This window comes from Algoriphagus jejuensis, assembly GCF_039523455.1.
In the GTDB taxonomy this organism is placed as follows: domain Bacteria; phylum Bacteroidota; class Bacteroidia; order Cytophagales; family Cyclobacteriaceae; genus Algoriphagus; species Algoriphagus jejuensis.
Genome location: NZ_BAAAFI010000046.1, coordinates 1 through 57671 on the forward strand (window position 1 = coordinate 1; position 57671 = coordinate 57671).

General features: G+C 47.2%; 48 protein-coding genes and 1 pseudogene (1 of these 49 running past the window's edge). 24 read left to right on the top strand and 25 right to left on the bottom strand.

Going from position 1 to position 57671, the window contains the following annotated elements; translation table 11 throughout:
* Positions 1-137: 137 nt before the first annotated feature.
* From ABD031_RS18465 to ABD031_RS18485, 5 genes are all read right to left on the bottom strand, one after another.
* Positions 138-473, bottom strand: coding sequence for a nucleotidyltransferase family protein (locus tag ABD031_RS18465; protein WP_343854115.1), 336 nt, complete (start codon positions 471-473; stop codon positions 138-140).
* 453 nt (positions 474-926) lie between these two features.
* Positions 927-2987 carry a methionine--tRNA ligase gene (metG, locus tag ABD031_RS18470; RefSeq protein WP_343854117.1) on the bottom strand — a complete coding sequence of 687 codons (2061 nt, stop codon included), beginning with the start codon at positions 2985-2987 and terminating at the stop codon, positions 927-929.
* 38 nt (positions 2988-3025) lie between these two features.
* Complete coding sequence (locus tag ABD031_RS18475; RefSeq protein ID WP_343854118.1) at positions 3026-3604, bottom strand: GrpB family protein; 579 nt, start codon at positions 3602-3604, stop codon at positions 3026-3028.
* A gap of 56 nt (positions 3605-3660) precedes the next feature.
* Positions 3661-4293 carry a TetR/AcrR family transcriptional regulator gene (locus ABD031_RS18480; RefSeq protein ID WP_343854119.1) on the bottom strand — a complete coding sequence of 211 codons (633 nt, stop codon included), beginning with the start codon at positions 4291-4293 and terminating at the stop codon, positions 3661-3663.
* Between the two features lie 226 nt (positions 4294-4519).
* A complete protein-coding gene (locus ABD031_RS18485) occupies positions 4520-5764 on the bottom strand; it encodes a DUF2264 domain-containing protein (protein ID WP_343854121.1) in 1245 nt (414 codons plus the stop codon).
* Between the two features lie 204 nt (positions 5765-5968).
* Here ABD031_RS18485 and ligA point away from each other — a divergent pair, with 204 nt between their 5' ends.
* Positions 5969-8419, top strand: coding sequence for an NAD-dependent DNA ligase LigA (gene ligA, locus ABD031_RS18490; RefSeq protein WP_343854123.1), 2451 nt, complete (start codon positions 5969-5971; stop codon positions 8417-8419).
* A gap of 74 nt (positions 8420-8493) precedes the next feature.
* Here the strand turns inward: ligA and ABD031_RS18495 are convergent, their stop codons facing one another.
* Both ABD031_RS18495 and ABD031_RS18500 read right to left on the bottom strand, forming a co-directional pair.
* Complete coding sequence (locus ABD031_RS18495; protein ID WP_343854124.1) at positions 8494-9315, bottom strand: ferritin-like domain-containing protein; 822 nt, start codon at positions 9313-9315, stop codon at positions 8494-8496.
* A 24-nt stretch (positions 9316-9339) separates the two neighbouring features.
* Complete coding sequence (locus ABD031_RS18500; RefSeq protein ID WP_343854125.1) at positions 9340-10041, bottom strand: ferritin-like domain-containing protein; 702 nt, start codon at positions 10039-10041, stop codon at positions 9340-9342.
* A 340-nt stretch (positions 10042-10381) separates the two neighbouring features.
* On the opposite strand from ABD031_RS18500, the gene ABD031_RS18505 reads away from it, so the two are divergent.
* From ABD031_RS18505 to ABD031_RS18515, 3 genes are all read left to right on the top strand, one after another.
* Positions 10382-10942, top strand: coding sequence for a DUF4256 domain-containing protein (locus ABD031_RS18505; protein WP_343854127.1), 561 nt, complete (start codon positions 10382-10384; stop codon positions 10940-10942).
* 53 nt (positions 10943-10995) lie between these two features.
* Positions 10996-11556, top strand: a complete 561-nt coding sequence (locus tag ABD031_RS18510) for a YdeI/OmpD-associated family protein (protein ID WP_343854129.1) — start codon at positions 10996-10998, stop codon at positions 11554-11556.
* Between the two features lie 73 nt (positions 11557-11629).
* On the top strand, positions 11630-13147 hold the full coding sequence (locus tag ABD031_RS18515) for a M20/M25/M40 family metallo-hydrolase (RefSeq protein WP_343854130.1): 1518 nt from the start codon (positions 11630-11632) through the stop codon (positions 13145-13147).
* Here the strand turns inward: ABD031_RS18515 and ABD031_RS18520 are convergent.
* A complete protein-coding gene (locus ABD031_RS18520; protein WP_343854132.1) occupies positions 13116-13829 on the bottom strand; it encodes a DUF502 domain-containing protein in 714 nt (237 codons plus the stop codon). The genes ABD031_RS18515 and ABD031_RS18520 overlap by 32 nt on opposite strands.
* 170 nt (positions 13830-13999) lie before the next feature.
* On the bottom strand, positions 14000-16270 hold the full coding sequence (locus ABD031_RS18525) for a helix-turn-helix domain-containing protein (RefSeq protein ID WP_343854134.1): 2271 nt from the start codon (positions 16268-16270) through the stop codon (positions 14000-14002).
* Positions 16271-16640: 370 nt separating this feature from the next.
* Here ABD031_RS18525 and ABD031_RS18530 point away from each other — a divergent pair, with 370 nt between their 5' ends.
* The 5 genes from ABD031_RS18530 (at position 16641) to ABD031_RS18550 (ending at position 23840) form a co-directional block, all read left to right on the top strand.
* A complete protein-coding gene (locus ABD031_RS18530) occupies positions 16641-17246 on the top strand; it encodes a TetR/AcrR family transcriptional regulator (protein WP_343854135.1) in 606 nt (201 codons plus the stop codon).
* Positions 17247-17260: 14 nt separating this feature from the next.
* Positions 17261-18619 carry a TolC family protein gene (locus tag ABD031_RS18535; protein WP_343854137.1) on the top strand — a complete coding sequence of 453 codons (1359 nt, stop codon included), beginning with the start codon at positions 17261-17263 and terminating at the stop codon, positions 18617-18619.
* 40 nt (positions 18620-18659) lie between these two features.
* Positions 18660-19793: an efflux RND transporter periplasmic adaptor subunit gene (locus tag ABD031_RS18540; RefSeq protein WP_343854139.1), complete on the top strand. Its 1134-nt coding sequence runs from the start codon at positions 18660-18662 to the stop codon at positions 19791-19793.
* A 2-nt stretch (positions 19794-19795) separates the two neighbouring features.
* Positions 19796-23200, top strand: a complete 3405-nt coding sequence (locus ABD031_RS18545) for an efflux RND transporter permease subunit (RefSeq protein WP_343854140.1) — start codon at positions 19796-19798, stop codon at positions 23198-23200.
* Positions 23201-23324: 124 nt separating this feature from the next.
* Entirely contained in the window at positions 23325-23840 is a 516-nt protein-coding gene (locus tag ABD031_RS18550; protein WP_343854142.1) for a UpxY family transcription antiterminator, read from the top strand.
* 336 nt (positions 23841-24176) lie between these two features.
* Here ABD031_RS18550 and ABD031_RS18555 read toward each other — a convergent pair whose 3' ends face one another.
* The 4 genes from ABD031_RS18555 to dapA form a co-directional block, all read right to left on the bottom strand.
* Positions 24177-24881: a hypothetical protein gene (locus ABD031_RS18555; protein WP_343854143.1), complete on the bottom strand. Its 705-nt coding sequence runs from the start codon at positions 24879-24881 to the stop codon at positions 24177-24179.
* A gap of 117 nt (positions 24882-24998) precedes the next feature.
* Positions 24999-25187, bottom strand: a complete 189-nt coding sequence (gene xseB, locus ABD031_RS18560; protein ID WP_343854144.1) for an exodeoxyribonuclease VII small subunit — start codon at positions 25185-25187, stop codon at positions 24999-25001.
* Positions 25184-26491, bottom strand: a complete 1308-nt coding sequence (xseA, locus tag ABD031_RS18565) for an exodeoxyribonuclease VII large subunit (protein ID WP_343854145.1) — start codon at positions 26489-26491, stop codon at positions 25184-25186. The genes xseB and xseA overlap by 4 nt, the downstream gene beginning before the upstream one ends.
* Before the next feature lie 6 nt (positions 26492-26497).
* Positions 26498-27358 carry a 4-hydroxy-tetrahydrodipicolinate synthase gene (gene dapA, locus ABD031_RS18570; RefSeq protein WP_343854147.1) on the bottom strand — a complete coding sequence of 287 codons (861 nt, stop codon included), beginning with the start codon at positions 27356-27358 and terminating at the stop codon, positions 26498-26500.
* Positions 27359-27586: 228 nt separating this feature from the next.
* Between dapA and ABD031_RS18575 the strand changes: the two genes are divergently transcribed.
* Together ABD031_RS18575 and ABD031_RS18580 are read left to right on the top strand one after the other, a co-directional pair.
* A complete protein-coding gene (locus tag ABD031_RS18575; RefSeq protein ID WP_343854148.1) occupies positions 27587-28591 on the top strand; it encodes an LLM class flavin-dependent oxidoreductase in 1005 nt (334 codons plus the stop codon).
* A 132-nt stretch (positions 28592-28723) separates the two neighbouring features.
* Complete coding sequence (locus tag ABD031_RS18580) at positions 28724-29338, top strand: DUF4230 domain-containing protein (protein ID WP_343854149.1); 615 nt, start codon at positions 28724-28726, stop codon at positions 29336-29338.
* A gap of 15 nt (positions 29339-29353) precedes the next feature.
* On the opposite strand, the gene ABD031_RS18585 is transcribed toward ABD031_RS18580, so the two are convergent.
* From ABD031_RS18585 to ABD031_RS22415, 5 genes and pseudogenes are all read right to left on the bottom strand, one after another.
* A complete protein-coding gene (locus ABD031_RS18585; protein WP_343854150.1) occupies positions 29354-29773 on the bottom strand; it encodes a DoxX family protein in 420 nt (139 codons plus the stop codon).
* Between the two features lie 25 nt (positions 29774-29798).
* Entirely contained in the window at positions 29799-30179 is a 381-nt protein-coding gene (locus ABD031_RS18590; protein ID WP_343854152.1) for a DUF1801 domain-containing protein, read from the bottom strand.
* A 4-nt stretch (positions 30180-30183) separates the two neighbouring features.
* Positions 30184-30618 (bottom strand): SRPBCC family protein, encoded by a 435-nt coding sequence (locus ABD031_RS18595; RefSeq protein WP_343854154.1) that lies wholly within the window; start codon positions 30616-30618, stop codon positions 30184-30186.
* Positions 30619-30645: 27 nt separating this feature from the next.
* On the bottom strand, positions 30646-31857 hold the full coding sequence (locus tag ABD031_RS18600) for a dicarboxylate/amino acid:cation symporter (RefSeq protein WP_343854155.1): 1212 nt from the start codon (positions 31855-31857) through the stop codon (positions 30646-30648).
* Between the two features lie 203 nt (positions 31858-32060).
* A pseudogene (locus tag ABD031_RS22415) lies at positions 32061-32710 on the bottom strand (IS982 family transposase); the annotation flags it as partial.
* A gap of 291 nt (positions 32711-33001) precedes the next feature.
* Between ABD031_RS22415 and ABD031_RS18615 the strand changes: the two are divergent.
* Positions 33002-34171 (top strand): cation:proton antiporter, encoded by a 1170-nt coding sequence (locus ABD031_RS18615; protein ID WP_343854160.1) that lies wholly within the window; start codon positions 33002-33004, stop codon positions 34169-34171.
* A gap of 770 nt (positions 34172-34941) precedes the next feature.
* A complete protein-coding gene (locus ABD031_RS18620) occupies positions 34942-36036 on the top strand; it encodes an alpha/beta hydrolase-fold protein (RefSeq protein ID WP_343854161.1) in 1095 nt (364 codons plus the stop codon).
* A gap of 166 nt (positions 36037-36202) precedes the next feature.
* On the opposite strand, the gene greB is transcribed toward ABD031_RS18620, so the two are convergent.
* The gene (gene greB, locus ABD031_RS18625) at positions 36203-36676 is read right to left on the bottom strand and encodes a transcription elongation factor GreB (protein WP_343854163.1); all 474 of its coding nucleotides are present in this window, start codon (positions 36674-36676) and stop codon (positions 36203-36205) included.
* A 753-nt stretch (positions 36677-37429) separates the two neighbouring features.
* Between greB and ABD031_RS18630 the strand changes: the two genes are divergently transcribed.
* From ABD031_RS18630 to ABD031_RS18645, 4 genes are all read left to right on the top strand, one after another.
* On the top strand, positions 37430-38263 hold the full coding sequence (locus ABD031_RS18630) for a sugar phosphate isomerase/epimerase family protein (RefSeq protein WP_425542796.1): 834 nt from the start codon (positions 37430-37432) through the stop codon (positions 38261-38263).
* Positions 38264-38482: 219 nt separating this feature from the next.
* Positions 38483-39064 carry a Crp/Fnr family transcriptional regulator gene (locus tag ABD031_RS18635; RefSeq protein ID WP_343854164.1) on the top strand — a complete coding sequence of 194 codons (582 nt, stop codon included), beginning with the start codon at positions 38483-38485 and terminating at the stop codon, positions 39062-39064.
* A gap of 56 nt (positions 39065-39120) precedes the next feature.
* A complete protein-coding gene (locus ABD031_RS18640; RefSeq protein ID WP_343854166.1) occupies positions 39121-39459 on the top strand; it encodes a hypothetical protein in 339 nt (112 codons plus the stop codon).
* Positions 39460-39556: 97 nt separating this feature from the next.
* Complete coding sequence (locus ABD031_RS18645; RefSeq protein WP_343854167.1) at positions 39557-40135, top strand: NAD(P)H-dependent oxidoreductase; 579 nt, start codon at positions 39557-39559, stop codon at positions 40133-40135.
* Positions 40136-40411: 276 nt separating this feature from the next.
* Here ABD031_RS18645 and ABD031_RS18650 read toward each other — a convergent pair whose 3' ends face one another.
* On the bottom strand, positions 40412-40870 hold the full coding sequence (locus ABD031_RS18650) for a COG2426 family protein (protein WP_343854168.1): 459 nt from the start codon (positions 40868-40870) through the stop codon (positions 40412-40414).
* Positions 40871-41242: 372 nt separating this feature from the next.
* Between ABD031_RS18650 and ABD031_RS18655 the strand changes: the two genes are divergently transcribed.
* Both ABD031_RS18655 and ABD031_RS18660 read left to right on the top strand, forming a co-directional pair.
* Complete coding sequence (locus ABD031_RS18655) at positions 41243-41548, top strand: hypothetical protein (protein WP_343854170.1); 306 nt, start codon at positions 41243-41245, stop codon at positions 41546-41548.
* 187 nt (positions 41549-41735) lie between these two features.
* On the top strand, positions 41736-43097 hold the full coding sequence (locus tag ABD031_RS18660) for an FAD-containing oxidoreductase (protein ID WP_343854171.1): 1362 nt from the start codon (positions 41736-41738) through the stop codon (positions 43095-43097).
* Positions 43098-43127: 30 nt separating this feature from the next.
* Here ABD031_RS18660 and murI read toward each other — a convergent pair whose 3' ends face one another.
* Both murI and rapA read right to left on the bottom strand, forming a co-directional pair.
* On the bottom strand, positions 43128-43958 hold the full coding sequence (murI, locus tag ABD031_RS18665; protein ID WP_343854172.1) for a glutamate racemase: 831 nt from the start codon (positions 43956-43958) through the stop codon (positions 43128-43130).
* Positions 43959-44120: 162 nt separating this feature from the next.
* Complete coding sequence (gene rapA, locus ABD031_RS18670; RefSeq protein ID WP_343854173.1) at positions 44121-46949, bottom strand: RNA polymerase-associated protein RapA; 2829 nt, start codon at positions 46947-46949, stop codon at positions 44121-44123.
* Between the two features lie 332 nt (positions 46950-47281).
* Between rapA and lhpI the strand changes: the two genes are divergently transcribed.
* Positions 47282-48220, top strand: a complete 939-nt coding sequence (lhpI, locus tag ABD031_RS18675) for a bifunctional Delta(1)-pyrroline-2-carboxylate/Delta(1)-piperideine-2-carboxylate reductase (RefSeq protein ID WP_343854175.1) — start codon at positions 47282-47284, stop codon at positions 48218-48220.
* A gap of 306 nt (positions 48221-48526) precedes the next feature.
* On the opposite strand, the gene ABD031_RS18680 is transcribed toward lhpI, so the two are convergent.
* Together ABD031_RS18680 and ABD031_RS18685 are read right to left on the bottom strand one after the other, a co-directional pair.
* Complete coding sequence (locus ABD031_RS18680; RefSeq protein ID WP_343854177.1) at positions 48527-50884, bottom strand: arylsulfatase; 2358 nt, start codon at positions 50882-50884, stop codon at positions 48527-48529.
* Positions 50885-51223: 339 nt separating this feature from the next.
* A complete protein-coding gene (locus ABD031_RS18685; protein WP_343854179.1) occupies positions 51224-53296 on the bottom strand; it encodes a S9 family peptidase in 2073 nt (690 codons plus the stop codon).
* 643 nt (positions 53297-53939) lie between these two features.
* Here ABD031_RS18685 and ABD031_RS18690 point away from each other — a divergent pair.
* The 4 genes from ABD031_RS18690 to ABD031_RS18705 all read left to right on the top strand — a co-directional run bounded on the left by ABD031_RS18690 (position 53940) and on the right by ABD031_RS18705 (position 57366).
* Positions 53940-55346, top strand: a complete 1407-nt coding sequence (locus ABD031_RS18690; RefSeq protein ID WP_343854181.1) for an ATP-binding protein — start codon at positions 53940-53942, stop codon at positions 55344-55346.
* 144 nt (positions 55347-55490) lie between these two features.
* Positions 55491-55937, top strand: a complete 447-nt coding sequence (locus ABD031_RS18695) for a MarR family winged helix-turn-helix transcriptional regulator (RefSeq protein ID WP_343854183.1) — start codon at positions 55491-55493, stop codon at positions 55935-55937.
* Between the two features lie 73 nt (positions 55938-56010).
* Positions 56011-57027: an NAD(P)/FAD-dependent oxidoreductase gene (locus tag ABD031_RS18700; protein ID WP_343854185.1), complete on the top strand. Its 1017-nt coding sequence runs from the start codon at positions 56011-56013 to the stop codon at positions 57025-57027.
* A gap of 15 nt (positions 57028-57042) precedes the next feature.
* The gene (locus ABD031_RS18705) at positions 57043-57366 is read left to right on the top strand and encodes a 2Fe-2S iron-sulfur cluster-binding protein (protein ID WP_343854187.1); all 324 of its coding nucleotides are present in this window, start codon (positions 57043-57045) and stop codon (positions 57364-57366) included.
* Between the two features lie 111 nt (positions 57367-57477).
* Here ABD031_RS18705 and ABD031_RS18710 read toward each other — a convergent pair whose 3' ends face one another.
* Positions 57478-57671: the 3' portion of a hypothetical protein gene (locus ABD031_RS18710; protein WP_343854189.1), read on the bottom strand. The gene runs 376 nt beyond the window's last position; only the last 194 of its 570 coding nucleotides appear in the window; the start codon falls outside the window, past its right edge; its stop codon occupies positions 57478-57480.

The window sequence follows — 57671 nt, forward strand, 5'->3', positions numbered from 1 at the left end:
ATTCCCTTAGTTGGCCTAGGCCAACTAAGGGAATGGGTTGATACAAAGTTTAAACCCTAGACACAGTTTAATGAACTATCCCCTTGGTTTTCAATGCCAAAGTTCTTCGAGCTTTGGCAAAAACCTCCAAGTGAATTCTACTTGCTATTTTCAGAAAAAGACTCTGTTGTACTCATGTAAAAATCTTTGCCGACCCGACGGATATGATCTTTGATGTTTTCATTTTTGATATCATCCCAAGCCTGAAGATCCACCAATAATGGAAAATCGCTGGAATTGATGTCCATCAAGATATGACCCAAAGTCTTGCGATCAATCGAATCTAGGATAACCAAATCCAAATCGCTTCGGTCGCCATAGGTGCCTTTCGCTCTAGAGCCATAGACCTTGACCTGCTTTACCATCGGGTAATTTTTAAAAATGTGCGAAAGGATATCAATTCCTTTTTGGTTAATCCCAAAGTCCTGGTTCATGACATTCTTTCTAAGCTTTTGCTCAAATTCACCAATAGTTGGATGTACTGGTTGGTGTAGGCGTGCTTTCTACGACTATCCAAATAAACACTTTCCCAAAACTTTCTTGGGCTGATTTTTCTCTCTGTCCTTTTTTCTTGATAAAAAAGAACGAAAAAATCAAGATTTGCCAAAGCTCCTGCCGCACAAGGCCGAACGCGGCTCGCTGGCAAATCAGCCCACTGCTCCTATCCGAATTATAGTTGGGTGTACGCCGGCGAAGTTCCAACTTACTATACCTATTTGACGGTCTGCAGTGGGCAAAATTCCTGCATCCTCGGTATTGTCTGATCTTGAATTATCAGGACACGCAATGATAGAAGCTTTTTAGGTTTTTTTCTTCTAAAAAAAATCCTTCGAGGTTTGAAAACCTCAAAGGATCTCAGAATGGCATCTTGCTACTAGCGTCTTCACTTACGAAATCGTCGATCCGCTGGCGGTGCCTTCGTGTGGCACCAAGAGCTTCAGCTTTCCGTCTTTGTCCTCGGCCATCAGGATCATACCTTCGGAGTCGATGCCCATCATCTTGCGGGGTGCAAGGTTGATCAGCATGGTGACCTGCTTGCCGACGAGAAATTCCGGCTCAAAGTGCTCTGCGACACCGCTCAGCACGGTGCGATGACCGAGACCGATATCCACTTTCAGCTTGAGCAGCTTCTTGGATTTTGGCATCTTCTCGGCTTCGAGTATCGTCACGACCCGCATATCAAGCTTCGCAAAGTCATCGTAGGTGATCAGCTCCTTCATCGGAGCCACGGGTGCATTGGCAGCTTCGTTCATCTTCTTGGCATCTAATAGTTTTTGGACTTGTTTTTCGACGGTTTCGTCTTCGATCTTCTCGAAGAGTAAGCCCATCTCTCCCAGGGAGCGATTGGCCTTGATCAATTCGCCATTGCCGGCTTCCTCCCATTTGCCCGCTTCGATATCGAAGAGGTCAAACAGCTTTTTGGCGGTATGGGGAAGGAAGGGTTCAGACACAATGGCCAGGTTTGCAGCGATATTCAAGGCGATATTGAGGATGGTCTTGGTGCGGGCTTCGTTGGTTTTGATCTCTTTCCAAGGCTCGGTGTCTGCTAGGTATTTATTTCCCAAGCGGGCCAAATCCATCACCAAACCCAATGCTTCTCGGAATCTGTAGCGCTCGATGGAGGCGGAGATTTTTGCAGGAAATTCTGCCAAAGCAGCCAAAACCTCCTGATCATAGCCTTTCAGTTCTCCCCTTTCGGGTACGGTTCCTTGGAAAAATTTCTGCGTCAGCACCACGGCACGATTTACAAAGTTGCCGTAGATCGCCACCAGTTCGGAGTTGTTTCTGGTTTGGTAATCTTTCCAGGTGAAGTCATTGTCCTTGGTCTCCGGCGCATTGGCGGTCAAGACATAGCGAAGTACGTCCTGCTTACCGGGGAACTCTTCCAGATACTCATGCAGCCACACCGCCCAGTTGCGGGAAGTGGAGATCTTGTCGCCCTCGAGATTCAGAAATTCGTTGGCGGGCACGTTGTCCGGCAGGACGTATCCTCCGTGGGTCTTCAGGATCGCCGGGAAGATGATGCAGTGGAAGACGATATTGTCCTTGCCGATGAAGTGTACGAGCTTGGTGTCTTCGTCCTTCCAGTAAGGCTCCCAATCGACGCCTTTTTCGGCAGCCCATTCTTTCGTAGAAGAGATGTAGCCGATAGGTGCGTCAAACCAGACGTAGAGCACTTTTCCCTCGCCCCCTTCGACGGGCACAGGAATGCCCCAGTCCAGGTCGCGTGTCATGGATCGGGCTTGGAGTCCGTCTCCAGCTTCCAGCCAAGAGCGGCACTGGCCCAAGACGTTGTTCTTCCAATCCTCCGCATGTTCTTCGAGAATCCACTTTTTCAGATAAGTCTGGTAGCGCGCCAGATCAAGAAACCAATGCTTGGTTTCTTTCAGCACCGGGGTTCTGCCGCTGAGCTTGGACTTGGGATTGATCAGGTCGGTCGGGCTGAGGGAGGTGCCGCATTTTTCGCACTGATCTCCATAGGCATTTTCATTGCCACACTTGGGACAGGTGCCCTCGATATATCTGTCGGCCAAAAATTGGTTGGCCTCCTCGTCGTAGTATTGCTCGGTTGTTTGCTCCAGAAACTCGCCTTTTTTATACAAATCCCTGAAGAAATCCTGTGCGGTTTCGTGGTGGATCTTGGCGGAAGTACGGGAGTAGTGGTCAAAGCTGATCCCGAAAGCATCAAAACTTCCCTTCATCATCTCGTGGTAGTGGTCTACGACTTGCTGGGGAGTTTTGCCTTCTTTTCCGGCCTTGATCGTGATGGCCACGCCATGCTCGTCGGAGCCACAGATGTAGGCCACGTCCTTTCCTTGGGAGCGCAGGTAGCGCACGTAGATATCGGACGGCACATAGCATCCCGCCAGGTGACCAATATGCAGTGGGCCATTGGCATAGGGAAGGGCCGAGGTGACCGTGTATCTTTTAAAATTCTTGTTGCTCATTGATTGCTTCTATTTCTTAAGCTGCAAATCCATCCGGATTATGCAGGATTTGCGGTGCTTTTAATTACTTCTTGTACAAACTCATTTTTGGAAAGCAAGTAGCTTCCTCGGTCATTCTTGAATTTTGCGGCTGATTCGACTTTCAGCTTTTCGTAGGCTTTGGCCAGTTTTCCATCCCTTCGCAATACATCCCGAAAAGCCAATTGGTTCACGGTAAAATTGTCGCTGGAACACATATGAATATGGAAAATCTGCGACTTCGTCCCGTCCAGATGGTATCCTTTGCCAAAAGACATGTAGGCCTCGATATCGTCCCGTTTTGGCACCAAGAAGTAGGTAAAACCAATCTCTGCCAAAGCGGCGATCAGGTCCTCGCTGAACATATATTCTATGGGCATCACGATCAACATGTCGATGTAGGGCTTGGCCTTGATTCCCGGGATTGAGGTACTGCCCACGTGCTCGATCCGTTCGGGTGAAAAGCCGGAGATCTTGGATAGAATGAGTTCCTTTTCCTTTTGGAAAATCCTCTTCCACTCCGGATTGTGCTCCTCTAGATGGATCGGAAAGAGCCGGTTCCAGTCTTCTTTTTTAAGCTCGTACAGCGGATTGCCCATCTTTCTTTTTCTTCAAAAACAGAGGCCAAAGATAGGGAAAACCCACAAAGGCCTGGCTAGGCATTTTGAAATTCGTTGCGGGCCTCCTCGGTCAGAATGCCGCTGTAGATGATGGTGATGGCCTGCTCAAAGGCATCGGAAGGCGGCATCTTGGCCCCTTTCTGTATCGCCTCCGGAAACTGCTCGACAAACTTCGGATCCCAAATCGCCTGGATGGCAGCGGCGTAAAGCATGACCACGAGGCTGACATTGATGCGGGGATTGACCAAGCCCAGCTTCGTGCCCTCCTCGATCAGTTTTGCAAATCGCATGTGAGCAGACTCGTTGATGTAGGCCTTCAGCTCCTGCCATACTTCGGGCGCATGCTCTCGGAGATCTTCAAAAAGTTCCGGATTGATCGGTGCGAGGTAGGTGGCCACCACGCTGAGAAAAGAGCGCAGCTTCAGCGGAAAGGCCAGATAGCGGTTGTCCACGATACCTTCCACCTTGGCCCTCATCCGCGTACAGAGCAGGTCAAAAGCCGCAGAAAGCAACTCGAGCTTCCCCGGAAAGTACTTGTAAAGCGTCTTTTTGCTCATTCCTGTCTCCTGGGCAATGTCATCCATGGTGGTATGGCGGTAGCCTTTTTCCAGAAAAAGCCCATAGGCCACATCAAGAATCTTACCTTCTGGACTGTTTTTTTTGCTCATCGTTGCGTGGGGATTGGGAGGCAAAGATAGGGCGGTGAGTTTAGAATTAGGGATTAGAGTTCCGGAATCGAAAGACCGGAAGGAATGAAAAACCTGCCCACTGTGCGGATTAAAAAATTGGGTGGTCAAAAAATCTTTGCGACTTGGCGGCTTTGCGAGAAAAAGTTTCTCGCAGAGACACCAAGTTGCAGAGTTTCTATCCTAGATTTTTGCGATTTCCAAAAGATCAATTCAAGTGCATCGCATGATCGGCTGGAAGGTCGCCTCCTGACCAGATTTTTTTCGCAGTCCAATCCGCATCCGGGCTGGTCCAGAAGGGATCATCAGCCGGAAGTCCCAGCGGAAGGAAGATGGCAGAGCAGAGGTACAGACTGCCGGTGTTTATGTAGTAATCCGCGAGATTTGGTTGATGGCCCGCCAAACCCAGATTGAGCCAGCCACTTTCTGTAAAGGTATTTGGAGCATCGAGGGTACGGCCGATCACAGCTGTCAGCGCCCCACGAACCTGCGCCGGCGTCAGACTTTCCGGTAGTCGATTCAACAAAGCCATATTTGCCAAGTGCTGAAAAGCTGCACCACGGTAAATAATCGATCGCCCGATGACCGGAAAGCTTCCGTCGGTATTGATCGTCCTTTCTTGGATCTCTGCATATCGGGCGGTGATCTTGACCAGATCCTTTTCGATCCAGTTGTAAGCCTTGTCTTTTTCCTTCACCACATCGAAGATATCGACCAGAAAGGGCTGGATTACATAGCTGTTGTAGTAGTCCATATTGAAGCTGTTGCCGTCGGAAAACATCCCGTCACCGGTGTACCATTGCCGACCAAAGGTCTTGAATCCGTAGTCCAGACGAACGCGGTCATATTCGTAACCATACTTGCAGAAAAACGCCTCCACCATGCCGGTGAAGAGCAGCCAGTTGGAATAAGAGGGGATAGTCTTGCGAGAGATGAGCAGCGCAACGACCACTTGCTGTTGTACTTTGGGAGAAAGATTTTCCCAGATCCATGGGCTTCGGATCAGTCCTTGGGCAAAGAACGAAGCATCCACGAGGGGCTGGAATCCTTCCCAAACCATGTAGTCTTTGCTCTCGGGATTGACGGCATTTTCCACTGCCTTCAGCGTCCAAGCGCGGTACTGGGCCCTCATCTTTTGCTCTCGTTCCGACCCCCCCTCGCCGTTGAGCCAAGGGGCGATGCCGCAGAGCGTACGACCAAAGGCCTCCAGATACGCCACGCGGGTGCGGGTTTCTGTATTGTCAATCTTGGGTGCCAAAGCGATAGGCATGTTTGCCTTGAGCTGATCCTCCGCCAAGTTGGAGATCACCGGTCGGGCCACCCGATCCAGGTAGTCCAGCCAGAGTTCGCGGGTGGAAGATTTGGACTGTGCCGAAAGCGGCGCGTACTGGAGGCAGAAAAGAAGCGTAAGGGAAAAAATAACCAAACGCACGGAAACTATTGATTTAATCATTTCGACTTAATGTTCAAGGTTTTGGCGAAAATCACACATGTAGTGCAATTGACCTAATTATTTTCCAAAAAAACCTCACCTAGATCCGCACATTCCCATACCTGCCTTTTCATATCCAGGTTCTAATCTTACAATTTTTGAATTTTCAAATCTTCCAATCCCCCAATCCTTGTAATTTTAACCTTTCACTTTTCGCCCAAATCCATGACGCAGACAGAAGCCGCCGCCCGTATCGCCCAACTTTCCGAACTGATCAACCGCTACAACCATCTCTACTATCAGGAGAGCAAAAGCGAAATCTCCGACTTGGAGTTTGATCAGCTGCTCGAGGAACTGATTCGGCTGGAGACGGAGTTTCCCGACCTGCTCGATCCCGACAGTCCCAGCCAGCGCGTCGGCGGCACGATCACCAAGGAGTTTCAAACCGTCGCCCATGAGTCGCGGATGCTTTCTCTGGGTAACACCTACTCCAAGGAAGAGTTGGTCGCCTTTGATGAGCGGGTGGCAAAGGGACTCGGACATGCGGACTATGAGTATTTCTGCGAGATGAAGTTTGACGGAGTAGCGATCAGCTTGGTCTATGAAAATGGGCAGCTCACACGTGCTGTCACCCGTGGCGACGGCACCCGAGGGGACGATGTCACCGCCAACGTACGCACCATCCGCAATATTCCGCTACGGATCACCGGCCCATTTGTGCCGGAAAAGTTCGAAGTACGCGGGGAGATCTTCTTGCCTTTGAAAGAATTTCTAAAGATCAACGCCGAGCGGGAGGAAAAAGGCGAAGCCTTGCTGGCCAATCCCCGGAATGCCGCTTCTGGCACGCTCAAGATGCAGGACAGCTCAGTGGTCGCCAAGCGTCGACTGAACTGCTATTTTTATCAATTGCTCGGCGATACGATCGGTGTCAGCAAACACGACGAAGCTATCCACCTGCTCGAAACTTGGGGGTTCAATGTGTCTCCGACGTATCTGAAAGCAGGCAAACTGGAAGAGGTTCTAACCTATATAGAGGAATGGCGGGAGAAGCGCTTCTCTCTCCCCCTCGATACAGACGGGATTGTCTTGAAAGTCAACGATTATGATCAGCGCGAGGAGCTCGGATTTACCGCAAAGACTCCCCGCTGGGCGATTGCCTATAAGTACAAGGCTGAAAGTGCCGAAACCCAGCTCTTGTCCATCACCTATCAGGTGGGCCGAACCGGCGCGATCACACCTGTGGCCAATCTTTCGCCGGTCAGCCTCGCCGGGACCACGGTCAAGCGGGCCTCTCTGCACAATGCCAACGAGATCGAGCGACTTGACACCCATGAGCTGGATTTTGTCTTTGTGGAAAAGGGCGGCGAGATCATTCCCAAGATCACCGCTGTCAATCCGGCCAGAAGAGAGCCACACTCCGCTCCCATCCAATACATTGAGAATTGCCCGGAATGTGGTACAGCCCTGATCCGCAGGGAAGGCGAAGCCAAGCACTATTGCCCCAATGCGGCGACTTGTCCGCCCCAGGTGCTGGGACGGATAGAGCATTTTGTGAGTAAAAGGGCGATGGATATCGACTCCCTCGGTACCGAGCGGATCCGTGCCTTGATTGATCAGGGTTTTATTCAAAGCTATGCTGACATCTACGCGCTCGAAAACCGCCAGAGCGAGCTCCTCGGACTGGAGATGAGCCAGGATCAGTACGAGCGGGAGACCTCCGGCATCCTGTACATTACCTTGCAAAAGGCGCTTTTTGCGCTGACGGAAGGGATTTCTTCCAAACAGATCCAAGATTTTCTGGAAGAAAAAGCCGAGCTGCCACTTATGGAAACCCTCAAAGCTTTTCAGGAGCAAATCCGGCTTTGGAAGAAAAAGGTACCCGTCAACACCGGTAACGTGGAGCGTCTGATCCATCAGCTCAAAGATCATCCCGAGTTGCCAAAGATGGAAGACTTTCTTCCAGTGGCGTTGGTCTTGGAGCTGTTTCTGGGCAGAAGAGTCGAGTTTGAGCAAATCCTGGAGGCAAGCAAAAGGCATGGAACTGTACACATGATTTTGCTGGAGTTGGGCCTCGATCTGCCCGACGAGCTAAGCGAACGCATCAAAAAACTGAAGTCCAACACCTTCCAAGAAGGCGTCATTTCCAACATGATTGCCGGGATCAACGCGTCCAAAGCCCAGCCTTTCGAGAAAATCCTTTTCGCCATTGGCATCCGGAATATCGGCGAAAACACCGCCCAACTCCTTGCCAGGCACTTTGGCAACATCGATAAGCTCCGCGAAGCCAGTTCCGAGCAACTCCTGGAGATCAACGGCGTCGGCGAAACCCTGGTGCACAGCATCGGGGAGTTTTTTGCCCAAGCTGAAAACCTGGACCACATCGCCAAACTGCGGGCCCAGGGACTCAACTTCGAAATCGAACAAAAGGAATTCGCACAGCTCGGCAACGCACTGGCAGGCAAAAGAATCTTGGCCTCGGGCAAGCTCCAGAACTTCAAGCGGGACGAGATCGTGGACTTCGTCCAAGCGCATGGAGGTCAGTACATTTCTTCGGTATCGAAAAATCTCGACTTCATTATCGAAGGCGAGGATATGGGACCGAGCAAGAAGGAGAAAGCTGTAAAACTCGGTGTTCCCCTAATCTCGGAGGAGGAGTTTATGGGGATGGTGAAATAAAAAAAATAGGCATCAGACAATTGGCTACTGCCGTTGTTTGACACCTATTCAATCCACTGCCCGAACCCGAGGTATTAACTCGCCAGAAACAGGCTTGCTATACCAAGAACAGCATCCTTGCTCAAAGGCTCATCCCAACCCTCAGACACGGCTGCGGCATCGATTCCTGTGGCAGTTGACACATTCACGCCGGCATGAGTGAGATTTTCTTCCCCGGCATAGATCGCAGCCGTTGCCGCTGGCAGTGAGCCGATCGACCCGTTGGTAATCCAGCCTTTGACGGTGTCTTGTCCTTTTTTGGTGCGAAGTCGACGAACCATCGAGGCATGCCGCGCTTCCACCGAATGAATGGACAAGGCCGCAGTCAACACCACATCACTCTCCTTCACATTTGCGGCCTGTCCTTTATATGCTCTCACTCCCGTATCCTCAAAAGCCTGAGAAAGCGCCAAAAAGGTCGGGTAATCGGTAAACGGCATGAAGTTTCCGCCTGCGGTAAAGTCAAAGCCTGGCTCCGCAACCGCGGTACCTTTCAGTACGTTTCCGATCACTTCCTGCAAAAACTTCACGTGAGCCAATTCGTGATCTCTGATTTTCTGAAAAATCACCCGGTCTGCCGCATCAATGACTCCTGAATCCAAGCCCATTTGGTAGTAGCGATACTCCAGATGTTCCAATGTCAGCGCATAGTTCAATACTCCGATCAAGCTGGCGGTATCCGCCTTGGCCACCTGTGGCATTGCATTCAATACGCCTAGCGGAACTGCCGCCATCGCTACTTTCTTACTGAAATCCCCAAATTGCCTAAAGGCATCTCGCCGGGAATAAAAACGGTCTTTGTCCTCAGCACTTTTCGTGTCAGGACACATGCTATCTAATAATTTGATCAAGTTCATGTCTGTGTGATTTAAAGTGTGGAATTAGCTGGTTGGTAGGGAGCTGAAGTCAATTTCAGTCTTTACGTAAGTCTTGGCAGCAGTCAGCACCTGAGTATAGGTGAGGGTGCGCTCCAGTCCGTTGGCATCGATGATGTCATCGCCTGCAAAATCCGCCGAACCCGGATTGATAAGATCACGAATAGCAGCCGCATGTCTTGCCTCAACGGAAACTATCTTTCCCGCGATCAAGAGCAGATCAGCACTCTCCAAAAACTGTCCCGCACCATTGTAAGCAGCTACGCCCAAATCCTCGAAAGTCTTAGCGGCTGCCAAAACGGAGTTTCTGTTACCAAAATCGATACTGCTAAAGTCGACTTCCAGTCCCTTGATCGCATTGGTACCCAGGGCCGCTTTGAAAAATTCGCGGTGTGCTCTTTCGTGCTTTTCCAGATCGCCCATGATGGTTTTTTCCTCTGCTGAGGCGTTGGCGAAATAGCTTCCTTTCATCACTTCGGCGTAAAAAGCCGCTTCCAGCTGCTCCAGGGCATATGCATAATTTAAAATCCCCGTATCTCCCGAACCGAGATTGACTTTCCCATCCATCGGTGGCACCATATCATCTTCATCGTTACAGCCCATCAGTAGCAAGCCTGCTCCGGCGACTGTCATCGTTCCTACTCTGAGAAACTGACGTCGGTTTGCATTGGTCACCAAACCTTGCGGCTTGATCAATTCCTTTTTCATGTTGTTGTGATTTAGGTTAATAATTCGGTTTTAGTTTTCCTTGAAAAAAAGTCCAATCCGAAATCAGACTATTCGCCGTTGGATCTGGAAGGAATTACGAAGCGGGAAACGAACTTGGATTGAGCCAATAATTTATTTTCCCAACATTTCTTTGAGAAGAGATCAGGAGCAAATGATATCTTATTGTATTTTAGATACTTATAGGATTTTTATAGTCTGGAAAAAAGCAGCTGAATTCGAAGCACTTTATTCTTCTTATCTCTCTTTCATTTGAAAAATCGATGCTTAATGCTTTATTTTTAACCAGGCGAATCATTTTTAAATCAATAAACCCAGCACGATGAGCAACTCCAAAAAAGAGCTATCCCGGGAAGAACTTCTCGATATTTTAAAACTGCGTTTTGAGAAAAATACGAAACGCCATGAAGGGCTTGATTGGAATACCGTTCAGGCAAAGCTCGAAGCGAATCCCAAAAAACTCGAATCCCTGCACAAGATGGAAGTCACCGGTGGCGAACCCGATGTAGTACTGCTATCTGACGGCAAACCGGACGAACTCATCTTTATTGATTGCTCGGCCGAAAGCCCGGCAGGACGCAGAAGTTGCTGTTTCGATCTGGAAGCCTGGGAATCCAGAAAGGAACACAAGCCAAAAACAAGCGCCCAGGCAATGGCAGCCGAAATGGGGATTGAAATTCTATCGGAGGCCCAATACCGGGAGCTACAACAAGTCGGGAAATTTGACACCAAAACCTCCAGCTGGATTGAAACGCCTGCTGCCATCCGAAAACTCGGAGGAGCGCTTTTCTGTGATCGTCGCTACGAGCATATCTTCGTGTACCACAACGGCGCAGAGTCCTATTATGCAGCTCGAGGATTTCGGGGACTACTCAAGGTCTGAATTCCTTAACTTTCTGATCTCTCAATTAATCATTCCCAAAACCACACAACCATATGGACCGCGATTCTCTTTGGAAAGAAGAAATAGAAAAACTCAGATCCATTATTGTAAAAACTGAACTGGAAGAAAGCATTAAATGGGGTATACCAGTTTACACGCATAAAGGCAAAAATGTGGTCAGTGCCGTGGGTTTCAAAAATTACTTCAGCCTTTGGTTTTACAACGGCGTGTTTCTTTCCGACCCTTATCAGAAACTCGTCAATGCGCAGGAAGGCGTAACCAAAGCACTCAGACACTGGCGGTTTGAATCTGCTGACGAAATCGACGAGGAAAAGATCTTGGAATATATTCATGAAGCCATTCGCAACGAAGTCGCAGGCAAAGTCTGGAAGCCTCAGAAATCCGGACAACTCGAGATCCCTGAATTCTTTCAGCATAGATTGGACGCCGACAAAAATCTTCAGGAAGCATTCGACTCGCTCACTCCATTCAAACAAAAGAAATTTGTCGAACACTTGACAACCGCCAAGCGGGAGGCTACGCAGCTCTCCCGAATGGAGAAAATCATCCCCATGATTTTGGAAGGAGTCGGACTGAATGACAAGTATCGGTGAGCGTTTTTTCACACCGCTAAGCTTCACTCCTTTCAAATACGTTTTTTGGCCCCATTGCTAACTTCCTCCTCTCATGAGACTACAAGCTTTAACTTTCTTTTTGCTTTTTTCTTTTGCAATTCATGCTCAAACACCCACGCGTGCGCAATTGGAATCGATGACCGAAGCCCAATGGCAGCCTGCACTCAGCCTGCTCACGGAGATCGTTTCCATGCCCAACGATGCCGTTTTTCCTGAGCAGATCGAGGTCAATATCCAATGGTGCGAGGACATTTTTGAAGATAGAGGTTGGAGCGTCGAGCGATTGGAGACGGCAGGTATTCCACTCCTTTTGGTAGAAAAAACCCAAGCCGCAGCCACTAAAACCGCACTATTCTATTTTCATGTAGATGGCCAAGCAGTTGATATCAGCAAATGGGATCAACCGGACGCTTATGTTCCGGTGTTGAAAGCCCAGAATGAGTCAGGCAATTGGGAGCCTATCGCGATCGAAAAACTCCAATCAGAATACGATCCGGAATGGAGGATTTTCGCAAGATCAAGTTCGGATGACAAGGGGCCGCTTGCCATGTTTATCTCTGGATGGGATGCATTGGCCGAAGCGGGATTGGCGCCGGATTATAGCATCAAAATCATCTTGGACTTTGAGGAAGAACAGGGTTCGCCGAGACTTCCAGCTGCAGTAGTCGAATACAAAGAGAAACTCAAGGCCGACCTGATGCTCATCATGGATGGCCCACGCCACACAAGCAACGAACCTACCCTGAGTTATGGCGCCCGCGGAATCGCTGATATGACGCTCACAACCTACGGCCCGAAAGTCCCCCAGCACAGCGGCCACTACGGAAACTATTCCCCCAATCCAGCCCTCCTGCTATCTCAGTTGCTGGCATCTATGAAGGACGCAGACGGTCGGATAGTAATTCCGGGGTATTATGATGACATCACCTTCACGGATGCCGAGCGGGAGATTTTCTCCAAAGTACCCGACAATGAACCTGCTGTACAAAAAAGGCTGGGAATCGGGCGGACAGACAAAGTCGGAGAAACCTATCAGGAAAGCATTAACTATCCGTCTTTGAATATCCGGGGGTTGAATTCGGGATATACGGGTACTCAGGCGACGACGATCATCCCCGCCACTGCGGTAGCAGAATTAGATATTCGTTTGGTACCGGAATCGGATCCAAATCGCCTGTTCGAATTGATTGAAGATCACATCAATGCACAGGGATTTCATATTGTCAGCGAGGATCCAACGGACGAAGAGCGGATGAATTACCCTAAACTAGTCAAAATGGAAAAGTCGGTTTCCTATCAGGCATTTCGCACGCCGATGGACTCAGACGCTGGAGCATGGCTGAGAAAAGCAATGAACCGGGCTTTTGGGAAAGATCCGGTGCAGATTCGGATCTCGGGAGGGTCTATACCAATCTCTCCTTTTGTAGATGCATTGGGAATTCCTGCGATTACAATCCCCACGGTGAATGCGGACAATAACCAGCATAGTCCAAACGAAAATCTGAGACTGGGAAATTACAAAGAAGGAATTCAGGCGATTATGAGTGTATTGACACAGCCGATGTATTGATTTGGGTAGTTCGACTCATCTCAGCTACTTCTCCGAAGCGGTGTTTTGCGGCAAACAAAATGGATGAGCCGGTACCCATTCCGACGATGGAACGCATGGCTTTTTCAGGCTCAATATCCAAAAATTTTAATTGAGATCCCGGTACATGGTAGATGTTCCCGTTCATTGGGTTGGGCGCTGTTGGGACAAAAACGGTATATATTTCCCCAGCAATCGTTTCAGTTACGAAGCCCGTCAGCAGTACACCTGTGTTGAATGCATCCACCAGAACGACTTGGCTAAACGGCATTTTTTTGAGGCCGGTGAATTGCGCAATGATTTCTTGGACAGTAGAATACAGCGGGATTTGAAGCAAATACTTGGATTCGAAATTTTTAAAATATCGCTTTCTGCTCGTATTTCTCAAAATCAGACCAATGATGAAGATGAATCCAAGCAATATGATCAGTGCCAGAATATTTATCAAGAAAGTGCTTTTTTCTGCGTTTGGGGCTAAGATCGAGCTGATTGGCGAAACGAGATTAAATACAAATTTGAATATCAGAGAGAGTAAAAACAGGATGATGACCGTGGGTAAAATCAATATAGCCCCATGCAAAAATGTTCTAAAAATGAATGACTTCGTCGAGGATTTATCCCTTCGGATTTCCTGCTCTTTTTGAGGTGGTAGGTGATTTTCCATTTTAAGAGTGAATTGAGGTGAGCTTGCCGATGAAGGAGATTTTCGCTCCTTCGGAAGTATCGATTCCCGAATGCTTCCTCTACCTAAGTATCAAAAATGTGCCAGCGTTGACTCTTCTCACTTAAGTCATTTTCTTTTTCTCAGCCGCTTTCAATTTGCAACGCCCCTGCCTATCCTTCTTTTTCCTCTCCCGAAAACAAAATCAACCGTAAAGTCCCGTAATCATATTTTCCATTGAAATGCTCGTAATACAGCTTGAGTGAGTCGAATTTTCCAGCCATCGGCTGTATCTCCCGGATCGCTTGATCGGACACCAACTGCTCAAGCTTCAGCATGCCAGCTTTCACTCCAGATCCCAGATGCCCCATAATCGTAGACAGCGCAAACTCCCGCTCGGTGGCGATTTCCTGTGGACTTTTTCCTGAGAGAAAAAGCTCAATGCTCAACAAATTCGAGCTCCCTTTCTTTTCTTTTGTTTTTTTTGTCTTATTCTCAGTCGATTTTTTTCGACCGGTTTTGGTACTGCTTTTAGATTTTTCAGGGAGCGTCTCCCGGATTTTTGCCAGAATGGATTGACGCTTCTGGCCGATCTCCTGGCTGAGGTCTTGCATCTTGCCGGTGATTTCTCCTTTGGTAATAGCCTGAATCAGCCGTCCTGACCTGGCAATGCTTAGAGATTTTCTAAGCAACTCCAATTCCAGCTCTTCCAAGCCGTTTTGGTAGGTTTTGATTCGTGAAAAGTCCATGACCTTGACTTCATGAAGCATCAACTTTTCCAGGATTCCCTCCAAAAATTTGAGATAGTAGCCCGCCCCTTTCTCGATTCGCTCCTGCAGCTTTTCTCCCTCATTCTGCTGAAGCAAAACGAGAAGCTGATTGCGGAATTTTCGCGTATTCTCGCGCTCTGACTGCAGCGATCGAAGGATCGCCGGGAGGTCTTCCCGGAGGTTTTCATCCTCAAACTCCAGGCTACTTTCCTGTTTTTTGTCAAATTGAACCATAGACTGGAGGATGCTCTCAAACTCAAACGTATCCTGAACCAGTCGGCTGAGGTAGCTAGCTTGGTTCTGAGTCAGGAGCTCAGTCAACTCCTTTTGGAGGCCAGTTCCCTGGGTGAAATCGACGACTTTGGGATCTGAATAGATCACCTCGGTCTGGACGCGAGTTCTCAGGATGAGCCCGTCGAGACTCCGCAGCCTGCTGAGCGCGACGTACACCTGCCCCGGAGCAAAGGCCTGACCCACATCGATGATCGCCCGATCAAAGGTCAGCCCCTGGCTTTTGTGAACGGTGACGGCCCAGGCCAGCTTGATGGGATACTGAGAAAAAGTCCCGACGACTTCCTCCTCCAGTTCCTTGGTATCGGGATGGAGTCGGTATTTTTTGTTTTCCCAGACCTCCTGCCTCAAGACATATTCCGTATTGGAGTCGTCTAAGTCGACCGTGATTTCCTCAGGTGTAAGACTCTTAACGGTGGCCAATTTACCGTTAAAATAGGAAGCATTTCCGGAGGAGTCATTTTTGATAAACATGACACGGGCTCCGACCTTCAATTCAATAGATTGTGGAAGTGGAAAGAGTGTCTCCGGAAAATCGCGATCGAGTACTGCTTCGTAAAAGAAAGAAGGAGAATCCAGCACCCGCAACTCCCGGAGGTTGAGTTCGTCCGCCTTGTAGTTGTGCGTTGTGAGGGTGATAGCCGGTGGTAAATCCCGGATTTCTTCCACGGTTTTGAAGTGTTGATTGAGTACGCGCACGTCCTCTGGAGTGGCTCGGTTGTCACGCAGGTTGTTGAGGATTCGGATGAATACATCATCCTGCTGACGAAAGATCTTATCCAATTCGAGATAGACCATACCGGAGTTCTGAAGGGCTTTTGCTTCAAAAAAATGCATGGACTTATAAAATCGGCTGAGCACCGCCCATTCCTGATCCTTCACCACTGGTGGCAACTGATACAGGTCCCCAATTAACAACACCTGAATCCCACCAAACGGCACATTGTAGTTTCGCTTCACGCTCCGCATGCGGTAGTCTATGGCATCCAAAATATCCGCACGCAGCATACTCACCTCATCGATCACCAGCAGGTCGATGGATTTCAGGACATTTCTCCGTACTTGATTCAGGGGATGTTTGCGCGCCATGGTCTGCTGGGTGAAAAAACCATACTGATCCGAGTAGTGCCCCTCGGCTTCCCGAGTGGGTAGAAACGAGCCGAAAGGCAGTAAAAACTGAGAATGTATCGTCACGCCGCGGGCATTGAGGGCAGCGATTCCCGTCGGAGCAACGATGACAAAATCCTTGTGTGTCAGCCGAGCGAGATCCCTCAAAAAAGTGGTTTTGCCTGTTCCTGCTTTTCCAGTCAAAAAAACCGGCGCACCGGTATTGTTCACGAACTTGGCCGCCAGCTCAAGTCGGTCAGTGGATTGATTTTCCATTCAACTAAATTACTGTCTTTTCGCTTAACCCCAATCCTGCGATAGCGAACCGTGGCGAATTTTTTAGGCAAATCTCCAATTGAGGGCCATGGGAGCGCACTGAGTAACTCCAGTGTAAGAAAGAATTACGCCGTGTTTTGCCGAGCATTGTTGGGATCTGTCCGTGGAGAAATCCTGCCACTTTGAACCGATAGTGGATTTTAACACAAACCCATTTTTATTCTGTTTTCGGCGCTCATTTTTTGATTTTGTTCGAAATTGCACAGTCATCTTCAGTTTTCATGAAAGATAATTTTTTAATAAACTACGGAAACTTTGAATCGACATATAGTTTCCATAGTTTTGTCGCCAGTTTCAAAAATGGGGTGCGGTGACGAAGACAAGAATACTAGAGATTGCAACGGAGCAATTTTCCCGATATGGGGTGAGAGCCGTGACAATGGAGGATATCGCCCGGCAGGGAGGGATTTCCAAAAAGACGATTTATCAGGAGTTTGCCGATAAAAAGGACCTGGTCAAAGAGACCATCGAACTGATCTTGGAGGCAGATCGCAAAAAACTCAATGAGATCCTCGAATCAGAGGATGGGGTCATCGAGCACTTGGTGAACATGTCCAAGACGGTGCGTGAAAGGCTTCAAAATATGAATCCGGTGGTGGTCTTTGAGGTACAAAAATATTTTCCGGAAGCCTGGAAAATTTTTGAAGATTTCAAAGTGGAGGTGATCATGGAAGACCTGGTCTCCGTCATCGAAAAGGGGAAAAAACTCGGGTATTTCAGACCTGAGATCGATTCCCAAATCCTCGCCAAAGCACGAATCAATCAGATATCTTCGATGTTTGAGCCGGAGAATTCCTCTAAGTCAAGCCTCAATCTAGCAGATGAACAGACGGTGCTGCTGGACCATTTTCTGCACGGGATTTTTACAGAAGAAGGCCGCTCGGCCTATACCACATTAAAAGCAATTGACGAATAAAAACTAACCAACTTATGAAGAAGAGCCTTTATACGCTTTTGTTATTTTTTCTGGCATTTTCTGCTGTCCAGGCTCAGGAGGTTGCGCAGCTGACGCTGAACGAATCCATCCTGTATGCGATCGAAAATAACTACGTGACCAAAAACGCCCGTTTGGAGACCCTGATCTCCAAGGCGACGGTCAAGGAGACTACCGCTATCGGTTTGCCTCAGATCAACGGTTCATTCAACTTGGACTATAATCCTATGATCCCAGTGGTATTCCTGCCCAATGAGCCGCCATTTGGCGACCCAAGCAATCCGGCGGACGTGATCCCGGCACGATTCGGGGTGAACTATTCCTCTGCTCTTGGCATGACCGTATCGCAGATGATCTTTGACGGCTCGTTTTTTATTGGCTTGCGTGCCGCAAAAACATTGACTCAACTGACCGATTTCGATCTGGTAAAAGCTGAAAATGATGTCGTCGAAAATGTCAAGAAAGCCTACTTCGGCGTACTGGTCAATCAGGAGAGAATACGACTTGCGGAGTCCAACCTCGCCCGGATTGACTCCTTGCTGCAGGAAACCAAAGCACTAAACGAAGCGGGATTTGCGGAGAAAATCGACGTTTCCAGGATTCAGGTGCAACGCAACAATACGTACTCCCAAGTAGAACGTAGCCGCACGGCTTGGGAAATCAGCAAGGAACTTCTCAAAATTCAGATGGGCATGCCGCTCACGATGGATATCCTCATCACTGAAACTCTTCAAGATCTGAATCCCCGCGAAGATCTCCTCCAGCTATTGGCTGACGAGGGCGAACACAGGGTTGAACTTGACCAGTTGAATACGCAGATCGAGTTGCAGCAATATGACTTGAAATACAACACCTCGCAGTACATGCCAACGATTGACTTTAATGGTTACATGAGAAGAAGCGGTGCAGGGAGTGAACTGACCACTGTCTTTGACAAAGTAAACTGGTTTTCAAGCTCCCTTCTAGGCGTGACGATGAACATTCCGATTTTTGATGGGTTGAGTAAAAGTGCCCGAATTCAAAAGAATCGCTACACCATCAATCAATTGGAGAATCAGCGATTTTTCCTGAACGACAGTTTCCAAAATGAAATCTTCTCAGCAAAAGCATCGCTAAAAAATGACTTGAATATCCTGGATGTACAGAAGGAAAACTTAGAGCTGGCCCAGGAAGTCTTTGACATCGCCAAGATCAAGTACCAAGAAGGTGTAGGCTCCAACCTGGAGGTGATCGATGCAGATGGCGCGCTGACCGAAGCCGAGATTAACTACCTGGCAGCACTATACGATGGCTTGATTTCAAAAGTAAATCTCGAAAAAGCCCTTGGTATCCTCCAAGTAGGTCTGGAAAATTAAACCAACTATTCTTTACTACTCAAAAAATATTTCGACAGATATGAAACCTATCCTTAAATTTTTACCAATGGTGTTGCTGACCGCCCTTACGATCTCTTGTGCGCAGGAGGAGGGCGTAGAAGCAATGAAATCAAAGCTTGCTGAGCTCAAAGATCAGGCGGCTGAGTTGGGTACTGAGATCAAAACGCTCGAATCAGAGATAGCGAAGCAGGACCCTGATTTTGCCAAAACTGGAAAAAAGTCGATTCTGATCACCACAGCTCCGGCTAAGCAAGGCACGTTCACCCACTTCGTAGAAGTGACTGGATCCGTGCTTTCGAAGAAAAATGTAAACATCAGCGCGGAGACTGCCGGTCGAATCCTAGAGATACCGGCCGTAGAGGGTATGCGTGTGACTGCGGGGCAGATCTTAGCGAGAATCGATTCGGAATCGATCGAGCGAAATATCGAGGAAGTGGAGAGTTCTCTAGAATTGGCCAAGGTCATCTACCAAAAACAGGAAAGACTTTGGAGCCAAAAGATTGGAACTGAAATTCAGTATCTGGAAGCTAAAAACAGGAAAGAAGGACTGGAGAAAAGTCTTGCAACCATGAGAACCCAGATGGATAAGGCCTTGGTCAAGGCGCCATTTGACGGAACCGTGGAGAGTGTGGATGTGAGAGTAGGAGAATTGGTGCAGCCCGGAGTTCCGATGTTTCAGTTTATCGGAGGCAGTGATCTGTATATCCAGGCGGACGTATCGGAGAGTTTTGTCGGTGTGCTACACAAAGGGGATTCGGTTGAGGTAGAGTTTCCATCTATCAATAAACGCATGAAGACCAAAGTATCTTCAATCGGAGGGGTGATCAACCCAAACAACCGGACTTTCAAAGTCGAAGTTTATCTCCCAAATAATCTCGAGCTTAAGCCAAACATGATTTCTATCCTGAAGATCAAGGATTATCAAAACAACGAAAGCGTAATAGTGCCTGCGCACCTGATTCTAGCCGATACCAAAGGAGATTATGTGTTCATCGTGGAAAACGGCACAGCCAAGAAAAAATACGTGACACGTGGCTTGACTTACGGTGACGAAACTGAGATCAAGGAAGGCCTGTCCGGTACAGAAACGATCGTGGACAAAGGATTCCGGGAAGTAGGAGATAATTTCAGTGTAACTGTTGCCCAACTTTAATCATGGCAGATACTTCTAAACCAACCTTTATTAGAGAGTTTGGGCTGTCCAGCTTTAGTGTGGACAACTCTACGTCAGTAGTCATTTTGACCCTGATCATCACCGTGCTAGGTCTGAGTGCCTACCGGACGATGCCCAAGGAGAGTTTCCCTGAGATCGTCATCCCGACCGTATATGTAGGAACAGCCTATCCGGGTAACTCGCCCGTGGATATGGAAAACCTGATCACTAGACCTATCGAAAAGGAACTGAAATCGCTCAACAATATAAAGAGCATCAAGTCCACTTCGGTGCAGGATTTCTCTTCGGTAGTCATCGAGTTTTCTCCCGGAGTGGAGATTTCCAAAGCGATCCAAGATGTCAAAGACGCGGTGGACAAGTCCAAGAGTGAATTGCCTACTGACTTGGATCAGGATCCCAATGTGCAGGAAGTCAATACTTCCGATTTCCCGATCATGAACGTGAACATCTCTGGACCGTACTCCGAGCAGGAGCTGAAGAAATTCGGTGAATACCTGGAAGATGCCATCGAGAAGCTACCGGAAATTTCCAAAGCTGACCTAGCCGGCACCGTGGAGCGGGAGATTCAGATCAATGCAGACCCCTACAAGATGGAATCTGTCGGTGTGAGCTTTGGAGATATCTCTGGAGCCATCCAGTCCGAAAACCTCACCATGTCGGGAGGTAGCATCAAGAGTGGTGATTTCGAAAGGACCCTTCGCATCGATGGAGAGTTTGAAAATCCCGCAGATCTGCTGGATATTATTGTGAAGACTGACCAGCAAAAGATCGTTTACCTTCGTGACGTTGCGGAAGTGAAGGATACCTTCAAGGATAGAACTTCCTATGCCCGAGACAAAAACCTTCCCGTTGTCACTATCAATGTGACGAAGCGAAGTGGAGAAAATCTCCTGGACGCGGCTGACAAAATCAAAGTGATCATAGAAACGACGAAAGCCAATCGCTTTCCGGAGGATCTCGAAATCACCATCACCAACGATCAGAGCAAGCAGACCCGGATTCAGGTCAGCGATCTGGAAAACTCCATCATCTTTGGGATCATCTTGGTGGTCTTGGTTTTGATGTTTTTCATGGGCTTCCGCAATGCGCTTTTTGTGGGATCGGCAATTCCGCTGTCCATGTTTATTTCCTTCCTGATTTTGAATGCTTTCGGGATCACGCTCAACCTGATGGTGTTATTCTCCCTGATCCTCGCTTTGGGGATGCTGGTGGACAACGGGATCGTGGTGGTAGAGAATATCTACCGGCTCATGCAGGAAGGCAAGCCTTCCCACCAAGCTGCCAAAGAAGGTGTGGGAGAGGTAGCTTGGCCAATCATTACTTCTACAGCGACAACACTGGCGGCCTTTCTTCCACTTGCGTTTTGGGACGATCTGGTTGGAGAGTTTATGAAATTCCTTCCCATCACACTGATTATCGTACTGTCTTCCTCCCTTATGGTCGCCCTGGTGATCAACCCGGTGATGACTTCGATGTTTATGAAGTTGGATTCCGGAGGGAAAAATAAGCCCAAGCGGAAATCTATTATCACTGCCGGAATTTTTCTGGTTTTGTCCACGATTTTCTATCTGATCGGCTGGACGTCTTTTGGTTCGCTGGCCTTGGTGGCATCATTGCTTACCCTGTTCAATGTGTTCCTTTTAAGAGGTGCCATCCATTGGTTCCAAGAGGTGTTTTTGGTCAAGCTTGAAAATGCCTACGAGGCTACACTCGGCTATGCTTTGCAGGGGAAAAAGCCATATTTGTTCTTTGGAGGAATGTTCGGGCTGTTGATTTTCTCATTGGTTTTGCTGGGAATCACGGCGCCAAAGGTTCTGTTTTTTCCTGACAATCAGCCTCAGTTGATCAACGTGTTTGTGGAGTTTCCGATTGGAACCGACATCAACGCTACCAATGCCTTTGTTGATAAAATGGAGGATGAGATGATGGTAGCTTTGGAACCCTACCAAGGAGTTTTGGAGTCGGTGATCACTCAGGTAGGTGAAGGAACCGGCGATCCGATGGAAGGGCCAAGCCAGCAGGCCACTCCAAACAAGGCGAAGATTACCATTGGTTTTGTTGATTACATCGATCGCCAAGGGATCAACACCAATGGGGCGATGGAAGTGATTCGCGATTTGGTCGAGAAATATCCGGGGGTTTTGATCACCGTGGATAAGCAGCGAAATGGCCCCCCTGTGGGCAAGGAAGTCAATATCGAGTTTGTCGGTGAAGACTACGAGCAGCTGATTGCTTTTGTCAACGAAACCAAGGAATATCTGGAGTCGAACAATATCCCAGGAATGGAGGAATTGAAAACTGATCTTTCTTTGGGAAATCCTGAGGTCGTAGTCGCTATTGACCGTGAAAAAGCCAGACGATTTGGTCTTTCCACCTCAACTATCGCCACGGAGTTGAGAACTTCGCTTTTTGGACTGGAAGTCTCCAAATACAAGGAAGGGGAAGACGACTATCCGATCCAATTGCGTCTCTCCGAAGATTATCGCTACGATATCAATACGCTGGTCAACAAAAAAATCGGCTTTCGGGATAAGTTTGGCGACAAGCGCGAAGTTCCGATCTCAGCCGTGGCGGACATCCAATATGGATCAACCTATGGATCGGTGAAAAGAAAAGATCTGGAGAAGGCTATTTCGATGTTTTCAAACGTACTCGATGGCTACAATGCTACCGAGATCAACGCTCAGATTCACGAGTTGATGGAAAGTTACTCCATCCCTGACGGCATTACCGTGAAGTACACCGGAGCGCAGGAAGAGCAGGCTAAATCGATGGAATTTTTGGTCAGCGCGCTGATGATTGCCGTGTCCATGATCTTTTTGATCATCGTCGCCCAGTTCAATTCCGTGATCAGTCCTTTCATCATCATGACGTCGGTGTTGTTTAGCACGATTGGTGTGTTCCTCGGCCTGGTGATCTTCAATATGGACTTCGTCGTTATCATGACCGGGATCGGAATCATCTCCCTCGCCGGAGTCGTGGTGAACAACGCAATCGTATTGATTGACTACACTGATCTGGTCAGAACGAGAAAAAGACTGGAAAAAGGCATTAAACCCGGAGAATATCTGGATGCGGATGATCTGTTGGCTAGCATCATTGAGGCAGGAAAGACCCGTCTCCGTCCCGTGTTGCTTACAGCGATCACCACAGTATTGGGATTGATTCCGTTGGCTATCGGGATGAACATCAATTTTGCCACGTTATTGAGTGATTTTGACCCACAATTTTACGTCGGAGGAGACAATGCAGCATTCTGGGGGCCTATGGCCTGGACAGTAATATTTGGGCTAACCTTTGCCACAGTCATTACGTTAGTGATCGTACCGGTCATGTATTACTTGTCTGACAGACTCATGATGAGACTTCGCAAGATTAGAGCATGATTGATTTAAGGTTGGTGGTTTTTTTTGACAAAACCCCCGGGACATTGTTCCGGGGGTTTTTTATTGCATTCAGCTGAGTTTCCAGCTCGGTTTTTGTATTTTTGCCCTCCCAAAACATGCAATGATGGAGGAATTGAAATGGTTTGTCATGTACACCACATCCCGTTCGGAAAAGAAAGTTGCTGATAGGCTACGCGAAAGAGGCTGGGAAGTGTTTTTGCCCATGATCGAGGAGCTTCGACAATGGTCTGATCGGAAAAAGAAAGTCCAAAAAGCTTTGTTTAATGGGTACGTTTTCGTCAAGACCAGTAGAAACCAACTATGGGAATGCCTCCAAGTGCCCGGAGCAGTGAAATTTGTGCATTTCGCCGGCCAACATGCGACAATCCGCGAAGAAGAAATCGAAATTATTCAACGGGTAATTGCCACCGGAGTAGCGGTTGAAACTGACGGTAGTGTAATCGAACCGGGCGAAAAAGTCAAAGTAGTCGGCGGCCCGCTTCAAAACATGACTGGAGAAGTCATCGAACAAGGGAACAAAGACTATTTCTTGATCCGCGTACCGGGCATATATCAAAATATGCTGATCTCTATTCCACGAAAATTTCTTCAGGTGACGGAAGACCCCCAGCCCAACTGATCCTATGTTGATCAAGTTTTCCAGACTGACTTTGAGGTATTCTGGTGGATCGTTCGATCTTCCTCCAAATTAATTTTTTGAGGTCTATTCTAGGGAATTCTTGATTTCCCTGCCGGTATTCCCGACGATTTTGCGCGTTTTAGGGAAATCAGTTCAAATTTTCCAAATCTATAGAATTCTGCCAGCAAGTGAATTTTGTCAATTGTTGTTTAGGATTGAATACCGGTATTTGTTTTTTGTGATGTCGAGAATTCCGAATACAGGTAAACTAGCGTAAGTCCAAAAAATTCCAAATCAATCAAGGAAAGTCACTTTTCTCATATGTGAGCGTTGGATTTAGTCGTTATTCTTCACAACGAAATAATGCCGGTACACGACTTGGAATTGATAGAGGACGTCTCCGAATTTATTGAATCCCTCATTGCCGTCCAGATTGTCGGTAAAAGTCCACATCATGGTACCTTCTCCGGCTATGTCGGAATAGGGGCCCAAGCGATAGGTCAAACCTGCCCTCGCCGGAATATAGCCAGTTGTAATTTCGTATTTGGTCGGTACTTCTTCGCTGTCGAACGACTTGGTCTGCTCAGTTCGAGAATGCATTACGCCAAGTCCGAATCCGCCGTAAAGGTTGAACAGGCTGCGGTGCATGTGATTGCTGAATTTGATGATGTACATACTGGGCATCACATCAAAATAGTACACCGGGCCTTTGGCGGTGAAGGAGGCAGAATTCTCAATCCAATCTTCAATGACGTCAGGGCTTGGATTCCCTCCGCTGCTGATGTATTGGTACCCTAGCGAAGTTCGCAGGTCAAAAGTAGGATTCAGTTTTCTGGTCAGGGCGACCGATATTGATGGTTTGATTTCAAAATTGAGTTCCTTGTATTGTCCGCCATTGTCTAGGTAGGCGAATGATGGACCCAAGCCTATGGAAAGAATATTGTCTCTCGATATACGCTCTTGATAGAAGCTCTGAGAGGCGACATTTCCTGCACAGAAGAGCAAAAAAAGGGCTGAAATATGTTGTACGAGGGACTTCATTGGTAGGGAATTGATAGTAAGAGATGAGTCTCTTAGTTTCCGCTTTGGCAACAAGCATGCCGGGAGGCATATTTGAAAGGGAAGAAGCTCAACTAATTGAATTACTGTTTGACCAGATCAGACGTTCTGGAAAGCATCCTGAATATCTGATTCAGTAATTTTTAGCTTTGTTCTGCAGTGTTTGACTAGTTCGGATGCTTCTTTGACCAAGGCCAAAAGTTCATCCACAGACTTGTTTCCCTCTTCGAGTTGGCTGAGAATGGTTTCGAGTTGGCTCATTGCTTCAGTGTAACTTTGGGTTTTCATTGTTGATCGATTTGGTTGACCGTACTTCTGATTTTTTGGTCTTGTGTAAAGGTATCTATTTGGTCTCCGACCTGAGCATCAGCCAGGTGGATTGGTTTTCCGGCCAGTTCCGTACGTGTATAGCCCCGTTTTAGGATCGATTGGGGATCCAGTTGGCGCAAAAGCTTTTCTTGATTTTCGAGTTTTTCAGCTTGCTTTTGAAAATAAGCTTCAAAACTCTTTTTCAAGGACTGTTCTAGATTTTGCAGATTGTATTCCTTGATTTTCAACTGATTTTTGGCGGCAAGGCCAATACGACTCAAACGGTTTGTTACCTTCTCAAGTTCGATAGCGGTCCGGTTTTTCGCAATTGACTTTGCCCGAAGTTCGAGTTGTTGGATTTTAGTTTCTTCTTCACGAAGCTTTTGGCGTGTTGACCTGTCCAGTCTTTGCGTCACCATTTCCAGATTTCCTTCAAACTCCCGAAAGCTAGAAAGAAGGAATTCCGCCACCGCAGTTGGAGTTTTTAGTCTGGTGTGGGCTACCAGATCGGCGACAGTCTCATCCCGCTCATGCCCGATACCGGTGAAGATCGGCAGCGGGAAATTTGCGATCGCAGCAGCCAGCCGATAGTCATCAAAGCAATCCAAGTCCAGTTGCGCACCTCCGCCTCGGATAAGGATCACCACATCAAATCCAAGTTTTTCGTGCTCGATTCTAATCCGCTCCAAAGCCGATAGCTGCGTGTTTACCGCATCATTGCCCTGCATGAGCGCATTGAACAGCTTGTAATACACTTTGTATCCGTAGCGGTTTTGGTCGATTTGATTGACAAAGTCACCATATCCTGCAGCGCTTGCACTGGAGATGATCGCAATCCGTTGGACAACCGGAGGAAGTTCGAAACGTCCATTCAGGCGAAGCAATCCTTCCCGAGTCAGACGATCGATAGTCTCCTGACGGTTCCTGGCTCTTTCTCCCAAAGAAAAAGAAGGGTCAATGTCCTTTACGTTGATGCTCAGCCCGTATAGGGGGTGGTAGTTGACTGCAACCTGAGCCAGGACTTTCATTCCGTTTTTCAATCCAGTTCCCGTGACTGATTCAAACTTTGCTGCGACAGATCGGTAGGTGAACTGCCAGAGATTGGACTTGATCTTTGCCGAAACCTGGCTTCCCTTTTTTTCAACCAATTCAAAATAAGCATGTCCCTGCGGAGCCTGTCGAAAGTCGGCAAGCTCACCGATCACCCAATAGACCGGTTCGAGTTCGTTTTCCAGGGTCAGCCGGATTTGCTCGGTCAGTTGGGAGATGGACAATGGAGACATAGCGAATTAGTCTTGTAGCGCTGCCTTGATCTGTCCGCTGAGTTCTGCGCTGGCTTTAAACATCGGTAGGCGTACCTGATCGCTTGCAATAATTTCTTGATGGAATAGTAGGTTTTTGATCCCTACCGGATTTCCCTCCAAATACATCAGACTATTCATTTTTAATAGCGAAAAAGTAGCGAGAAGGGACTCTTCGTGGCTTCCGTGGGTAAGTATTTTGAACAGCCCGGGGAAAGCATTAGCCATCACAGAGATCACGCCGCTGCCGCCGACAGCCATCAATGCCTTGGTCATCAGATCATCTCCGGAGAGCAGCAGGAAGTCTTTTGGCATCGCGGCCGCAATCTGCAGACACTGCTCCAGGTTGCCGCTAGCCTCCTTCATCCCTACGATGTTCGGGTGGTGCGAGAGCGCAAGAGTCGTATTCGCAGTCATATTAGACATGGTGCGTCCGGGTATGTTGTATAAAACGACCGGCGCTGGTGACGCATCGGCAATAGCAGTATAATGCGCTATGATTCCTTCCTGGCTAGGCTTGTTGTAGTAGGGACTGACAGAAAGTATCGCCGCAACGCCATAAAAATCGGTGTTTTTGATCTCATTCACCACGGAATGAGTGTTGTTGCCCCCGATTCCGAGCATGACTGGAACTCGACCCGCATTGTATTCCACGCAGGCTTTAAGCACTTGTTTCTTCTCTGACGAGGTTAAAGTAGCGGCCTCACCGGTAGTACCGAGTACCACCAGATAGTCCACTCCTCCGGAAACAACATGATCGATCAGGCGCTTTAGTCCGTCGAAATCAATCGATTGATCGTCATGAAATGGAGTGACAAGTGCCACACCGGTGCCTTTGAATGCATTCATGGTTTTATTGTATTTGAGGGTGCAAAGATAAAGTCTTCCCTGAGTTTTGGTAGGTATGGAGAGTTTTTTCTGACTGTCCATGAATCAAGGAGCAAAGGCGGTAATGGTTCTCAAGTAGCTAGTTTTGACCTGACCTTTTTCTTTTAGGCCAAAATTTATAAAAAATTCTATATCCCGAACGAATCGCAAGAATTACTGGTTTCTGAACATTGCAATACAACACTATCCATGCCCCAGTATTTCCCCTACTCTATTCTTGACCTTGCACTGATTCGTGAGGGCAGTGATGCCGCAGATGCCTATGCCCGAAGCCTGGATCTGGCCCAACACGCAGAAGCTTGGGGTTACAACCGGCTTTGGCTCGCAGAGCATCACAACATGCCTTTTGTGGGGAGTTCGGCTCCGACAGTGTTGATGGGGTTTATCGCCGGAGGGACGAAGTCGATCCGAGTGGGATCAGGCGGAATCATGATGCCCAACCACAGTGCTCTCATGGTGGCAGAGGAGATTGGCACTTTAGAACGACTCTATCCCGGCAGGATAGATTTGGGTTTAGGTCGTGCGCCGGGAACTGACCAGCGAACTGCTTTGGCTTTGAGACGGGGAAGAATCGAGACGGTGAACGACTTTCCGCAGGATTTGGAGGATTTGCAGCGATATTTTTCGTTTGACAATTCCCGCTCGGATGTTCGGGCGTTCCCGGCCGAAGGATTGGACGTGCCGATTTACATCTTGGGGTCAAGCATGAGCAGCGCAATTTTGGCGGCTGAGCGCGGTCTTCCGTACGTTTTTGCCAGTCACTTTGCACCAGCTTATTTTATGCAGGCTACAAAGTACTATCAGGATCATTTTCGCCCGTCGGAGCAACTCCGAGCCCCTTTCGTGATGGCCTGTGTGAATGTGATCGCTGCGGATACAGACGATGAAGCAAATTTTCTGGCTACCTCTTTTTATCAAATGGCCCTGGGAATCATCCGTCAAAAGTCCTATCCACTTCGTCCGCCTGTGGAGGACATGTCGCAAATCTGGAACGAAGCCGAAGCTGAGGCGATCCAGAATATGATGGCAGTTACTTTTGTCGGCACTAAGGAAACGGTTGGAAAAGGGTTGGCAGATCTCATCCGTCACACCGGGATCAACGAGGTGATGATCACCTCCAACCTGTTCGAGCATTCGGCGCGCTTGCATTCATTGGACTTGACAGCACAAGCTTTGCGCGAGATTTCGATTTAGTATTCTTGACAAAGTCAACGCTTGAGCAAACTTGGATCTGTAGTTTTTTATTTTTCCAAAAACCTTGATCCAGGCGTTCTAGCTCGTTTGATTTTTATCCGTTTCTTTGAATAAACCTACTAAGAAAAAGTCATGAATCGATTTGTCGTTGGATTTGTCGCAGCGCTTTTGGCACTCGGAGCTGTTTGGTTTTTTGTAGATAAAAAGGAAAACAAGGACGAGATCAAGGCGGACTCTGCGCTGATCCAACAGCAGATCCTGAGTGTGGGGAAATTGATCGTGACGGAGGGCTACTACTCCCAGGTTTTCACTTTCAAAAACTCACAAAACCTCTTCCTAAACATGATAACCTCGGACAAACGGGCCCTGGTCGTGGTCAATGCCAAAGCAACTGTCGAGTACGATCTACGCAAGCTGAAGACGGAGATTGACGAAGTAGGGAAGACTGTCATTTTGAAAAGTATCCCCGAGCCGGTGATCAATATTTATCCCGAAATAGAGTACTACGATGTGACGCAAGACTACTTCAATAAATTTGAAGCCAAAGACTACAATAAGATCAAGGCCTCGGTGACTGGCCGCATCCGGGAAAAAATCGAAGCATCCGATCTGAAAGCCGATGCCCGTGAGCGACTTATGAGCGAGTTGCTGAATATCTACGTCCTCACCAATTCCATGGGTTGGACGCTGCAATACAACGAACTGGTCATCGAGAATCCCGAACAGATGAAGCAGTTGAAACGCTAGCTTTATTGGACTAAATTAGGGTTGAGGTTTTTTTCCGAGATTAAATGCGTCGGTAGACCAAAGTGCCCAAACGATTAGAATCGGCTGAAAGAACAATCTGATTAGCCGCTTTTGGTCTGTGTCCAAACCGAAGGCGTCGATGCCGTTAGTATATTGAGATAGGTTGCCAAAGAACACGAGGATAAGGAAAACTGCCAGAGCGATTCCAGTCTTTGTTTTTTGGCTCGTCCAAAAAATCATCGCAAGTCCGAGTCCGATCTCGACGACGCCAGAGGAAATCACTACAAAATCCAAAAAGCTCGGATCGTCGGGCAGCCATCTCGGTACCAAGGCCTGAAACTCCATTCTTTTAGAAGTAAGGTGTAATATGCCGGCGTAGACCATAAATGCGCCCAGGGTGATACGGAGGACAGTTTTTAAAATGGGTAATTTCATGTTGAAAAAGTGGTTTGGCGAGGAGCTAAGCTTTGATCCAGGCTCGAATCAATACTGAAAGATTGTCTCGATTGGAGGTGATTTCAGCCTGAGTGCGAAATCCCACAATTGCGCGATCATTTTCTCTCCAGTCCATCAGACCAAACCGATCTTGGATCAGTCGCTCTTTTGGCTGCTCCAGCTTTTTGGCACCGCGGTGAAAGACCAATTGTATTTGTTTTGGCGGATGGATCTTCATCGTGATCCGATCTGTTCCGGCAAAGATGAAATTGGGCCCGTTCCATTTGATGTTTTCGCGGATCCCTTTATCTGACTCCAGAATGATCGACCGCAAAAGCTCGATCTCGGTTCGCAAGGGGTGATCGAGCGCGTCGAGAAAATGAGTGACTTCAGGGTTGGGGCCCATAGATTCAACCGTTTAGCTCACTTTTTGCCTTGATCGCTTCATTCATCAACTGAAACCCAAGGGCCGTTTTGTGAAGCATTCCGCTGAGCAATGCCACCAAGAGCCCAGTGAATATCTCTCCGTGAACCAATCGGGTTTCGTTTTTTCCGACTTGGTCGAGGACAAAATAATGCTCCCCGTCAAAGACTCCTTTGAAGAGTAATTTACCTTTCCATCGGAATTCTTTCTCCTTTTCAAACTTTAAAACCTCAGGCCTAAAAGTCATTCCACCTCCTCCGGGCGGTTGAATCCTCACTTCGATAATTTCACCGACTACCTTTTTTCCGGAGATATAAGGAATGAACGGATTCCACTTGGGATAGCTTTCGAAGTCAGCCAAAACTGCCCAAACCTGTGCCGGAGTTGCTTGGATGAGGATTTCAGTTTCAATTTTTTTCATAGTAAACGATCAATTAATTCGGCTGATTCATAGGTTGAAGGATGGAGAACTCCTGGGCGACTGCTCGTGGTTTTTATCCTGAGGAGCGAGCTTGTTGACCACCAAGGCGATCGCACCGTCTCCCGTCACATTACAAGCTGTACCGAAGCTGTCCATCGCAATGTATAGCGCAATCATCAAACCGATCATTTCCTCATCAAATCCAAGCATGGCTTGCAGCACTCCTACCGCCGCCATAATCGCTCCGCCTGGCACTCCAGGTGCCGCGACCATGGCGATCCCAAGCATAAAAATGAACCCCGCGAACATGGTAAACTCGATCGGCTGTCCTTCCAAAATCATCAACGCCATGGCGCAAGCCGTGATTTTCATAATGCTTCCGGCCAGGTGAATGGTGGCGCAAAGGGGAATGACAAAGCCTGCGACTTTCTCAGGAACGCCGTTCTTTTCGGCCTGAATTAAGGTGACGGGAATCGTGGCCGCGGAGGATTGAGTGCCCAATGCGGTGAAATATGCCGGCATCATCGTCGCCAGGAGTCGTATTGGGTTCTTTTTCACGATTGATCCTGCGATTAAGTACTGCAGGAGAAGTAGCCCAATGTGCATCAGGAATATCACTCCGATGATATTCAGGAATACAGACAGGATGTTAAACACCTGCCCGCTGTAAGACATGCTGGCGAAAATCCCCAGGATAAATAGTGGCAGAAGTGGGACGATCACACTTTCGATCAACTGCATGATGATAACTTGAAAGTCTTTGACGGCAGACTTCAGGGTAGTCCCTTCCATAAAAGATAGTCCCAGTCCAATGATGAATGCCAAAACCAGTGCCGACATAACGTCAAGCACCGGGGGAATTGCAATGGTGAAATAAGGCGTAAGTTCTAGGGTAGACTCTTCAATGTCAGAGGCGGTTTGGAGGTGAGACTCCAAGAGTCCAGGGAAGATTCCGGAAGCTGTGAAATAAGTCATAAAACCCGAAAAGAGCGTGGATCCATAAGCGATGGCCGCGGTGAGGAGGAGCATCTTTCCGGCACCTTTTCCCAAATCTGAGATCGCCGGCATGATCAGTCCCATGATGATAAGCGGGATGGCAAAACTCAAAAATTGTCCAAAGAAGGCATTGAAGGTGGCAAATATCCGATTAAACCACTCCGGCAGATATAGCCCGAACACGATGCCGAGAACAATAGCGATAAAAACTTTTACAAGTAGATTGGAAAAGAATACTTTCATTGAGGTTTGTGGATAAATGGGAGATGTGATGGGGTGGTTTGAAAAAGCAAGTCACTAAGATAGGAGGAATGGTCAATTCAGCTGAATAGTATGCCTGATTATTGCGGGAAATGGAAATTCGCTATGCGGTAAAAATTATCTTATGTTAAGTTTGGAGGATTTCGCTGTCTTTTTGGGATCAACTTTTAACTTTTATGATGCCTGATCAGGTGGAGCTCGTCCAGAAACAGCACTTGAGTGAGCGCCTGGGAAATGTAGTCTTTGTCAGCATACAACTTTCCCTTCAGAGCCTTGATAAAGGAATTAGTTTTTAAGTGGTTATCCGTCATCAGTATTTCCAGGTGTGATCATCACACTGAGCAGCTGACCTTTGCCATTGACCACAAGATGGAGCTTGAAGCCATGGAAATAGCCCATAGTGGACTTACCTGTGGCAGCAATTCCTTTGAATACTTTGTTGCGTTTGATGCGTTTGTTTTTGCACACTCGGATCGGGATGTAGCCTATGAAGGAGAAGCCTGTAGCGGCTCCGAAACACTGTGATTTGAGGAACAATAACATGGGGACAGCAGCCTGCTGCATCAATTCTACAAAGCGGATAAGATACCAGATTTGGAAAATGACCCTCCAAATGCAGCTTTCCATCGTGGAGATAGAAGTGCATCATGTTGCGGAAGTCCACATAGTGAAACAACATCATGGGAGTGATGATCTCGCTGGAGCTCATTCGAGGTTTTCCCTTAGGTCCATTTCCGATGGTATGGCACCGGATTATTTTGTCAAATTGACGACAAAATTCGTCGATTAAATAGAAAATATCCGTAGGCCCATCGGTAGACAGAGTCGCCCTAATCGTATAAATACTTGATTTTTAGAATATTAAATACGTCTAAAACCAATGGCCTTATTTACCTTTTTTATACCACAATCCCCTATCTTCGCGAGAATTGTTAATCGAAATCAGGTTATCCGAATAAGCTGCCACCCAAGAAACTGACTGCACGAAAGTTTGAAACTAAACTTTTGGACTTTCTGAATGCGAATGAACATTGTGCGAATCAGTAGGCTCATCAGCCAAAAGTAAAGCGGAGTCGAGGTTCACTATTGACTGGGAAAATCAAAAATTAAGCATAATTTACCATTCATGACGATCACTATAGTAATCACATTTTGCACGTTGCTGCTCATTGCTTATGTGTTTGACCTGACATCTGCCAAGACAAAAATTCCATCTGTCATACTCTTGCTGCTACTGGGATGGTCTGTGAGAAAACTTACCGTTTTGATCGACCTTCCGCTTCCCGATTTTTCGCCTTTTCTCCCGGTCTTAGGTACGATCGGCCTTATTTTGATTGTGCTTGAGGGTTCTTTGGAACTTGAGCTGAATAAATCCAAGTTTGGACTAATCGGAAAATCGTTCTTGGGGGCTTTACTTCCCATTATTGCATTAGCCTTCGTCTTTGCTTTTGCTTTTAGATTTTTTGGAGACTATAGCCTTAGAGACAGCATCGTAAATGCAATCCCATTCTGCGTAATCAGCAGCGCCATTGCTATTCCCAGCGTCAGAAATCTTGGGTCACACAACAAAGAGTTTGTAATCTACGAAAGCAGCCTGTCGGATATTCTGGGGGTTCTTCTTTTTAACTTCTTGGCTTTCAATGAAATAATCACTGCTTCTTCATTCGGATACTTCGCGTTCCAACTCTTAATCATCGCGGTGGTTTCTTTCATTGCCACCATCGGCTTATCCTTTCTCCTAAATAAGATTGAGCACCATGTAAAATTTGTCCCCATCATATTGTTGGTTGTTTTGATTTACGCAGTCTCAGAGATCTATCATCTACCCGCACTGATTTTTATTTTGATTTTTGGACTGGCGATCGGCAACCTAGACGAGTTGAAGAAAATTGAGTGGATAAAAAGATTCAAACCGGAAGATCTGAATACTGAAGTCACAAAATTCAAAGAGTTGACTACCGAAGCCGCATTCCTAATACGCGCCATTTTCTTCATACTTTTCGGATACTTGATCGAAACCATCGAAGTCATCAACACGGATACTTTCATCTGGTCATTGGGAGTTGTGATTTGCATCTTCGCCGTCAGGGCCATCCAACTCAAACTTTCCAAACTCCCCTTGCGCCCGCTTTTGTTTGTTGCACCCCGTGGGCTTATCACCATTTTGCTGTTTCTATCCATTGCGCCTTCAAAGTCGATTCCATTCGTCAACAATTCACTTGTCATTCAGGTAATTATCCTGACTGCTTTGGTCATGATGGTAGGATTGATGACCAATAAATCCCAAAAGCCATAATTGAAAAAGAATCAAGATACTTTGTCGCAGGGACAGTAAGCTCTGGAGGTTTTGAAGGGCAAAAATTCAAGTCAGAAGGTTTAATCACCCCCCCATCATTGCCACAGTGGTCACCCAGACGATGACGCAGGAGAATAAAGTTTCGATTGTATTTGCCAAAAAGCCTTCTTTCTATCCATACAAAAGAAATCCCCAGCAATGGCAGCCGCATACATCCCCCGGACTGGGTGTTGTAACTACACCGCCCTATTCCTTCAAATTTTCTATTCGCCAGTCCGCCACAAGTAGAAAAGTAGCCGGTAGTAATCCGGTCAGGATATTTGGGAGTTTTGTTCTCAATGGCTATCGAGGACTACTCTCACCCCCCTCTACAGATAGATTTTATCTTGTCTTTCGATGGAATAGTTGAAAGTCAGGTGCCTTTTGGAGCGATCCGGAGGGGATTTTTAGTCTTGAAGCTTAGTTGATCTTTGGAGAGATTCTATATCTTGAGCAAACGAAAAGCAAAAACTACAGCCATTTGTGGTTCTTACAGTGACGGAAAAGCTACAGCTCTTTCAATGTGGAGAAGAATCCAAGCAGCCACTTTATCAATCTGAAAATCAAAACTATTTAAGAAATACAGGCAATTGCAGAACACATCCGAGAGGGCAGACATTCCACGATTGCGGGGAAAAATTGAAATAAATAGAATGGGTAAAAACATTATAGCAATACTGCTTTTGCTAACAACGATCCATCAAGTAAAATCACAAGACCTTAGCCAACTTGTGATTGGCACAAAACACTTACTTAGGTCTAACATCCTGAGCGAAGAGAGAGAATATTGGATCAGCCTCCCTGATTCGTACGATGATCCACAGTCATCCTACAAGAGATATCCCGTGCTTGTGGTGCTGGATGGAAACCTGCACTTTAGGACTGTTGCGGCGATGACAAACTACATGAGTTCTGATGTGTACCGAAGCTGGAAAATCCCGGAGATGATCGTGGTTGGGATTCAAAACGTGGATAGAAGAAGAGACTACACGCCGGAAAAAATCATGACAGTCAGGGAGAATAACACAGGCGGCGGAGATCGGTTTCTGGACTTTTTGGAAGTTGAACTCTTGCCTGAGCTGGATCAAGAGTTTAGAACAACCCCCTACAGAATACTTTACGGACATTCTTTAGGCGGCCTCTTGGCTTCCCACGCCTATTTGAAAAAAAAGACCCTATTCAACTCCTTTATTGCGATTGACCCAAGCTTTGGAACATGGGATTCAGAAACCATGGACAAAAAGTTGGACTCCCTGACGGAGCAATCCTTTGAAAGATTCATTTACCTAGCCACTGCCAATTGGGGCAAAAGGAATATCAGGAATCGTGATCGTCATGTACGATTCTATGAGGCATTGAATAGTAAATGCATAGGGGAATTGCCTGCAAAATTAGAATACTTCGAAAATGAAGATCACAACTCCGTACCGGTCATTGCTTTCCATAATGGGATCTCTGCAATCTTTGAAGGCTATGGAATTTCCTACCGTGATGTGGAAAGCAAAGAGCAACTGATCCAGCATTTTCAGGCACTCTCCAACCGGCTTTCATGGGATTTCCCACCTCCCGAGCACCTTGTAAATCAACTAGGTTACCAAATGATTCAAAGCGGGAATCATGAGGACAAGTCCAAGGCTTTAGAATTCTTTAGGATGAATGTGGAAAATTACCCCGAGTCATCCAATTCCTACGATAGCCTCGGAGAAGCCTATGAAGCATTGGGCGACACGCAAAAAGCAATCGAATACTATAAACAATCTCTTGAACTAAATCCTGGCAATGAAAACGCCAGAATGAAAATCAAAGAATTGAATACGGTCAAATAGATAAAATTGGAATCGACTAGACGGCGGCTCATCGGATTGTCACGCTCCCCTCGCAGTAGTCAAATCATCATCGGGATTGCGTGGGTTTGGTATAGGAAAGCGTATTTGAGCCTACACCCAGCGCCCAACCGATCTTCCAGCCTACAGACCAGACAAAACGGCCTCTCTACTTCTCGTACTCGATCTTCCTGATCTTCCAGGCCATCTGCCCATTGGGCGTTTGGACGAGCACTTCCTCGCCGACTTCCTTTTTCAGCAGGGCCTGCGCCATGGGAGAATCGATGGAGATGTAGTCCCTGCGCTCAAAAATCTCCTCTCCTCCCACGATGCGGAGGCGGATCTTGTGTCCTTTGGCATTCTCGATCTCGACCCAAGCCCCAAAGAGCACCTTTCCTTCCTGAAAGGGAGCATAGGGAATCACCTTCAGATCATCGATGCATTTGCGCAGGTAGTGGACCCTCTTGTCGATTTCCCGCAGTCGTTTTTTGTTGTAATGGTAGTCGGCATTTTCCGAACGATCCCCGAGACTGGCCGCCCATGCAACCTTTTGGGTGGTTTCGGGCCGCTCCACCTTCCAGAGGTGATCGAGTTCGGCCTTGACCTTGTCCAATCCTTCGGGGGTAATCCACATCGTCTTCATGTCGGTAAATTTGGGTTTTATTGGGTAAATGGGTCTGTGAGCTTTTCTTAAAGGTTTTTTACGCCAGGCCAAAAAAAGGGCAAATGCAGCAAAATCCAATCCCGCCACGCGTCGATAGCTTATTAGCCGCGACTTAGTCAATTTGCCCTCGGACCCGGGGAGCAAGCACTATGGCTCAGCACTGTTCACCGACCATGAGTGGCTGGAAGGTTGGTCATGCATAGCGTAGGCTCCCTTCTCATCAGTCCCAGCGGACGATTCATATCCTTGCCAGAGGTCGGCACGGGATCATATCGGCCATATCTAGGGCATTCGAAAACCAATTTGATCACCATTTTATCCAGCCATTAAAATGGCTGGCCAGAAGATCGAACATGCCTACGGCATTGAGCCGCATCTTCGTTCATTCCAAGTTACTATCCAAAGAAATTGACTCGATAATTTATGAAAAACAATAGCGAGGAACCTCCTCAGTCTCATCAGTCCCAGCGGGACGATTCATATCCCTGCCAGAGGTATTGACCTTTATTCACGCTCATACAACCGGAAACACGCCTCAAATAACCAAGACAAACGATTTCGCAGATTTGGCAAATCTTACCAACTCGCTTTGGCTTGTATTCCCTAAATTGGAAGCAAAGAAACTTTAAATACCCCCTACTAAGATCAAGCAGAACTCCGGTGGCAAAAATTGGAATAACTATTTCCCCTGCGAGATGCCATAGGGCAATTGAAAAACAAACAATAAACCGTATGAAATTAACCGCATTGACCTTCATGCTTGCAGTCACCGTTATGGTCTGCAACGCTCAGGAAACCCGACCAGGACCACAGCCCGCTCCCGAAACAGGTGAACAATTTAAGGTAGGGATCGCAGGATTCACCTTTGTGAAATTCGACCTCGACAAGACACTCGAGACGATGAAAGCCCTGGACGTGCATTACCTGTGTATCAAAGATTTTCATCTGCCGATGGCAAGCACCGACGCAGAGATTACTGCCTTTCATGAAAAACTAAAAGCCCATGAGGTGAAAGGATATGCTGTTGGCCCGATCTATATGAAAACAGAGGCCGAAGTGGATAGGGCATTTGAGTATGCTAAAAGAGTTGGAGTAAAGCTGATCGTGGGCGTTCCCAACGTGGAACTGCTTCCTTATGTCGATAAAAAGGTGAAGGAATATGATTTTAAATTTGCCATCCATCTGCACGGGCCGGATATCAAACTCTTTCCAGATGCAGAAGACGTCTGGAATCACACTAAAGATCTCGATCCTAGAATAGGCATGTGCCTGGACATTGGCCACGACACACGCAACGGAAAAGATCCAGTGGCCGACCTAGAAAAATATCACACCCGAGTCTTCGACATGCACATCAAGGACGTGACCGCACCGACGAAACTGGGTTACTCACTCGAAGTAGGCCGTGGGATAATCGACTTTCCGGCAATGGTCAGAATGATCAGAAAGGTAGGTTACACCGGAGTTTGCAGCCTGGAGCATGAGCGAAATCAAAACAATCCATTCATGGGAATTGCCGAATCCATTGGCTATTTCCGGGGTGTCATTGAAACGACCAAAGAATAGGTCTTTGAATTAAGGCGGCATATAAAAAGGCTGGATTCGAAAGGATTCAGCCTTTTTTAGGACGTGTCAAGGTCAAATTTCAATCCTTGTATGGGCGTAGTTAAATTGTTCTTTGGGATGGGATAGTTTGAATTGTCTTACTTTCTTATTCTGACAATTTAAAAAATGGTCATGATATTTGTAAGAGTTCACAAACTCACCCAGTTCCAACAACCAACTATGGAATTTGAAAAAACAATCACTGGAATTGGCGATTTTTATTCGCCACTATCCATAGCATGCCAGCAAGACCTTGTTGCAAATTCAAAAATCTGTGCATTTAAAAGAGGTGAGATAGTCGTTCGAGAGGGCCAGTATTCTGAAAAAGCGTATTTGATCGTAGAGGGTTGTGCACGGGCATACTATTTAAAGGACGGGAAAGATATTTCAGATTGGTTTGCTTTTGAAAATCAGTTTATGGCCTCTATAGTAAGTTTTTTCAGTGCAAAACCTAGCCCTCACTATGTTGAATTTGTCGAGGACTCGGTAGTTCTCGAATTTTCAAAAGACACTTTTGAGCACCTTTCCAACAGGTATCATGACTTTGAGCGCTTCGTCAGCAAAGTCGTGACCGAGACCATGCTAGGTCTTTGCGAAAGGCTTTATACCATTCAATTCAACAAAGCAGAAGAACGCTATAAGCATTTGCTAAGTATCCATCCAGATATCACGACCAGAATTCCGCTAACCCATATTGCCTCCTATCTTGGGGTCACACTGGAGACCTTGAGTAGAATAAGAAGCCCAAAAAATAGGACTTGATCTATATCAAATGAAAGCTCTTCCATGAAAATGACCTTTGGCAAAAGATTCAAAAAATGGAAGAAAACAACAAACAACCCACGTCAATTTGGGGAAAATGGTGGGAGCCCATCCGAAAATGGTTTTACCCAAGCTGGCTGGTCTATGAAACGTCAGTTCACTTTTATGCCTATGCAAAATTAGTCCATCATTATTTTGCAGGGCAGCAAGACCACCTAGTTTTTTATTTCGGGAATACTGCCACCGGAATGCTGGCGCTTTTTGGTAGCATATCCACTTTCGCTATCTGCACCGCTTTTTTAACAGCACCTGCTTGTTTTGTCCTTTATCATTTTTTCAAAAAAGAGAATCTGACAGGGACTATTTATGAAAAAAGGCTGAAACCTATTTTCTGATGGACTGGAAATCGACCAGGACCCAAGTGACACACCATGGGACGATCATTCACCCTGCGAGATTCCATGTGGCATTAAAAATTAAATTAAAAAACACATGAAAAAGATATTAATCATTAACGGTCATCCGGACGCGGAAAGCTTCAATTATGGATTATCCAACGCCTATAAAAGAGGTGCGGAAAAGTCGAATGCTGAAATCAAGGAAATTAACATCAGAGAACTGGATTTTAACCCAAACCTACAATTTGGCTATAGAAAGCGGACTGAACTGGAACCTGATCTACTGGATGCCCAAGAGAAATTAAAATGGGCTGACCACTTGGTGTGGATTTTTCCGGTTTGGTGGGGCTCTGTACCTGCGATGATGAAAGGCTTTTTGGACAGAGTCTTACTCCCAGGATTTGCGTTTAGCAAACGAGAAAACTCTTTATGGTGGGACAAACTTTTTACAGACAAAACTGCACGAATAATCTGCACTTTAGATCAACCGCCTTGGTATTACAGATTGGTCTATAGAAGCCCAAGCCATAATGCCATCAAAAAGGTAACACTGAACTACATCGGGGTAAAAAAGGTACGGACAACAGCTATTGGTCCCATTAGGCTTTCGAAAGAAGAGTTTAGAGAAAAATGGTTGAAGAAAGTGGAAAAGTTGGGGGAGAAGGGAATATAAAACCCAGTTTAGGAGGTTTATTTCAGAAAATGCTCATCCCGATTAAAAGCTGGCCAGTTCACTGCGATTTTAAAGTTGAAACATCCATTTGGTGTTTTCATATTGAAGGGATGTGGAGCAAATGTCTGGCAATCCGCCACCCATCTCCTCAGTCTGTATCTTCACAGACAGAAAAAAGGAGGAATCACCTGGTCTGTCAGCAGACTCGGACTGGAATGCAGCTGATTTGCAGCTAGGCTTACGTTACTTCAATTAATAGACCCAATTCTGTTCCGATTAATTAAACCCTCCCATCGCCACCACCGTGGTCACCCAGACGATCAGGCATGAGATGAAAATCCCGATGGTATTTGCCAGAAAAGCCTGTCTTCTATCCAACCCGAAGAGATACCCCGCAATAGTCCCCGCATATACTCCAGTGCCGGGAAGCGGAATCAGTACAAAGACCATAAGCCCCCAAAAACCATACTTCTCCACATTTTTGCCAGCTCCTGCTTTGGCTCTACGACCTACGAAAATCGCTGCTTTCTTGTAATGGTACCATCTCATGAAATAGCGATTGACCACATCCAAAAAAAACGACATCAAGGGAAAAACCAACACATTGGCAACAAAGCAAAGGACAAAGGCCAAATAAATATTTATGTCATTCAAGAGGGCATAAGGGATACCAAGTTTCGCCTCTCCAAAAGGGGAAATGCTCCAAAGCATGGCAATAAGTAGGTCGAGAAACATGGAGTGGTGATTAGATGCGGCAAAAGTAATGAATTCACCGACCCTTACGCGGACGATGACTTCAAAGTATTGCTAGAAACGCATTTCAGTGCAAAAGGATATTTCTTTTTCGAATCATGATTCGGCTCATCCTTACTCTAGAATTGACGTTTCCTCGGGTCGATGAGATCAGACTATGGCCTTCTGCTTAGGTTCTGTTTTTATTTTATTTTTTTCCGCACCGTCCTAGCTAAAACTACGAGATCCCAGCGCTACTCGCCAATAGGAAATCGGCACAAATCCATGGCTACGAAGATTGCCGGGCTACTCCCCACCCGAAAAAACAATTTAACGCAGCAGGTCATTTTTCATCCTAAAATGTATCTTGTTTGAGTGAAAAAATTCATTATTCCAGCTATCGCATTTGTAATTTTTATCGCCGGCCTCGTATCGATGGCACTGCCTTTTGTGCCATTGGGCTGGCTTTTTATTGCTACTACTTCCTTGCTTTTGGCCCCATATATTCCGTTTATCCGGAAATTTATAGGCTGGCTCTCGAAGAAAGACAAGACGGGATTTGTCGAAAAAGCCGGAGAAAAAGCAGCTGACCTCTACCGCTGGGCAGGAGATAAAAAACGGGCCAAAAAACTGGAATCCATCATCGAAGAGAGTATTCCAACCCAAAAAAACGACGATTAAAAACTCGATGAAACTTGTCTTTCAAGCATAATCTAACATGACTTTACTGGCACAAAGGGTAAAATCTCCAGTATCAGCGATCATTTCCACTTTGATCCCACCCAGCCAAAATCCTCAGAAAACGTATATTGGAACAGACTAGATTTGGTGCTGCCCATTTGCACCGGTACATTAAGAAAGGACTGCTATGAAAAAATTTGACGCCATCATCATAGGTTCCGGGCAGGCAGGGACGCCCCTCGCATTCAGATTGGCGAAGGTAGGAATGAAGGTCGCTCTGATCGAGAAAGAACATCTCGGAGGCACCTGTGTCAATGATGGATGTACGCCCACAAAAGCCTATGTCGCCAGTGCCCGCCGGATGTGGGACGCTATGCACGGGGCCGAACTTGGAGTTTCAATTCCAGCCGGAGCAAAAGCCGACCTTAAAAAGATAAAAACGCGCAAGGATTCCTTGGTCAAAACTTCAGTGGATGGAATAAAACAGGGCATTCAGGAAAGTGAAAAACTCACACTGTTGGAAGGAGAAGCGAAATTTATAGACCAAAAAACGCTGGAAGTAAATGGAGATAAGCTAACAGCTGAGCTGATCTACATCAACGTAGGCGCCAGGCCTGCGAGTCCGGAGATTTTTGCGGATGTCCATCATCTGACCAACAAAAGCATCCTAAAATTGGAAACAGTCCCAACCCATCTGATCATCATTGGCGCCAGCTACATCGGTTTGGAGTTCGGCCAGATGTTCAGGCGCTTTGGCAGCAAAGTCACCATCATAGAGCAGGGAGATCACATAATCCACAAGGAAGATGAAGAGGTAAGCAATGCCATCCGGGAATTTCTAGCCGAAGAAGGTGTCAAGTTTAAGATGAATTCCAAAGTAACTCAGGCTAAAAACACCAAAGGAGGCATTCAATTGACCTTGGAAACCAATGGCAAGGCTTCTAAGGTGTCAGGTTCCCACTTGTTGCTTGCTGTCGGCAGGAAGCCAAACTCCGACTTGCTCAATCTTGAAAAAACCGGCCTCAAGCCAGACAAAAAAGGATTTATCCCGGTGGATGATTACCTCGAAACATCCGTCAAAGGCATATTCGCACTTGGGGATTGTAATGGAAAAGGCGCATTTACCCATACCGCTTACAACGACTATGAGATAATAGCGCAGAACAGCTTTGATGGAAAAGACAGAAAAGTATCCGATCGGATTACAACCTACGGACTGTATATAGATCCACCGCTTGGGAGAGCTGGTCTGACGATCCGCGAAGCCAAAGAAAAAGGCTATAAGGTGAAAATTGCCCACAAGCCTATGGATGAAATTGCGAGAGCAAAGGAAAAAGGAGAAACAAAGGGTTTCATGTCTGTACTCATCGATGCCGATACTGACAAAATTCTCGGTGCCTCTATCTTGGGAGTGGGCGGAGACGAAATCATCAGCGGCATCCTCAATGTTATGTATTCACAGCAGCCCTATACCGTAATCAGGGATAGCGTAGTCCCACATCCCACCGTGGCAGAGCTGATCCCCACGATGCTGGGAGATCTCAAATGAAGTCAGAAAGCTTCCTCCAACTATCGACATTTACAAATGAACACCGGAGGCTTCGATCTCCCGACCGAGAAAAATCTGGGCTTGTTTTCCAAAATCGCCGGGATTGTCCGTGGTGCAAAAACGGCGCGTCTCCCCCCGGCTGAGTCGGGACTCCAATTCCGGATGTCGCGCCAGATAGTCCACCAGGCTCTTCGCCACGATCTCGCCCTGACTGACCAGCTTCACATGAGCAGGCACATGCTTTTTCAACTTTGGCATCAGGAGCGGATAATGCGTGCAACCCAAGAGCAGCGTATCTATTTCCGATTCCTGGGCAAAGAGTTGTTCGAGATATTTTCTCACGAAATAGTCCGCCACCTCGCTTTCGTGCTCATCGTTTTCAATCAGCGAAACCCACAGCGGACAGGCCTGCTGGAAAACCTCCACTTCTGGCCAGTATTTTTCCATCTCGATCGGATAAGAATCTGATTTGACTGTGCCGATGGTGCCCAGTATGCCCACCTTGCCGGATTGGGTATATTGTCCCAGGACTTCTGTGGTCGGTCGGATCACTCCCAGGATTCTCCGTGTGGGATCGACCGTATGGGGCAGATCCAGCTGTTGGATATTTCTCAGCGCCTTCGCACTTGCCGTATTGCAGGCCACAATGACCAAGGGGCAGCCCATCTCAAAAAACCACTGCATTGATTGCCAAGTGTATTGGTACACCGTCTCAAAGCTACGGGATCCATAGGGTGCGCGGGCATTATCACCCAGATAAAGGTAGTCATACTGGGGCAAAAGGGTTTCGATTTCCTTGAAAACCGTAAGGCCGCCGAAGCCGCTGTCGAAGATGCCGATGGGAGAATGATTGGAATTCATATTGGATAGCCAAGGTCTGCAATTTGGATTTTTAAACGTAAAAGATCTTTGGCCCAAGTGGACAATTACTCCAAAATCTCAAGGTATGGAGGAAATCAGTAACGCACTCACCAACTCAGCAAAGAGCAAGTAATAGAAGCCCTCAACCCTTCTGTTCCTCTCCTACTCCTTTCGAATCACCTGCACCGCATCCAGTCGAACTCTCGCTTTTCTGATCAGGGCGGACAAGGTAGTTCGGTCTTCAATCGCAGCCTGGATTTCGTCCGCCCGGATGTCTTTATTCTTTTTTTGCAAGGTGGTAAGGCGGTTGATTTCATGATCCAGGGTACGCTTCATCCGTTCCAAACCCTTTTCTATTTCCTGCTCGGCCATTTCCTCGGCGATCTCGGTGGCGGATGAAATCATATCAGGCAACATCCTATCCACGAAATGGTCATTCCCCAGCAAGGGATCGATTTTGTCAGGAACAATACTTTTATTGAGCATGGCCACAGCGTAGCTGTCCGTCACTTCCTCTCCGGTATGGTCAACCACAATTCTCAGTGGAGTATGGGGAAGGAAGCGGTCGATGTCAACGCGTTGCTTTCCGGAAGTTTCTAGGACGAAGATCAATTCAAGTAGCAGCCCAGGTTTGCCCGTCCCCCGAATCAGTCCACAGCTGGCGGTTCCAAGGCTGGAACTTAACACCTTGTCAATCGCTCCCGTCGCCATGGGATGATCCCAGGTCAAAAAGCTCACATCCTCCCTGCTGAGCGCCCGCTGTCTGTCGAAGGTAGCCTGAACTCCCTCCTTTGGGATAGCCGGAAATACTTCCGCGCTGAAGGAGGCCGGATGCAGCAGATAGGTGCGGGCAGCGAGGTCTTCCATCTCAATGTCAAAATGCCGGAAAACTTTGGTCAGATAGGTCTCAAGCGCAGGGTCTTTATCTTCCTCCTTGATTCGACTAATCAGTCGTTCGGCAACTTTCGGACGAAAGGAATTCATCTCCAGCATACTGTCACGCCCTTCGGCCATGTTTTGCTTCAGCACTTTTTGATAGTCAGCTGTTTCGGAGATTAGGGCTGCCAATTCAGATTCGGCGGCTTCAAATGAGGCCATCTGCGAAATAGCCAGCAGTCGATGGCTGAAACGCTTGGAGATCACATTTCCTCCTTCGAGGTTGGCGTTAAACGCATCCATGCCTTCATGAAACCACCTCACCAGCAGTTCTTGAGGCGTACCCTTGATATAGGGAATATGAATTGTGATGTCCTTTTTTTGCCCGATTCGGTCAAGGCGGCCGATTCGCTGCTCCAGCAATTCGGGATGGAAAGGCAGATCGAATAGGACAAGGTGGTGTGCAAATTGAAAATTGCGCCCTTCACTCCCTATTTCGGAGCAAAGCAGGATCTGTGCACCATCTGGCTCCGCAAAATAAGCGGCATTTCGATCCCGCTGCACCAGCGTCAGGTCTTCGTGAAAAACGCTCGCGTTAAATTCCGGAAACGCACTCAGCGCCGACTCCAAGGCCAGCACCTTTTCCTTGGAGGTGCAAATCAAGAGGATCTTTGCGGGATCTATTGCCTCCATTTTCCCTACCAGCCACTTCATCCGCGGATCCTCACCAAACCAAAACTCCTGATCAGTTCTTCGTTCAGAAGTATTTTCCATGTCGTTGTAAAACTCCTTTCGCAGACGCTCGGTCCATAGTTCTTGATTTGCTTCGTCCTGAAGCGGGATCAACTGAGCCAGCCGCTTAGGAAATCCGCTCATGGCCAATCGGGTATTTCTAAAAAGCACTCTTCCCGGCCCGTGTTGATCGAGCAAATCCTCGATCAGGTTGTGGGTTGCTCCTTCCACTTTTTTGCCGAGTAAGGCGATTCTCTCTTTGGAAAAAATTGACTCCAACAGGGCTATTTCCTTCGTTTTTAAGACTTTGCCTCCGGAAAGTTTCTCGACAATCGCAGCAATATCCTTGTTGCCGTCATGTTCGTTGATGAAATCAAGGTAGTTGTTATACCGATTGGGATCAAGTAGCCGCAACCGTGCAAAGTGACTTTCCACCCCCAGTTGCTCCGGTGTAGCAGTCAGGAGCAAAAGGCCTCTGGCTTTCTGACTCAACAACTCCACAATACCATACTCGGGACTAACCTCGTCCACAGCCCATTCAAGGTGATGGGCCTCGTCCACCACCAGCATATCCCAAATGGCAGAGACGGCTTGCCGCGTCCGCTTTGGAGAGCTTGCCAGAAACTTGATGCTACAGATCACCAACTGATCGTCGAGGAAAGGATTCCCCTCAGGCGCACCTTTTTCAAGAGACTTACAACGCTCTTCGTCGAAAATATTAAACCACAGATTAAACTTGCGCAAGACCTCCACAAACCACTGGTGAACCAAGGACTCCGGAACCAGGATAAGTACCCGAGAGATCCTCCCAGTCACCAACAAGCGATGCAAAATCAGGCAGGCTTCTATGGTTTTTCCCAATCCAACTTGATCTGATAGCAACACCCGCGGTGCAAACCTAGAGCTCACCTCATGAGCGATGTACAGTTGATGTGGAATCAGATCTACCTTTCCCCCTACAAATCCATGCACTGGTGATATTCTTCGTTTGTAATTGTAATCGAGCGTCTGCCGGCGCAGGTCGAAAAGCTCGGGCGAGTCCACATCTCCCGCAAACAGCCGGTCCTCAACGGTGTGAGCACTCGTCACGTCACCTAGCTCGGCCTCGGAGATCTCCCGGTCAACTCCGAAATAGACATAAAGTCCATCTTCCAACGCAACCTCTTCGATCAGCATCGCCCGACCTTGCTGGTCTACGACGACATGTCCGGGTTTGAAGACCGTCCGTAGCAAAGGAGCGCTTTCGATCGAATACAATCGCACCTCGCCTGCTATCGGAAATGTAACTCGGACTTTCCCTTTGCTGACTTCTGTCACCATACCGACTCCCAGCTCAGGCTCTCCAGCACTGGTGTATCGTTGGTTTAGTATAAATTCTCCCATGTGATGGTTTGATGTTTGGATTACGAAAAATCCTCTCGGGTTTCACTTCGTATCCGCACAAAGGTAAGGGTCTAGGGCGGCCCCGCTGGAAAAAGGATTGTGATTATGAATAAAACTATGCCTCAATCAATCTCAATTCCATCTTAAAAAACCTCCTGTCAAAGAACCCGATCAAATCCCCCAATCCAAAAAAAACATCATCCTCGAAACAAATCTCTATCCCAGCAAAGCACCAAACAACGTTTGAATACACTCTAAATCATTCGCCTATGCAAGGACCATTGTCAAAAAAATATACAACTTAGCCATCAGAACAAGCCCCAAAAACCCCTATGCTATTAATTCCTGACGAGAAAATCAGCAAACTACTCGACTACGACAGACTGATCAACGCACTGCGGGAGATCTTCCTGTCAAACTACACCATGCCTGTAAGACACCATCACTTTTACAAAACCCCCGCCGGAGAAGACAACACCCTGATCCTCATGCCTGCTTGGAACGATGAGTTTATGGGCATGAAGCAGGTGACCGTTGCTCCAGCGAATACCACTCGAAACCTACCTTCCATCTATGCGCAATACATCCTGAGCAACTCTCAGACCGGACAGCCTTTGGCGATCATGAACGCAACTGAGCTCACTGCACGGAGAACCGCCTGCACCTCGGCACTCGCCTCGGCGCACCTTTCCAGAGCGGATTCAAGACACCTCCTAGTAGTCGGCGGAGGAAGTGTCGCAAGACATCTGGTTCAGGCCCATTCGGTCCTTCGGAATTTCGAAAAAATCAGTATCTGGATGCGAAATCCCGAAAAAATGGATGCGTTCGTAGCGGATCTGGCTGTGCAGGGATTCCCTGCTCAAGCTGTCAAAAACCTGGAAGCATCGGCTCGCGAGGCAGACATCATCGCGTGTGCGACGCTTTCGAAAACTCCGATTATCAAAGGAACTTGGTTAAAACCCGGAACGCACCTAGACTTGATCGGATCTCATAAACCTGACACCCGCGAAACAGACGATGAGGCCATCTGCAAAAGCTCAATCTTTGTAGACTCTCGCGCCGGTGCGCTACATGAAACCGGCGAACTTGCACTGCCCATCGCCAATGGCATCGTCTCCGAAGCAGACGTCAAAGCCGACATTGCGGAATTGATCAGAGGCATTCATCCGGGCAGAACCTCCGATGAAGAAATCACCCTCTTTAAATCCGCCGGTCTGGCGATAGAAGACTTAGCGGCGGCTTTGCTGGTGTATAAGAGCTTTAACAATTAGCACAAGGAAAACCGATACGCACCCGGTCTGGAAGTATGCCTCTCGATGCTTTTCCTTACATTTTGAAAGCCTGTGATCTACTGAAGCAAATAGAAAAGGGTGGAAATCGTTGTCGACGATTCTGAAGACACTCCGCAAGCAACTTCCAGAACTGAATCTATTCTGACGAACCTTAAGCAGCTATTACAGGTTCTAACCAAATGTTCCCGCGAAATATAGATCCAAAAACAAAAAAAAGAGGACGCCAATGGTTAGCGTCCTCTCCCTATTAATTGGTCTTGCCTCAATTAAGCTGTCCAAGAGTTTTTACTTCTTTTGCTCAATCGTGATTTTGTGAATCTTGCCTGAAAATTTATCAGACGCTCCATAGTCCATGATCCAGGTTCCTTCATCCATACCGACATCAGCCAAGTCATCGACAGAGAAGATCCCGGGTTGAGTTTTGTCGATGCGACCTTCGGCCACTTTTGTCCCGTCAACAGATAACGTACCTACGCCTCCTTTTCCCGGTCCACCACCTTCATAAGCAAAATTGTATACAATCGTATGTCGCCCCACTTTCATTGCCTGCTTGGCAATGATCTCAGTTGAGGTCAAGCCTAAGTAATTGTAACCGAATGCAGGCTTGCCATCTTTCACATACAAAGTAAGTCCGCCAAATCTGCCACCTTGACAAACGATCACCCCATTTCCATTCGCATCCACTTCCACGTCTGCAGTTATCGAATACCCGACATTTCGAAGATCGATGAAAATATCAACGCCCATCCCACGCATGCCTTCCACATAGGTAACCGAAGTTCTGTCTCCCAGTACAGTTGGACGACCTACAGCCGCTGCGTTGGTACGTATCAACAGGCGATCATCGATCGGCAATACATGATATTTCTCCGCTTCTGTCATAAATAGTGCTTTCATCGCCTCCAGCTTTTCTGGATTGTCAGAAGCCAAGTCTTTCGCCAGACTGAAATCTTCGCTTGTGTTATATAGATTCCAAGCATCTTCCTGAAGTGTCTGCAGCGGTGTCGGCAGCCAAGGCAAGCGATGGATTGTCCTTGCCATCCAGCCATTTTCGTAAATGGCTCGGTTTCCAAACATCTCAAAATACTGAACCGTGTGTTTTTCTTCAGCACTTTTCTCATTGAATGAATAGACCAAACTGGTGCCTTCAATCGGATCCTGAGCGATCCCATTTACTGTATTTGGAGACGGTATATTAGAGATTTCATAGACCGTCGGAGCGATGTCAATCACATGTCCAAACTGAGACCGGATTTCTCCTTTGGATTTGATTCCATTGGGCCAATGAATCACCATGCCATTGCGAGTCCCTCCAAAGTCAGACCCGACCTGTTTGGTCCAGGTGAATGGTGCATCCATTGCCACAGCCCATCCCGCAGAAAAGTGCGGATAGGTGCTCGGTGAGCCCCATTCATCATAGTGAGCTAGCATTTCCTGGACGGTCTCCTGTACACCGTTAAAATAAGTCATCTCGTTGTACATGCCGTTCATCTGTCCCTCGGCGCTGGCGCCATTGTCTCCGGCGATGTAGATGATGATCGTGTTGTCTATCTCGCCCAGTTCCTCGATCGCAGAGACAAGTCTTCCGACTTCGTTGTCCGTGTGGGAAGCAAAGCCAGCATACACTTCCATTTGGCGTGCAAACATCTTTTTTTCCTCTGCCGAAAGTGTCTCCCAATCCTTGATATCTTTTGGCTTGGGAGCCAATTCTGTCGTCGCCGGAATAATCCCCAGTTTCTTCTGTCGGGCGACGGTTTCAGCACGAACCTGATCCCAACCCTGATCAAACTTTCCTTTATACTTGTCTATCCATTCTTTTGGCGCATGATGCGGCGCATGGGTCGCCCCGGGGGCGTAGTACATGAAAAAGGGCTTGTCAGGCTGAAGTGCTTGTTGCGTTTGAACCCAGGAGATTGCCTGATCAGTCATATCCGTGGTGAAGTGGTAATCCGGGTCTTTTGGAGTTTCGATGAGCGTCACGCCATCATAGATCAAGGGCGACCACTGATTGGTTTCTCCACCAAGGAATCCATAAAACTTCTCGAACCCTGAATGTGCTGGCCAACGGTCCATAGGGCCGTTGTTTGAGATTTCCCACGGTGGAACCTCGTGTGATTTCCCAAATTGGCCGGTATTGTAGCCATTCTGTCTCAGCACTTCTGCCAGTGGCGTGATCGACTGAGGTCGAACGCCGGTGTATCCGGGAAAGGTGGTGGCGGTCTCGGTGATCACCCCCATGTTGTTGGAGTGGTGATTGTAGCCCGTCAGCAGAGCCATACGGGTCGGTGCGCAAAGTGCCGTGGTATGAAAGCGATTGTATCGCAAGCCACCATTGGAAAGCCGATCAAATGTCGGCATTGAGATCGGCCCACCGAAACTTTCGCTGGCGCCAAAGCCCATGTCATCGATCATTACGATGATGACATTCGGTGCGCCCTTGGGAGCAGTCACATCAAATCGCGGCGGAGCGGTAGCATCGCGCACGTCCAATTCCGAGTATTTCGGCCGAATGGGTGCTTTGATGGGAAGCGTAGTTCGATCTAGTTCACCTGAAATGGTAGCTTGCTGCGCATCCGCGGGGGTATGCATCGAACAGGAAACAAGCAGACCACCGAGTACTATCGACGCTGAAAAGTTTTTCATAGAAATAAAAAGAATGATGATCCCTAAAGCTAGAAAAAATATTCCGACAACTCGATTCGTTGAAGATGAAATCCAAAACTCGGCATGCTATTTTTTCCAAGGTACTTCACCAACCGCCGACTTTTTCCAGTGATTGAAACTCTCTACAAGACCAAAAACACAACATTGGTCATCGCTCTCCGGCTATCGAGAGGTTTTCCCTCTCCATTGACCAAGAAAATTTGATTACTCGCAGAGTTCAGAATATGCAGATTATTCACTATATAAATTGGGCAAAAAACCGAAAAGCCATACATCGAAATTTGATGTATGGCTTTTTCATTTCAGGGAGAATCAGTCTTACCGCACGACTTTTTTGTAGTCCGTGATCAGATGCTTGATAAAAAATTCCATCATGCGATCTCTATTCAAGGCGGTGTGGCCGCCGTCAGGAGCGATTTGCACCTCGATGCTTTTTCCAGCATCTTGGAAAGCCTTGATCAACTGGAGTGAGTTCGATGGGTGAACGTTATTGTCCGCTGTTCCGAAGAAGATCAGCAACTCGCCTTCCAGCTTGTCAGCCATAGTCATCAGGCTAAAACGATTGTAACCTTCCAAATTGCTCTCCAAAGTTCCCATGAAGCGCTCCGTGTAGATGTTGTCGTAGTTTCTCCAGTCGGTCACCGATGAGTTGGCAACTGCCGCATGAAACAAGTCAGGGAATCTCAAAAGCATCGTCGCAGCGGTTGTACCTCCATAGGACGTGCCATAGACGCCGACACGTTCTTTGTCAAAGTAAGGACGGCTATGGAGCGACTTTACGCCTTCGGCGAAATCATCCATCTCCACCAATCCCAAGTTACCGTACAGTTGATCCAATAACTTTTTGCCGCGTCCCCTTACATTTCTGCCATCGATATTCAGCACCAAAAAGCCGTATTCGGTCAATGGGTCTGGAGTCACGAAGGTCTCGCGGAATGCATTGGTGGCCGGACCGCCATAGTTGCTGAGAATCACGGGATACTTCTTGGCTGGATCAAAATCCGACGGAAAATGGATCAATCCATGGAGCTGCGTGACGCCATCTTTGGAAGTGAAGGTAAACATCTCAGCCTTTCTTAAGCCCAAGGATTCAAACTTGCTCATATCGCTCTTGGCGAGTTCAGCCACTTTTTTACCCTTGGCATCGATCAGATTGGTAAATGGAGCCACATCATGCGCCTGCGCCACATCCACGAAACATTTGCCGTCTGGAGAGATAGAAATCGTGTGATGGAGCGATGGGTCTGTAAGACGGACGTCCATGCTTCCATCGAAATTCACCCGGTGAAGCTGCATTTTCATATGGTTGTCACCGCTTCTGGCCATGTAGTAAAGCGTCTGATTTTTCTCATCAACTTTTACAATGTTGGCAACTTCAAAGGGATGCTTGGTGATCGTGCTTACCAGAGTGCCGTCAAAGTTGTAGAGATAATAGTTGTTGAAACCTGATCTCTCGGAAGCCCATATAAACTGGGTACCGTTGTCGAGTGGCTTCATCTCGGGAGAATTTTCCACCCAACTTGGAAGCCATTCCTCATGAATGATCGTTCGGCTCTTACCAGTCTTGGGATTGGCAGCACGAAGCTCCAGGACGTTTTGTAGCCTGTTTGTACTGTGATATAGCAGCTCTTTGCCGTCAGGCGTCCAGGAGATGTCATAGATATAAGTGCCCAAGTCTCCGTCATCGAACGGCTTTCCGTCCCGAATATCCAACTGCGTCAGTTTTTTGGTCTCCAGATCATAGACCATCAGATCCACAGGAAGATTGGGCTCCCCGACTTTGGGATAGGCTTCTATTTCCAAGGAATCGTATAGACTCAGTTGATCGAGTAGCACGTAGTATTTCTTCACCCCCTTTTCCTCAAACTTGTAAAAGGCGACCTTCTTGCTATCCGGAGACCACCACATGGCTGTATTTTGGCTGAGTTCCTCTCCGTATACCCAAGTTGCGATGCCGTACTTCACCTGGTTTTCCTCATTTCCGTCTGTGGTCAAAGCCGTCACATTTGTGCCGTCAGGATTGCTGATGTACATGTTGCGATCCTTGGTGAAAGCTTTCAAAGTTCCATCCGGCGACTCTGCCGAGTCATGCTGCCGACCTCTGGCAGGGCCGGTGCGTCTTCTGGGTTGAACTTGAGGAGCCTGCCCCACCTCGGTTACCTTCTTGGACTTGATATCGTACCGGAACAGTTTTCTGTCCTGGACATATTCAAAAGAGCTCCCTTCGGTATTCCATTTAGTCGAAAGTGCACCTGATTTTACCGCTGTGTAACTCTGAGGAGCGATTTTCTGGTATTGCTCATAGCCCGGCATTCGCTTGAGTTTGTCTTGGGCCTGGGTTACAGAGATCATGGCAGCCAAAGCGACCGCCAGGAAGAACTTATTCTTCATTTTCTATCTGGGTTAAAATTTTTCAAGTTTCGATGATAGCATTTTCAGTGCTAAAAAATGAAAGGAAATACACGGAAGGCGGGAGGTCGGAATTTGATGTCGCCTGTCGCATTCTAAAATCAACAATTTTCCCTACCCTGCTTCACTTCCTATGAATAACCCACTCCCATCTCTAGTCCAAGCTTAGCTATCGTCATCAAAGAAAACAGTTTTGTTCAGTGCCTTGGAAAAAGCGCTGCAATCTAGATCTCCCACAGTATCCTCGTTGAAATTAGACTGCAAAGGAATACCCGGAACTTTCCAAAAAACCCATAGCCCGGGAACTAGTTAGAAATGAGAGCTTCAATTCATTTAATCCCGAGGAATTCCATGAATTCAAAGTCTATTCAGTCCGCAGATCACAATTTGGGGCAAGAAATGCCAATTCTACAGTTACTAACAACTCACATTGTGGGGAGTTAATCAATTCAAAAATTAACCGAATTCTGTCGGAACTGATAAAGCAAACCAAAAATCTCAATGAACACTATGCGAAATCAATTACATTTTTGTTAATTTGAAAAGCATTTATCTCGTGAACACTCCGAATATTTATCACTCCACTGTCGTACCTCGAGATACACTTAACTCTATTTTAACCTACATGAACAGTTTTTCGAGTTCAGATTATACGACTCTTCGTTCGATCCCAGAGCTGCACAACGTGCCAGATGATCAGCTATTATGGCTACTGGCAAATTCAGAAATAAGAACGTTGCAGTTCGGTGAATTTCTATTTGAACCCGAAATGCCTCTCGACCACCTTCACTTCATTCTAGAGGGAAGCATAGATTCTTTTCTCATACAGGAAGAACAAAAAAAGATCATCTTTCAATATCAACAAGGTGGGATTTTGGGCTTTTTCCCGTATTCGGACAATCTAAAATCGGTCTCCTATTGTCAAGCAGCCTCCAGTCTCAAACTGGCATCCTACCCCAAGTCCAAGATCCAAGTACTTATAAGTCAGAACCCCGATCTCACCAAAGCCCTGGTCAAAATATTGGTTTCCAGAACCAATAATTTCACCACCCATACACTCCAAAATGAAAAAATGATTGCTTTGGGAAAGCTTTCCGCAGGACTTTCCCATGAATTGAACAATCCCATTGCAGCAATCCAACGAGACACTTCTGAGCTTGGCAGGCTATTCGTCGGCGATGAATTGCTTGACCTGCTGCTAGGAGGAACCGGCCTAGATGATGCGCAACAAGCAGCCCTTCATCAGGCGATGAACCAATGGAAAAAGTTAAGTCGCCCGCATGGAATGAAGCCATCTGAAATAATCGCTTTGGAAAAAGATTGGCTGGAAAAGCTCACTAGCTGGGGAATGAAAAACCCGGTTGAGGCCGCGGAAGTTTTTACCGACTCCGGCATCTCGGCCGAAGAAGTTGGGTATTGGGTCGAAAAAATTCCCTTTGAAAAGGCTGATTCTTGGCTTAGCGGGATTCAGTTTTTTCTCCAAAGCCAAGCACTAGTCTCGACGATCAAACGGGCAACCGAAAGAATAAATAATCTGATCGGGGCAGTAAAAACCTTCACACACAGCAACCAAGAATCAACCCGAACTCCGCTCGATCTAAGCAAAGGAATAGAAAACACACTGATTATCCTTGGCCATAAACTCAAAGTCGCAAAAGTAGAAATCGCTTTTTCGAAGCCCGACCTACCAGTCATCATCGCAGGCTACCCGAGCGAACTTAATCAGGTCTGGACTAATTTGATCGATAATGCAATCGACGCAGTGGCAGGAATCATCTCACCAAGATTGGAAATTCGCATTGTCCCCGAAAATGACAAGGTGTATGTATCAATCTCTGACAATGGTGCCGGGATCCCTGCCGAAGTCAAGGCCCGGATTTTTGACCCTTTTTTTACTACCAAAGGGATAGGAAAAGGCTCCGGCATGGGGCTTGATCTGGTAAATCAGATTATGCTGAAGCATGGCGGCAAAATTCAGGCCGATTCCGAACCGGGCAACACGACCTTCCTTCTGGAATTTCCAAAGAATTGATTGTGCATCGACCTATGCCAAAAAACCGTAGCTCTGAGTGACAGCTGCTCACTTTCCATAATTCCAACTTTCCCTATAATTTTTATAGACTAATTGCTTTAAGATTATTTTTCTTTGTATATATTTGTCACACTAACTATTGGTATGACACAGGAACTATTTGCCCGGTACTCTTTTCTACTCGACCGCACGGCCAGGAAAGTGAAGCAGTACGCCCAGCATCAGTTCAAGTCGGGCGAATTTGATGTGACCGTAGACCAATGGCTGGTGCTGAAAAATCTTTCAGAAAACGAGCTATTGAGCCAAACAGAACTGGCAAATTTGGTTTTCAAAGACAACCCAACCCTGACGCGGATCATTGATTTGCTTTGCAAAAAGGGCTACGTAGACCGGGTGCCACATCCTCTGGATAGGCGAAGTTTTCAACTACACCTGACCAAATCCGGGATTGACAAAGTCAACGAGCTCCGGCCCAAAATCTTGGAGATCCGGGAAAAAGCCTGGGAAAATCTGACGGGAAAGGATTTTGAGGAATTCAAAAGAATCCTGGATACGATCTATCAAAATCTTGATAATCAGGAATCGGAATAGTAAAAGTATTTAGCATACTAATTATATTTGTACGAACATTTTGGAATCTAACGGAGTCAAAACTCCCAAAGCCATGAACACAAACACGATCAACACTGACCTTTGCATCATCGGAGCCGGCCCAGTCGGACTTTTTGCCGTTTTTGAAGCAGGATTGCTCAAGATGCGTTGCCACCTGATAGATGCCCTGCCGCAGATCGGTGGTCAGCTTTCGGAGATCTATCCCCAAAAACCGATCTATGACATCCCCGGCTATCCGGAAGTGAATGCTCAGGATCTGGTGGACAATCTGATGGAGCAGGCCAAACCTTTCCAACCCACTTTCACACTCGGAGAGCGAGTGGAGCATTTGGACAAGCAGGCTGACGGTAGCTTCATCGTAACTACAAGCGATAAAACACACGTTCATGCGCAGGTGATTGTCATTGCTGGTGGTCTGGGCTGTTTTGAGCCGAGAAAGCCCGTTCTTACCAATTTGGAAAAGTACGAAGGCAAAGGGATTACCTATATGGTAAAAAATCCCGAGACCTTTCGGGACAAGAATGTCGTGATTGCCGGCGGTGGAGACTCCGCATTGGACTGGTCAATCTTCCTGGCGAAAGTCGCCAAGCGCGTAACTTTGGTTCATAGGAATGAGACCTTTCGTGGTACGCCTGATTCCGCTGCCAAAGTCTTTGACATGGCCAACCGAGGCAAGATCGACCTGATTTTATCTGCCAACCTGAAAGAAGTAAACGGTAACGGTAAATTGGAAAAAGTAATCTTGGAGGACAAGTGGAAGCAAGATCTCGAAATCGAAGCCGATTGCCTGATTCCTCTTTTTGGCCTGAGCCCAAAACTCGGCCCGATTGCAGACTGGGGCCTGAGCATAGACAAAAATGCCATCGAAGTGGATACCCGAGACTACTCCACCGGAGTCGATCGAATCTACGCCATCGGTGACATCAATACCTACCCCGGCAAGCTGAAATTGATCCTTTGTGGATTTCACGAGGCAGCGATCATGATGCATTCTGCCTTCAAGTATGTCTATCCGGATCAAAAACTCAGCTTCAAATACACAACCGTCAATGGTGTGAATGCATTCTAAAACTATCTTTGCACCATGGTAACATTCACAGTAGAAGATCAAGACGGCAATCGCCAAGAAATCGAAGCTCCAATCGACATGGGATTCAACCTCATGGAGATTCTCAAAGCTTCCGAATATCCCGTTTTGGCGACCTGCGGGGGCATGGCGCTCTGCGGCACCTGCCACATTGAAGTATTGGAGGGGAAAGACGGTCTCGGTGACGCCACCGATCCAGAACTCGACCAACTCGAAAACCTACCGGAATACTACCCTACTTCCCGGCTTTCCTGCCAGATCCGCGTAAGCGATATACTGGAGGGCGCGGTCGTGAAGCTCAGAGGCGAAGACGTTGTCTAAAAGTATCTAGTAGCAAGACGCGAGTATCAAGATTTTAGAGGCGAGAGTCAAGAAACAAAATTTAGAACCACCTGGAGACGGGTGGTTTTTTTTTCCAAATGGTTTAGTCAATTAAACAAGGCTTAAAACAAATGCGATTTTTCTTCTCCATAAATAGTTCTTTCCGTCAAATCCATCTGAAAAAATTCCGTAAGTAAAATCACCTTCCTTAGGGTTTTGGTTAAAAAGATCCAAAAGGTCAAAATCACTGTCGATACTTTTTGAAAAAGCCAATGTATCTACTAGCTCCCCTATTTCTGAAAAGG

Bases quoted from the DNA above. Each gene is read 5' to 3' on its own strand.
- ABD031_RS18465 (WP_343854115.1), bottom strand. From the start codon at position 473: ATGAACCAGGACTTTGGGATTAACCAAAAAGGAATTGATATCCTTTCG.
- metG (WP_343854117.1), bottom strand. From the start codon at position 2,987: ATGAGCAACAAGAATTTTAAAAGATACACGGTCACCTCGGCCCTTCCC.
- ABD031_RS18475 (WP_343854118.1), bottom strand. From the start codon at position 3,604: ATGGGCAATCCGCTGTACGAGCTTAAAAAAGAAGACTGGAACCGGCTC.
- ABD031_RS18480 (WP_343854119.1), bottom strand. From the start codon at position 4,293: ATGAGCAAAAAAAACAGTCCAGAAGGTAAGATTCTTGATGTGGCCTAT.
- ABD031_RS18485 (WP_343854121.1), bottom strand. From the start codon at position 5,764: ATGATTAAATCAATAGTTTCCGTGCGTTTGGTTATTTTTTCCCTTACG.
- ligA (WP_343854123.1), top strand. From the start codon at position 5,969: ATGACGCAGACAGAAGCCGCCGCCCGTATCGCCCAACTTTCCGAACTG.
- ABD031_RS18495 (WP_343854124.1), bottom strand. From the start codon at position 9,315: ATGAACTTGATCAAATTATTAGATAGCATGTGTCCTGACACGAAAAGT.
- ABD031_RS18500 (WP_343854125.1), bottom strand. From the start codon at position 10,041: ATGAAAAAGGAATTGATCAAGCCGCAAGGTTTGGTGACCAATGCAAAC.
- ABD031_RS18505 (WP_343854127.1), top strand. From the start codon at position 10,382: ATGAGCAACTCCAAAAAAGAGCTATCCCGGGAAGAACTTCTCGATATT.
- ABD031_RS18510 (WP_343854129.1), top strand. From the start codon at position 10,996: ATGGACCGCGATTCTCTTTGGAAAGAAGAAATAGAAAAACTCAGATCC.
- ABD031_RS18515 (WP_343854130.1), top strand. From the start codon at position 11,630: ATGAGACTACAAGCTTTAACTTTCTTTTTGCTTTTTTCTTTTGCAATT.
- ABD031_RS18520 (WP_343854132.1), bottom strand. From the start codon at position 13,829: ATGGAAAATCACCTACCACCTCAAAAAGAGCAGGAAATCCGAAGGGAT.
- ABD031_RS18525 (WP_343854134.1), bottom strand. From the start codon at position 16,270: ATGGAAAATCAATCCACTGACCGACTTGAGCTGGCGGCCAAGTTCGTG.
- ABD031_RS18535 (WP_343854137.1), top strand. From the start codon at position 17,261: ATGAAGAAGAGCCTTTATACGCTTTTGTTATTTTTTCTGGCATTTTCT.
- ABD031_RS18540 (WP_343854139.1), top strand. From the start codon at position 18,660: ATGAAACCTATCCTTAAATTTTTACCAATGGTGTTGCTGACCGCCCTT.
- ABD031_RS18545 (WP_343854140.1), top strand. From the start codon at position 19,796: ATGGCAGATACTTCTAAACCAACCTTTATTAGAGAGTTTGGGCTGTCC.
- ABD031_RS18550 (WP_343854142.1), top strand. From the start codon at position 23,325: ATGGAGGAATTGAAATGGTTTGTCATGTACACCACATCCCGTTCGGAA.
- ABD031_RS18555 (WP_343854143.1), bottom strand. From the start codon at position 24,881: ATGAAGTCCCTCGTACAACATATTTCAGCCCTTTTTTTGCTCTTCTGT.
- xseB (WP_343854144.1), bottom strand. From the start codon at position 25,187: ATGAAAACCCAAAGTTACACTGAAGCAATGAGCCAACTCGAAACCATT.
- xseA (WP_343854145.1), bottom strand. From the start codon at position 26,491: ATGTCTCCATTGTCCATCTCCCAACTGACCGAGCAAATCCGGCTGACC.
- dapA (WP_343854147.1), bottom strand. From the start codon at position 27,358: ATGAATGCATTCAAAGGCACCGGTGTGGCACTTGTCACTCCATTTCAT.
- ABD031_RS18575 (WP_343854148.1), top strand. From the start codon at position 27,587: ATGCCCCAGTATTTCCCCTACTCTATTCTTGACCTTGCACTGATTCGT.
- ABD031_RS18580 (WP_343854149.1), top strand. From the start codon at position 28,724: ATGAATCGATTTGTCGTTGGATTTGTCGCAGCGCTTTTGGCACTCGGA.
- ABD031_RS18585 (WP_343854150.1), bottom strand. From the start codon at position 29,773: ATGAAATTACCCATTTTAAAAACTGTCCTCCGTATCACCCTGGGCGCA.
- ABD031_RS18590 (WP_343854152.1), bottom strand. From the start codon at position 30,179: ATGGGCCCCAACCCTGAAGTCACTCATTTTCTCGACGCGCTCGATCAC.
- ABD031_RS18595 (WP_343854154.1), bottom strand. From the start codon at position 30,618: ATGAAAAAAATTGAAACTGAAATCCTCATCCAAGCAACTCCGGCACAG.
- ABD031_RS18600 (WP_343854155.1), bottom strand. From the start codon at position 31,857: ATGAAAGTATTCTTTTCCAATCTACTTGTAAAAGTTTTTATCGCTATT.
- ABD031_RS18615 (WP_343854160.1), top strand. From the start codon at position 33,002: ATGACGATCACTATAGTAATCACATTTTGCACGTTGCTGCTCATTGCT.
- greB (WP_343854163.1), bottom strand. From the start codon at position 36,676: ATGAAGACGATGTGGATTACCCCCGAAGGATTGGACAAGGTCAAGGCC.
- ABD031_RS18630 (WP_425542796.1), top strand. From the start codon at position 37,430: ATGAAATTAACCGCATTGACCTTCATGCTTGCAGTCACCGTTATGGTC.
- ABD031_RS18635 (WP_343854164.1), top strand. From the start codon at position 38,483: ATGGAATTTGAAAAAACAATCACTGGAATTGGCGATTTTTATTCGCCA.
- ABD031_RS18640 (WP_343854166.1), top strand. From the start codon at position 39,121: ATGGAAGAAAACAACAAACAACCCACGTCAATTTGGGGAAAATGGTGG.
- ABD031_RS18645 (WP_343854167.1), top strand. From the start codon at position 39,557: ATGAAAAAGATATTAATCATTAACGGTCATCCGGACGCGGAAAGCTTC.
- ABD031_RS18650 (WP_343854168.1), bottom strand. From the start codon at position 40,870: ATGTTTCTCGACCTACTTATTGCCATGCTTTGGAGCATTTCCCCTTTT.
- ABD031_RS18660 (WP_343854171.1), top strand. From the start codon at position 41,736: ATGAAAAAATTTGACGCCATCATCATAGGTTCCGGGCAGGCAGGGACG.
- murI (WP_343854172.1), bottom strand. From the start codon at position 43,958: ATGAATTCCAATCATTCTCCCATCGGCATCTTCGACAGCGGCTTCGGC.
- rapA (WP_343854173.1), bottom strand. From the start codon at position 46,949: ATGGGAGAATTTATACTAAACCAACGATACACCAGTGCTGGAGAGCCT.
- lhpI (WP_343854175.1), top strand. From the start codon at position 47,282: ATGCTATTAATTCCTGACGAGAAAATCAGCAAACTACTCGACTACGAC.
- ABD031_RS18680 (WP_343854177.1), bottom strand. From the start codon at position 50,884: ATGAAAAACTTTTCAGCGTCGATAGTACTCGGTGGTCTGCTTGTTTCC.
- ABD031_RS18685 (WP_343854179.1), bottom strand. From the start codon at position 53,296: ATGAAGAATAAGTTCTTCCTGGCGGTCGCTTTGGCTGCCATGATCTCT.
- ABD031_RS18690 (WP_343854181.1), top strand. From the start codon at position 53,940: ATGAACAGTTTTTCGAGTTCAGATTATACGACTCTTCGTTCGATCCCA.
- ABD031_RS18695 (WP_343854183.1), top strand. From the start codon at position 55,491: ATGACACAGGAACTATTTGCCCGGTACTCTTTTCTACTCGACCGCACG.
- ABD031_RS18700 (WP_343854185.1), top strand. From the start codon at position 56,011: ATGAACACAAACACGATCAACACTGACCTTTGCATCATCGGAGCCGGC.
- ABD031_RS18705 (WP_343854187.1), top strand. From the start codon at position 57,043: ATGGTAACATTCACAGTAGAAGATCAAGACGGCAATCGCCAAGAAATC.